The following is a 57,671-nucleotide window of genomic DNA, read 5'->3' on the forward strand; positions in this document are numbered from 1 at the left end:
GACGATATGGAAATTCCTATTGATACCCACAATCGTCTGGTGGTAAAATTCGGCAAGGAATATGCCGAGGAAAGTGATGAGGTTGTCGTGATACCGGAAGAGGAGGGCGCTATTAATTTGGCGTGGTTCCTGTATGAGTTTATCGCTTTGGCGGTTCCCATGAAGCATGTACATGCGCCGGGTAAATGTAATAAGGCAATGTCGTCTAAATTGAAGAAACATACCGCCAGAAGTTCGGATGAGACCGAAGACGATTTTGAGGATGACATGGGAGGTGATGATTTGGCGTTGGAAGATGACGGAAACGCTAGTCCTGCCGATCCTCGTTGGGATGCTCTGAAAGGTTTGCTAGAGAATGATAACAATTAAATAAATAAAACAATGGCACATCCTAAAAGAAGACAAGGTAAGACAAGAACAGCCAAGAGAAGAACTCATGACAAGGCTGTAGCTCCAACAATGGCAATTTGCCCGAACTGTGGCGCATGGCACATCTATCACACAGTATGTGGTGAGTGCGGTTATTACAGAGGTAAATTAGCGATTGAAAAAGAAGCTGCTGTGTAAGTTTGTCAACTTATATGGTTTGATGAACAAAAGAAATAGCCCTAAAAGTTTTTTTAGGGCTTTTTTTTAATTGGGATAAGTAGTCCTTTTATTTTTAAAGTTATGGATAAGATAAATGCGGTTATCACAGGAGTGGGTGGATACGTTCCTGAAGATGTATTGACGAATGAGGATATTTCCAAGATGGTCGATACGACGGATGAGTGGATCATGACTCGTGTGGGTATTAAGGAGCGCAGGATATTGAAAGGGGAGGGCGTAGGACTCTCTTACATGGGTATACGGGCCGTGAAGCAATTGCTCGAGAAAACGAACCTGAATCCGGAAGAAGTAGAGGTTGTCTTGACCGCTACGACTACCCCGGATCATCATTTCCCGACAACTTCTTCTATCATCGCTTATCATACAGGTTGTAAGAATGCGATGACTTTTGATATGCAAGGTGCGTGCGCAGGCTTCTTGTATGCTTTGGAGACGGGCGCTAATTATATTCGCTCGGGGCGTTATAAGAAGGTGGTTGTCGTATCGGGTGATAAGATGACATCTATTACAGATTATCAAGATCGTTCTACTTGTCCTTTGTTCGGGGATGCTTGCGGAGCGGTCTTGCTGGAGCCAACTACCGAGGAGTTCGGTGTCTTGGATACTATTTTACGGACAGACGGCGTAGGCTATCCGCATCTGATCATGAAATCGGGCGGCTCGGCTTATCCTCCTTCTCACGAGACGGTGGATAACCGTGAGCATTTCGTTTATCAAGATGGACGTGTGGTCTTCAAGTACGCGGTTTCTTATATGGCGGACGTGGCCGCTGAGATCGCGGAGAAGAATGGCTTGACGCATGATGATATCGCATGGATCGTTCCTCATCAAGCGAACCTGCGGATTATCGACGCTACGGCGAAACGCTTAGGCGTAGATATGGATAAGGTGATGATCAACATCCAGAAATACGGCAACACAAGCGCCGGTACGATTCCTATTTGTCTATGGGAATGGGAGAATCAATTGAAAAAAGGAGATAACCTGATCCTCGCCGCTTTTGGAGCGGGCTTTACGTGGGGAGCGGTTTATCTGAAATGGGGGTATGATGGAAAAAAAGCATAAATCGGGTTTTGTCAATATCGTTGGAAACCCAAACGTAGGTAAGTCTACGTTGATGAATCGTTTGGTCGGGGAGCGGATCTCTATTATCACCTCGAAGGCGCAAACGACAAGGCATCGTATTATGGGTATCGTGAATACCGACGATATGCAAATCGTGTATTCTGACACGCCGGGAGTCTTGCGGCCGAATTATAAGTTGCAGGAATCCATGCTTAATTTCTCTCAATCCGCCTTAGGCGACGCCGACGTGCTGTTGTACGTGACGGATGTCGTCGAGACGATTGATAAAAATAATGAGTTCCTAGCACGGGTACAGAGTATAGAGTGTCCGGTTCTCTTGTTGATCAATAAAATCGACCAGACCAATCAGCCGGAGCTGGAGAAGCTCGTGGCCCAGTGGAAGGAATTGCTTCCGAAGGCCGAGATCATCCCGATCTCTGCGCTTTCGAATTTCAATATAGATTACGTGAAGCGTCGGGTGGAGGAGTTGATGCCTGATTCCCCGCCTTATTTCGAGAAAGACGCCTTGACCGATAAACCGGCCCGTTTCTTCGTGACAGAGATCATTCGTGAGAAAATCTTGTTATATTATCAGAAGGAAATACCTTACGCGGTAGAAGTGGTCGTCGAGTTGTTCAAGGAAGATGATGAGCTGATCCATATCAAGGCGCTGATCATCGTGGAGCGTGATACCCAGAAAGGGATCATCATCGGGCATCAAGGGCAAGCATTGAAGAAAGTAGGTGCTATGGCCCGGAAGGATATCGAACGTTTCTTCGGGAAGAAGGTGTTTTTGGAAATGTTTGTCAAAGTGGAAAAAGACTGGCGTAACCGTGACAACATATTGAAGAACTTCGGTTATCAGCTGGACTAATAATAGCATACGAAAGGAGAATTTATGGGAAATATAGTAGCGATAGTGGGGAGACCCAATGTAGGTAAGTCCACCCTTTTCAACCGGTTGACGGGTACCCGTCAGGCGATCGTGAACGAGGAGGCTGGTACTACCCGTGACCGTCAGTACGGCAAGGTGGAGTGGACCGGCAAGGAGTTTTCGCTGATTGACACAGGCGGATGGGTGGTTAACTCGGAGGATGTTTTCGAGGAGGAGATCAACAAGCAGGTAAAAGTGGCTATCGAGGAGGCGGACGTGATCTTGTTCGTCGTCGATGTATTGAATGGCATCACGGATCTGGACATGGAGGTGGCGCAGATCTTGCGTCGTTGCAAGCGGCCGGTGATCGTGGTGGCGAACAAGGCGGATAATTATGATCTGCATCCGGCCTCGGCGGAGTTTTACTCGTTTGGCTTGGGAGATCCTTTCTGCATCTCGGCCATCAATGGTTCTTATACCGGGGATTTGCTGGATAAGATCGTGGCGACGTTGCCCGAGGAGAAGGTGGAGATACTGGAGGAGGAGTTGCCCCGTATCGCGATTATAGGACGCCCGAACGCGGGAAAATCTTCTCTTATCAATGCTTTTATTGGCGAGGATCGTCATATCGTTACCGATATCGCAGGCACGACCCGTGATTCCATCTACACGAAATATAATAAATTCGGCTTGAACTTCTATTTGGTGGATACGGCGGGTATCCGTAAGAAGGGGAAGGTGAATGAGGACTTGGAGTATTACTCGGTGATCCGTTCGATCCGCGCCATCGAGAACTCGGATGTCTGCGTGCTGATGTTGGACGCTACGAGGGGTATCGAGAGCCAGGATATGAATATCTTCTCGCTGGTGCAGAAGAATAAGAAGGGATTGGTGGTTTGTGTGAATAAGTGGGACTTGATCGAAGATAAGAGCCAGAAGGTGATCGACTCGTACACGACCGCTATCCGCGAGCGTCTGGCTCCGTTTACCGACTTCCCGATCTTGTTTATCTCCGCTCTGACGAAACAACGTATCCTGAAGGTGCTGGAGACCGCCAAGGAGGTTTACGAGAATCGCTCCAAGCGTGTCCCTACGGCCAAGCTGAACGAGGTGATGCTTCCGATCATCGAGAATTATCCTCCCCCAGCATGGAAGGGTAAGTATATCAAGATCAAATATATCACCCAGCTCCCGGCGGGCAGCGTGCCTTCTTTCGTGTTCTTCTGTAACTTGCCGCAATGGATCAAGGACCCGTACAAACGTTTCCTTGAGAACAAGATACGCGAGAACTGGGATTTTACCGGTACGCCGATTAATATATTTATCCGGGAAAAGTAAATACATAGTTACATATATGAGAGACGCTTGGCCATCCTTCGTGGAGGTCAGGCGTTTTTTATGCTGTGTATTTGGATTAATTGTGTATATTTGGGGCATTATCGAATTAAAAACAAAATAACTATGACGAAAGTGAAAGACATCTTTTCCAAAGCAGGGAGAAACCGTTGTCCCGCACGTTTTTCCGGTTCGGATAAATGGAACCCGAACCGTCCCGCTCAATTTACCCAAGAGGAGTTTTTGGAGCATCTCCATGAGATAGAGAAAGGGCCGTTTACGCCGTTGGATATAGCGAATCGTGAGTTTGAGGAATGGAAGGTGGAGTTCCTGAGAAACCAAAAGCCGGATGTACCGAAACATTATCTTGGATTCTCATTTGATCGTTTATCGGATCACTGATTGCCGGATAGAGGTGCTGGACATTATCCATGCCGCTTCCAGCATGAACCGTATCAAGCGTACGAGAAGGATAAAGATAGAATAAAGCGAATGGCCGTCTTTCCTTATGGGGGAGGCGGCCATTTATCTTAGAATAGGTCGGAATGCGTTCCGGTATCGGTGAAAAGCAAGATTAGCTCCGTGTCGTCTTGGCTCCATATCAGCAGCCAGTCTCCTTGGATATGGCATTCCCACAATCCGGCATATTTGCCGATAAGTCATAGCTCTAGCATTTTTTGCTTGAATGCCTCAAAGTTCTCGTATTTGTGTATCCTTCCTGCCTTCACGTCCTCCAAGGCCTCGTCCAATCCGGATTTCTTCTGTGCCTTCACCTTGCCTTCCAGCGAGGTGATGAATTTCTTCAAGATGTCGGCGTATTTCTCGGGGATGGTTACCTCGAATGTCTTTAATGATGTCGTTGTCTCCATATCGCTCTGTTTTAGGAATTTCCTTCGCAAATATACGGAATAAAAAGAGAAGGGGAATTGTTTTCCTTCTCTTTTTATTTCCCGCTTCCGCGTCGGGGGGGAGGGACGTGACGGTTAGATCTCGTCCGGGCTCTCGGAGTCTCCGCCGGGCGTAGGCTCGGGTGTAGGCTCGGGAGCGGGCGCCGGTTTCTTGGCGGAGGCCATGCGCTGGTTGTAGGCGGCGGTGGTCTCGGCGATCAGTTGGTTGAGGGCGGCGATGAAGGCGGTCGCTTTCTCGGACGGCTTCGCTACGCTATGGGACTGGGCCAGCAGGGTGAGATCGTCATAATACATGTCGATCCGCTTGCGCAGGTTGGCGCCGCTTTCCTTTTTGGAGGTGGTCCGGTTTTGGACGCGTTGCTGCGACAGGCGGTCGTAGGCGTTATTCTCTTTCTCCAGTTCGGCGAGGTAAGCGTCGAGGCCGAGCGTGGTGACGTACGGCTTGTTCTCGTCCTTGCGCAAATCCAGCAAGAGGCCCTTTATCTTGGCGGTCTCCTGCGCCATGGGGAGGCGGGCGATGCCGTTATAGGGTTTGATGATCTTGTATAGATACTTGCCTGCGTCACGCTCGGCCTCCAGCGGGAGGGTACCGGCCCGTGAGATGCGGGTGATGATATAGATGGCGAGATTGTCGCGGTTGGTATCGTGCAAAGCCATTTGCTCGGTCTCCTGCGAGGTACGGCTCTCATCCACCACGTCGGCCATGGCGAGGAGGTCTGCCTCGTAGGTCTCGAGGAATTCTTTGGTGAGGCCCAGCTCGGGGATGCCGTCGCTGCCGGTCAGCAGGGAGATCTCGTCGGGTGACTCGGAATCGCCGCCACCGCTGTTTCCGTTGGCTAGGTCGAGGACGTGGTTCATGAAGGAGAGGTACTCGGCGTTGTTGAAAAGAGAGAGAGGAAGTGTCTTGATTTTTGTGTAAGTACTCATGGTAAATTTGATTTAGAGTTTAAAAACTTCTCTAAGTTAGGGATATTTACTGAATAAGGGCTTCTTAGGTCTAAAAAATGGGAATTGAATGGAGCGAATAATCATTTTAGGCCTAAAAAATGACTTTTCAAGGGTGAAAATAGGCTTTTTAGGCCTAAGAAATGGTTTCGCGGCCTTGAAAGTCCCTTCCTATGCCAAGGAAATCACTTTTCACGGTTGAAAAACTATCTTTTAGCCCTAAGAAGTCATTTTTCACCCTTCGAGGGCATTTCTTAGGGCTAAGAGACATTAAGAATCTGATTGTTTTGCGAATGTTTTAAAAAAACACGATCTTCGCGATGTATTGGAAAAATAACGTAGAAGCGTTTCGATATTATCTTGCATTGAAATCTGGACAATTTCAACCCAACAAGATAATGAGAAAGTAGCTCCTGCGCTTGTGCTTGTTATATACTTATCCTAAAGGTGAATTATATGCAATCATAAAGCGTGGGACTATTGTCTTATTATTGTTGGGTGGGCAGTCCAGAGCCTCAATGCAGTGATAAGCGATGGTTCTCACGCTTCTTTTATTTGTTAACCATCTGACCGGAGGGGACACGGGAGGAAAAAACTGTGAGTATGGAAACATTATTAGGATTATCCGCTAATGTGAATTGGGGGTATAATACGAGAAACACATCTTTATTGCTTGATTCTAGTGCGAAATTGTTCAACTATGTTCTTCCTCAAAATAGAGGAGGACAGATTTTGTTACAATTAGAGGGACAGGGTGATACACAGGTCGTAGGTGCTGCATTTAGTTATGGGGCTATTATGTTTGATAATGGAGATCCTTCTGTTAATTCTGTTATGGCAGAGAATGCATTTTATTGTTTAACTAAATCTATTAAGGCTGGAAATAATTATGCGGCTCCAATATTACTAAATATGTTAGAACATAATCCCGATGCTATTTTCGATAAGTTCTATGAGGTTGAAAAAAGTAAATGTTTCGGGTCTCTTAGAGCTATTTCTCATAGTAATTCAAAAGAGGCTGTATATCGGAATAAGTTTTGTGAAAATATTATGTATATTAAATTCTATATTATATCCATTTTTTATGATATAAGAGAAAAAAGATTATTGATACCCGATGATATGTTAAGATCTCCTATGAGTAAAATTAACTCTGTAATAATAATAGCTATGAGGAAAAAGGAATATGAGGATGCTATAAAGATCGGTTCTGATTATTTTGAGAAAATTTATATTGAGATTAATGACACATTGTTAAACTTTTAGATATATTATGATGAATGAGCAATTTGATACATTTCCTGTAAATATATTTGGAATGTTAGGGAAAATAGAGAAAGAGGATTTCTGTTTTCGCTGTTCATATTATAGAATATGGTATAATGGTCAAGTGATACAACAAGGAAATGGTGGTTTCGATGTGATTGGAATTGTTGCAAATGATATATTGCATGTAGATGTAATGACTGGTGACTTGGCTGAATATACGGTTTCTTCATTTGAGATGGGAAAAATTTCGTTAAATAGGGATCGTGTGCTGTGGAGTGCGTTTACAAATTCTCCTTTACAGAAAATGCCAACAGCATTATCTTTGTTTTTTAAGAAAGGAGTTCTGGCTAGGGTTTCGATCACGATTGATTCTCCGCAAATGCTAATAGAGATGGATGGATATCCATTAGAAACAAATAATGAGAGAATTGATAAGAAAAAATATTTGATTATTAGTATTGAAAGTAATAATACAGTTACAGATGGACAGGCTCTTATCGTGAAAGCAAACCCAGTCAGTAAAATAGATGATTTTGATTTTTTATTGGAAAACTTTGGGTCAAAATATTATTCATATTCAACTCAAGAGATACCTGAAACTGAATATTTCTTTTTACCTTGTTCAGAGAAGTTGTTGAATGAGTTGTTGTATATAACAAGGCAATCAGGTGATGATAGATTCTGGGAGCCAGACATGGATTCATTCTATGATGCTAGACTTCAGATAAAAGAAGGTACGATTGTGAAAATGCATAAATCTTGGGATTTTAGAACTAGGAGGATGAATAACAGATAATTCTATGTTTGTTCCTTGGATAGGTCTAAAAATGTAATCTTTCTAGAATATAAGACGCAGATGGATAAAAAATTCCAGCTGCGTCTTATCTTATTTACAGCATATTCAACAACTGATGAATCTCATTTACCATCTGCATGGCGGATTCTTGTGTCAAAAACAAGCCTTCCGAGTGATTTTGGCAACTGCCTTGTTCTGCTTCCCAAGTTTGCCTTTATCTTCTTCCGCTGCCAGCTCTTTGGCGGAGGATATTTTTCTCGAAATCTTGGTAGATTTTTGGCCTGCCCTCAAAGTAACTCTCAGTCTCTTCAATAGAAAGTAGCACATCATAAAGATGTTTCTCGATATATTCATCCATAGATCAGCAATTTTGTATTATCAATATTCTTTTTTAGGATCGGGTTCCGGATCGCCTTGTCCTCCAGCAAGTCGATCTCCCGGTGGAAGATGGCGGACAAGGCATCCCGTAGGTCGAAGAAATTGTTTACATAATCCACCTGCTCCACCTCCTTGTCGAAATCCACCACAAGATCAATATCGCTCTTCTCCGTGAAGCGGTTCGTGAGGACGAAACCTGAAGCGAACCGCCGGCCTTGTCTTAAGCCTCCACCCCATTCCTATACAAGTAATCCGGAGCGAAGTCGGCCCTGTTGTACCATTCGAGCGCCCAGTGGGTGAGCCCGAACTGGACGAAATTCCGGAGGTCTTTCAATGGCTCGAAAAGTTTCCCTTTCAGTAAAGGGAGGAAGTTCACTAATTTCACCTTACCGTTGCTAAATTCCAATCGCATGGTATAGTCCTTGACATATTCCACGCCAGTGACGCGTATTAAATCTATATCTTCAGTCATAACTTTTTCTCTTTTAAATGGGTCTTAGGGGATTTTCATCACGAATATATGGAATAAAAAAGATAAGGGTACGAGTTCGCCTCTCTTTTTTGTCTTTCTTTCATCCACATTTCCTTGAAACCCTTGGAATCCCCATTTATAATCGTACCTTTATGTCTCTTTACCTTAAAAATTAAAAATAATCATGTTTACGCCATCAATGACAAACGAGGAAATAGAGGCAGTGGCCTATAAGGACTTTCTGGAGATCCGGGGAAGAGTGGAAATCGCGAAGGATAAATTCGTACAAAGGGTGAGATGCACGCCCCCGGGATTTTGGGCCTTGCATTCCTTGCAGGAGACACATACCCTTCAAACCCGCTCCAAGAATACATGGACTGTATATTTCTATTATTTGTACACGACACCGGCCGGTGCCGTGAAAGTCTCATCTATGATCTACACCTCCCTGCCGGGAGATGAAGGCACGGATTACCTGTTTATGAATAATCTCGACCGCTTCCGGCTGGAGAGGGTGAGCTCGCATTTCTCGCGACAATACGAGGAACGCTATATCGACCCGAACCAGATCCAACTGAACGGCCTTCTGCCCGCTATCTATTTCATGAGGACTGCCGGCGACCGGAAGATCGCTCCCTACACTCCCGATACATGGACCGAGGAAGAGAAAAAGGACAAATATCTCTTCGTGTCGGAGCAAGGGACCATGGAGGCGAAGCTGGAGGGGCGTGTGGAGACCTACCTTACTTTCAGGAAGCCGGAACAATCGGGTGATTAAATAAGTAGAGGGCGAGGTTGATACCCCGCCCTCCCGATAACTAGGTAGATACCTCCGGGCTTATCTTTTCAGAAGATCGATCCTCTCGCCGGGCAACAGTACCGCATGAACCTTCTCCGTTACCCGCCCCTTCACGTTGAAGGAATCCCTTAGGCGGATGTCGGCGGCGGAGGAACCGATCTGCGCCTCATATTTACCGGACTCTACGACCCAATGACTGGCGCTCTCGTCGAAGGAGGCCAGATCCGTATCTTTCACCTTGAAGATGATCTCACGGCTCTCGCCCGGCTGGAGGAGTTGGGTCTTGGCGAAACCTCTCAACTCTTTCGCCGGCTTATCCATGCTCTTGCCGGGGGCGGAGATATATAGCTGGACCACTTCCTTCCCGGCTACCGGGCCATTGTTCGTGATCGTGCAACTGATGCTGTAGTCCGTATCGCCCATGAACACTTTCAAGCTCGAATAATTGAAAGTAGTATACGACTGTCCGTAGCCAAACGGATAGGAGACGGGCACGCCGAACGTATCGAAGTAACGGTAGCCCACGTAGATACCCTCCTCGTAGTTGGTATAGTCAATATTCTTACGATCCGTATGCTCTGGGCCTCCTCCCATGAAGCCGGCTAACATTTCTTTCAGGTCGATACCCGAAGCGTCCGGGAAATTCTTCGTGGAGGCTACGTCGGCGATGCTCACGGGGAAAGTCATCGGGAGCTTACCGGAAGGATTCACCTTTCCGGACAGGATATCGGCTACCGTGTTACCCCCTTCCTGCCCGGCTTGCCAAGCCAATAGGATGGCGTCCGGTTCCGATTTCCAGCTGGCGGTCTCGATCACGCCTCCGATATTCAAGATTACGACCACCTTCTTCCCTTCCTTATGGAAAGCGTCGGAAACCGATTGGATCAACGCTCGCTCATTCTCCGTCAGGTTGAAATCTCCCTCGATCTTCCGGTCTTGGAACTCTCCCGAGCTACGGCCTATCGTAACGAAGGCGATATCCGCCTCTTTCGCCTTAGCGGCCAGCCCTGCGGCATCCGGTACGAACTCCGGGATACGAGGGTGGTTGAAGAAAGCGGCGGCGGGGCTCGTGTCTTTCGGCTGTTTCGCCTTTTCCTCGGTACTGTATTTCTCGTATAAGGCTTTCACTTCGGCGTCCATGGTATAACCGGCGTTTTCCAGACCTTCCACGAGGGATACGGTATAAGCCTCGTTCACGTCGCCGCTGCCGGTGCCTCCGGCGATAAAATCGTACGAGGTGGTACCGTAAGCCGCTATCTTCTTGATACCCGGGGCCAGCGGCAAAGCATTATTCGTATTCTTTAATAAAACCATACCTTCGGAAGCGGACGCACGGGTTACCTCGGCGTGAGCTTTTAGGTCCGGTTTGTCGGAATAGGCGTATTGGGCAAAGCGGGGGGCTTGAAGGATCAGTCGTAATACACGGGTTACGTCCGTATCCACGTCGTCGATAGAGAGAGAACCGTCCTCAAGCGCTTTTAGGAGGGCCTCTTTCTGGTCCGGCCGTCCGGGCATCAGCAGATCGTTTCCGGCGTGGATCTGGGCGGGGGCGTTCTTGCCACCAAACCAGTCGGTCATGACAAGGCCGCTAAAACCCCATTCGTCACGGAGGATGGTCGTTAGCAAATCACGGCTTTCGGAGGCATACTCACCATTTATCTTATTGTAGGAAGACATGACCGTCCACGGGCTTGCCTCTTTTACGACCATCTCGAAACCTCTTAGGTAAATCTCCCGCAAGGCACGAGGGGTGAGGCGGGCATCCGTTCCCGTCCGGTTGGTCTCTTGATTATTGACGGCGAAATGCTTGATGGAGGTTCCCACGCCATTGCTTTGGATACCGTTTACCATCGCTGTCGCTATCCGGCCCGTCAAGTAGGGATCTTCGGAATAATACTCGAAGTTACGTCCGCAGAGAGGGCTTCGGTGGATATTCAGCGCAGGGGCCAAGAGTATGTCGCAACCGTATTCTTTCACCTCGTCGCCCATGGCGTTGCCTACGTTTTTGACCAATGCGGTGTTCCATGTGGAGGCTAGCAAGGTAGCGACCGGGAATGCCGTGCAATAATAGGTCGCCTCGTTCCCCTCGCGAGTCGGGGAGATACGTAATCCGGCGGGACCGTCGGCCACTACGATAGCGGGGATTCCCAGACGTTCGATCGGGAAGGTCGTTCCGGCGGCTCCCGGCACTATATTTTGCGTGCTGCCGACTACGGCTGATTGGCCGCCGAACCCGGGCATTCCGGTTCCGACTAACAGGGATACTTTCTCTTCGGCAGTCATGGCGGCTACGATTTTCTCGATAGGATCTTTACCCAATTGCGGCAAGGTTTGGGAGTGCCCTACTTGCATGGCCATCGTAAGGCATGTGCCCATTAATAGTTTGTTCATATAGAATGGTTTTTGTGTTTTTCAGTGCCCCAAAAATAGGCGAAGGAATCGAGGCGGACAAAGAAAAAGAAAGGTATCGGAGGTAAGGAGTTCGTTTTTTGATGAATATCAAACATTGTAGGGGCTTGATGATATATTTAGGGGACGCAGACTGCGTGCTCTGCGTAGTCTGCGTCCTGTACTATTTATAATGTATTCAGAAGTTTATGAATCTCATTAACCATCTGCGTAGCGGATTCTTGTGTCTCGGATAAACCTTCCGGAGTGATCTTGGCAACCGTCTTGTTCAACTTCTCGAGTTTGCCTTTAGCTCCTTTCGTTGTCAGCTCTTCCCGGAGGATGCGGATCTTCTCGCAATCTTGTATACCCTCGACCAAACGCTCGAAGCGAATGCTACTGCGTGGACCGGGATAAATACTGTATGTATCGCCTGCCGCCCAAGTGCGGAAACGCGAATCACGCAGAGGATCGGCGGTCCAGCTATTGACAGCCCAACGTAGATAGCCGTCGTAACCACCGGCTACGGCGTGCAAGACCGTCCATGCCGCTTCCGCCGGATCGGAGAAGGTAAAGGTATTCGGGAACGCTTCCGCGCAACAGGTATAAACGGTACTGATCTGTCCCGCTTTATCACGGGCAGCCTTTACGTCTTCTGGGAATTTATGTCCATAGGGAATACTTAAATAGTATAAGTCCGATTGAATTTCCGGATGATAATTTCCGGCCAGCGTGATCTTGAACTCCGGATCGGCTTGCTTGATAACCTTGATCGCCTCACGCATCGCCTCCATCGGACGCTCGTCCATAGAGATAGCGGTTTTCTCGAACCAACCTTTCTTGCGAAGGTGGCGGGAGAAATCTTTTAGGAAAGTACCCCAATAGTCTGCGTAAGCGGCGTCACCCGGTTTAGTGTTGAGGAATTGTACACGATTTGTCGCCTCGTCGTAATAATCGAAAGATAAAGCCCAAGGGATCATGGTGTAGCAACTGATCATATCATCGATACCGATCTCGTTCATCATGAATTCCACCCATTTGTCGAAGACGGCGTAGTCATATACCCAAGTGCCGTCTATCTTCTTGATCCGGGTGATCATACTATCGAAATGATCCTCCGTCTGTCCGGCCCAAGGTTTGTGCATGATACTAGTGGTGATAGCGCGTTGTCCGGCGTTCGCCAACATCTTCATGATCGGGCGCATAGCGTCGAAATGCTCTTTACTCCAAAGAGGAACTTGGTAGTAACGGGCCACGGAATACGGGTTCTGCCATAAGTCCAGATGGAAAGCCCAGTCCTTCGGGGCGGGAAGTGTGCGGTTCAATACGTCCACTTCTATTTGTAATTCCATGGGGGAGGCATTTTTTCCCGTGACGGTCAATGTCCCTTTATATTTACCGGCTTTCGCGGATTGAGGTACCCCGATATTCATCCAGATCGGCTGGGTGGTGCGTGCCTTGATATCACGGATCTTTACGATATCCAATACATCGGCTACGACGGAGGAATCCCATTCCGCCTTATTCTCTCGGTGGCCGCAACCGCCTTTACGGTCTTTATTCAACTCATCGGTCATGACGTATCGGACAAAGTTCGTCGTGATCGCGGAGGATGGGATGATGGAAGAACCGCTCTTCAAGTCGCTCACGGTGATAGAGGCATCCTCGAGTCCCACCTTGGTCCATAACACGGCTTGTGCGTTTACCCGTTCCCCTTTCCATGCTTTCGTCTGCCAGCGATTGCTTTTCTTGACATCGGGAATACTGAGTTTCGGATATCGTATATCGGTCGTGCCCCAGCTTAATTGGGTTGGGGCCGATAACTTGTCCCAGATCTCGTCGCTGTCATGCGGTTTCGTGTCGGTCAATTCCGTATAGTCGCCTAGCGGGTATTTCTCGGATTGCTGGGCTACGGTAAAAGAACTTAGTGCCAGAAAGGCACAAAGGATGAAAGTGTTTTTCATACGATTGCTTATTTTAGAATATTAACTAGGGCAAAGATAGGAATTAGTTGACAGTTGTCAACTGTTAACTAGCCTTTTATAGTGGCATACGAGCAGATTCCCCTCATCATCGTATAAGTGCATCCCGTTGCCTTCGCAATAACGGAACATCTTACAATCCGCGCATTCCCCTTTTTTAGCCCACTGGCGGTTACGATACGGTTTAAACTCATTATTCCAGATATCAATGAAATCGTCTTTATAGATGTTCCCTTGGTGGAAGTTCGCCCGTATACTGGGACAACCGGAGATAGCGCCATCAGCGAGGACAGAGGCTGTATTGATACCGGCGTTGCATTGGAAAATCGAGTCTCTCACCTCTGCCTCATAATTCCCGAGGAAGCCCTCACAGCCGTAGCTAACGTGTATCTTACCCTCTTTCCGGCTGAAGCGGATGAAGTTCATGACCCATGTGAACTGTTCGTTCGTCAGTTGCAAATCCGTCTCAGTCGCAGCACGTCCAACTGGGAAGATCGTAAAGATACGCCACCGTTTTACGCCCATCTCGATCAAAAAATCCTTGAAGAGCATCAAATCCTTGAAGTTGCGTTGGTTTACGCAAGTCACCACATCCCAGATGATCTCCTTTTCCTCGGCCAACATACAGATGGCATTCAGTGCCTTCTCGAAACTTTTAGGATTACGGCGAAGCCAGTTATGCGCTTCCTCGAAACCATCTAGGCTGATAGTCGCCGAGTGCAATCCGGAAGCCAAGAGCGAGTCGAGCCGTTCCCGGGTCATCAGATAACCATTGGAGACGATCCCCCAAGGATATCCCCTGCGATACAGTTCCAACCCGCATTTCTCGATATCCTTACGAACCAGCGCCTCGCCTCCGGTAAAGATGACGAGCACTTTGTTCGGCTCGACGTAAGGCGTGATATTGTCTATGACTTTCAGGAAGTCTTCGACAGGCATATCCGGGACAGAGGCCGAGACATGGCAATCGCTCCCGCAATGACGGCAGGATACATTACAACGAAGAGGCTGTCTCAAATAGAAGTTTGAGATGGCCTTTTTTGTGTCTGCAAAAAAAATCAGGCAAGCTCTAACTTCGCTCAGCCAGAACTTGCCCGTCTCCCTAATTTTTTGTATCTTAGGGAATCAAATCAAGATATCCCAAAGATAATGTTTAAAAGTTACACATCCAACGATAATCTGCTTTTACCTCCATGTTTAGGCGATTTTATACCCCAGAACGATCCGGTCCGGGTTGTTCACCGTATCATTGAACAGATAAACCTTAAAGAACTTTACCTTAAGTATTCCTCTAAAGGCTGTTCTGCGTACCATCCACGCATGATGCTTCAGATTCTTGTCTATGCTTATTTGCGTAACATCTATTCCAGCCGTCGCATCGAAGAGTTCTGTCGTAACGATATCCGCTTCATGTGGCTTACCGGCAACGTGACTCCTGACCATAATACCATCAACCGTTTCCGCAGCAGCCGTCTGAAGGATGTACTGAAGACAGTTTTCGCTACTATTGTAAAGTTCCTCGTGTCAGAAGGTTTTGTAAGTCTTGATGTGGCATTTACCGACGGAACGAAAATGGAGGCTAACGCCAACCGTTATACATTTGTCTGGGGCAGGTCCATACATACCCGTATATCCGGAATAGCTGAACAGCTTGAGGAGATATGGCAGTATGCCGAATCCGTTACCAAACAGGAACTGCGTGATTCAGCTCCGGTTACATATCAGGATATCACCCCGGAGAAAGTGGAAAAGGCACTGGAGCAGATAGACGATGCCCTGAATGGAGTTGATGCTGACAAGAAAGTGAAAGCGAAGGTAAGGCGTGTAAGGAAGTCATGGCCTGAACAACTCAGGAAATATGAATCACAGGGAAAGATACTTGACGGACGCAACAGTTACTCAAAGACAGACAATGATGCCACTTTCATGCGCATGAAGGAGGACCATATGAAGAACGGACAGCTTAAACCCGGATATAATCCTCAGATAAGTACCAATAAACAGTTCATCCTGAACTATACCATCCATCAGTGTGCAGGCGATACCTCCACCTATCCTCTGCATATGGATGATTTCCATTCCCTTTACGGCAGATACCCTAACGTGTCTGTCTGTGATGCAGGATACGGAAGTGAAGAGAACTATCTGTATGCTTTCGGGCATGACATTGAAACCTTCATAAAGTACAATTATTTTCATAAGGAACAGAAAAGGAATTTCAGAAACGACCCGTTTCTCTCTGCCAACTTTTATTATAATGAGGAAAATGACGGCATGTACTGTCCTATGGGGCAGAGAATGGAAAGACTATCTGATGTAAGGCGGGTAACAGACAACGGTTTTGTGCAGACCATATCAAGATACAGGGCACGCAACTGCAAGGGTTGCCCGTTAAGATGCCGGTGTCATAAAAGCAGTTCGGAAAGGATTGTACAGGTAAATCACCGTCTGAGAAAAATCAAGGAAAAAGAACGTGAAAAGCTGCTTTCTGATGAAGGTCTGAAATATCGCAGTCAGCGACCACAGGATGTGGAAGCAGTATTTGGAAACCTCAAGAACAACAAGCACTTCAAGAGGTTCAATCTTCGTGGACTTAAGAAGGTTGAAATTGAGTTCGGCCTGCTGGCAATAGCACATAATCTTGCAAAAGTAGCCTCTTAGGAAGGTTATGGTAACAAAAAAACAGTGAAATCTTCAAAAGTAAGCTTATAAATTCATCTTTAGAGAAAAATCCAAAAGACTTCAACTTGGAATAAAACAACAGAGGCCATCTCAAGTTTATTTTGAGACAGCCTCAATTCATGTAATTTAGCCCTGTTTTTCTTGATACTTCGAAAAAGCTCTAGGGCGATACGTTTTTTGATGTTTGGGCGTTTGTCCATATGTGTTATTTTTGTGGGCTGGAATGTACAAGCTGAAAGTTAACCTCTTTCGATCCTCTCCCAATCAGCATCCCTTCCCCGTCTATTAATTCAATTTCGCCGAAATTTACAACAATAGAATCAGTTTTCCAAGGATATTGAGGATCAGAAAAGGATGGTGATAGGCGTGCGTAAAGGGTATGTTCAGTTGCCGGAGCTTGATCATAGGTAAACTGATAGCGCCCGGTCTCATCTGTGACGGCAGGAAAACTGGTGATATCTTCATCTATATTAGGCGTATAGGCCGGAGAGGTATAGATTGTTACGCCCGGAACAGGCCAACCATCTTGATCGGTTACTCTCCCGTAGAAGGTATATAAGGTATAAGGTTCCGTGTGTGTATCGATGTATTCTTTTAGTTGGATTTGGATTTCCTTGGAAGCGCTTCCAAGAGACCAGCCTTCTCCTCCGGAAAAATCATTGCTGTCGAAGGTGACCGTTATCGTATCGGAAGCATATATCGCCTTATTCTTATCCCAATCGATATCCTCTATAATTAATCGATATTCCATGAAAGGGAAATCGGTTTTGCTAAAAATGAAATCTCCGTTTGTATCTGTCTGGAGGGTATCGGTATGTAACCATCCCTGCGGATGAGACTCTCCGCTCGGGTTGATGCGGACTTGTAGGTCGGGGATTGGCTCTCCTTTCATGTCTGTTACTTTCCCTTTTATTTGGAAATTGGCATGGGGACTACCATATTCGCAAGGTATCTCTCCATTCTCACCGCAAGAGAATCCTATGATGGCCAATAATCCGGTTAATAGACAGTTGATCTTTCTTAATAGTTGCAAGTTGATGTTTTCCATGATCTGATCGTTTTTATTTGTTTGCACTATATATAGATGCGAATATACGCAAAATAGTTGCTTACCGTCCGGTATTTGTCTTTTCTCTTTATATAATAGGGGTTGATATAGCTGTACTTTTTGTATCTTTGCCACTTCAATGTAACAGATCAATTTATGAGAGATTTCATACGTATTTTAAAGCGTTTCGTTCCCCCTTACAAAAAGTATATGGTTCTGAACATCGTGTTCAATGTACTTTCCGCTATCTTGAACCTGTTTTCTTTCGCCTTGATTATCCCGATCCTTCAGATCTTGTTTAAGATGGATGAGGGGAATTACACCTTTATGGATTGGAATTTTAACGCGGGAAGCTGGGAGTCGTGGAAAGCCTTGCCGGAGTTGATCAAGAATAACTTTTTTTGGTATGTATCCGATCTGATAGAGGTACACGGAGGTTCGTTCGCCTTGATTATGTTGGGAATCTTCCTGATCGTGGCGACTTTCTTGAAAGTGGCGACCATGTATCTGGCTTTTTATACAATGATTCCGATCCGAACCGGAGTCGTTCGTGATATCCGTAATCAGATTAACAAGAAGATTACGCAGTTGCCGTTGAGCTTTTTCTCCGAGGAGCGAAAAGGGGATATTATCGCCCGTGTATCCGGAGACGTGAACGAGATTGAGACATCCATCATGAGTTCATTGGACATGTTATTCAAGAACCCGATCCTGATCGTGATCTATCTGGTGGGTATGATCGCTATCAGTTGGCAACTTACCGTGTTCGTCTTGATCCTGTTGCCGTTGGCGGGTTACGTAATGGGACAAGTCGGTAAGAAGTTGAAACGGAAGTCCTTGGAAGGACAGCAACAATGGGGATTTCTGATGAGCCAGATCGAGGAGACATTAGGCGGACTTCGTATTATCAAGGCTTTTAACGCCGAGAAGAAGATACAAGACCGTTTCGAGCGAAGCAATGATACTTTCCGTCGGTTGACAAACCGTATCTATCGCCGCCAACAAATGGCGCACCCGATGAGCGAGTTTTTGGGAACCGTTACGATCGCTATCGTACTTTGGTATGGAGGTACGCTGATCTTGAGCGCGAATAGCCCGATCGACGCTCCTACGTTTATTTATTATCTGGTTATTTTCTATAGCATTATCAATCCTGCGAAAGATCTAAGTAAGTCGGTTTATGCGATCCAGAAAGGTCTGGCCTCCATGGAACGTGTCGATAAGATCTTGAAGGCGGAGACGGATATCCATGATCCGGAACATCCGAAGAAGATCGCCTTGAAAGAGAAAATCAGTTATAAAGATGTCTGGTTTAAATATCAGGAAGCTTGGGTCTTGAAAGGAATCAATCTGGATATCCGGAAAGGAACAACCGTGGCTTTGGTCGGTCAATCCGGTTCGGGCAAAAGTACCTTGGTGGATCTATTGCCTCGCTTTTATGATGTGAATAAAGGGAATATTCGTATTGATGATACGGATATCCGTGAGGCCACCCTTTTCGATCTTAGGGGATTGATGGGAAATGTCAATCAAGAGGCTATCTTGTTTAACGATACCTTCTTCAACAATATCGCTTTTGGAGTGGAAGGAGCTACGATGGAACAGGTGGAGGAAGCCGCCCGCATCGCTAACGCTCACGATTTTATCATAGCGAGTGAGAAAGGTTACGATACCAATATAGGTGACCGAGGTGGAAAACTGTCTGGTGGACAACGCCAGCGAATCAGTATCGCCCGTGCGATCTTGAAGAATCCCCCGATCTTGATCTTGGATGAGGCCACATCCGCCTTGGATACGGAATCCGAACGTTTGGTACAAGAAGCGTTGGAGAACTTGATGAAGAACCGTACGACCGTAGTGATCGCCCACCGTCTCTCTACGATCCGTAACGCAGATGAGATCTGTGTGATGCATGAGGGTGAGATCGTAGAACGGGGCAAACACGAGGAGTTGTTGGCTTTGGATGGCTATTATAAACGACTATGTGATATGCAAAGCTTTTAGGGTGATACTGTAACCCGGGTTGCAGTGGATCGCCTCTTCGGCTTTTGATGGAAAAACAATAACAAGGAATAATCGTATGAATATGAAAGGACTTTATTTGATTTTGTTATCGTTCCTTTTCGGTTGTAATTTGCCGGATATGCAGACCGGGAAGGAGGTCTCATATTATTTTGATCAACCAGCGCAGATATGGGAAGAAACTTTGCCTTTGGGAAACGGCCGTATCGGTATGATGCCGGATGGTGGTATTGAGCGGGAGAATGTTGTCCTGAATGAGATCTCCCTGTGGTCCGGAAGTAAGCAAGATACGGACAATCCTTATGCGTATTACTCTTTGGCGAATATTCGTCGCCTTTTATTTGAGGGACGGAATGACGAGGCACAGGATTTGATGTATAAAACTTTCGTCTGCAAAGGGACCGGAAGTAATCTGGGTGACGGTGCGAACGCTCCGTATGGGAGTTACCAATTATTCGGAAATCTAGTGCTGAAATATACGTATCCGAATGAATCGGATTCTATCGCTGAGTATCGCAGGCGGTTGAACCTAAGCGAGGCTATCGCTTCCGTCTCTTTTAAAAGGGGGAATGTGAATTATCAACGGGAAATGTTTACCTCTTTTTCCGGTGATCTGGGAGTGATTCATTTGGTAGCGGATACGGATCGGGCTTTGAATTTCTCATTGGGTATGAATCGTCCGGAACATGCGACGATCTCTTTGGACGGAAAGGACTTGCTGATGCGGGGACAACTGCCGGACGGGGTGGATACGTTGGAGATGAAAGGGATGCGTTTCGCCTCTCGTGTCCGTATCGTCTTGCCGAAGGGAGGAGATTTGGCTACGACAGATAGCTGTCTGTCGGTGCGAAGTGCCTCGGAAGCGATTATCTTGGTAAGTTTAGGTACGGATTATTTCGATAAAGACGGCGCCGGACAATCCTTGGAAAAATACTTATCGCAAGCGGAATCTAAGGATTTCTCCACCTTGCGCCGGGAACATACACTTGCTTATCGCTCCCTGTTCGATCGGGTTTCTCTGGATTTGGGAAGAGGCGAAAGGGATCATCTTCCGATCAATGAGCGTTTGGCCGCTTTCGCTCAAGATAAGAACGATCCGGGATTGGCGGCTTTATATTTCCAGTTCGGTCGATATTTATTGATTTCCTCGACCCGGCAGGGATTACTGCCCCCGAATTTGCAAGGCTTGTGGTGTAATACGATTCATACGCCTTGGAACGGGGATTATCACCTAAATATTAATTTACAGATGAATCATTGGCCTGCGGAGGTCACGAACCTCTCCGAGTTGCACCTTCCGCTGATCGAATGGACGAAACTGCAAGTCCCTAGCGGCGAACGCACGGCCAAGGCTTTTTATAACGCACGGGGATGGGTTACCCATATTTTAGGTAATGTTTGGGAGTTTACCGCCCCGGGCGAACATCCATCGTGGGGAGCGACGAATACATCCGCCGCATGGCTATGCGAGCATTTGTATACGCATTATCAGTATACATTAGATAAGGCGTATTTGAGGGATGTTTATCCGACGATGAAAGGGGCTGCCCTATTCTTTGTGGATATGTTGGTGCAAGATCCCCGGACTAAATATCTGGTGACGGCACCTACGACCTCTCCGGAGAACGCTTATAAAATGCCAAACGGAAGTGTCGTGAGTATTTGTGCCGGATCGACAATGGATAATCAGATCGTGCGGGAATTATTTACGAATACCATTGAGGCCGCCGGGATTTTAGGCGTGGATAGCGCGTTCGCTGCTGAGTTGGCGGCGAAACGAGATCGCTTGATGCCAACGACGATCGGTAAAGACGGCCGTATTATGGAATGGCTCGAGCCGTATGAGGAGGTAGAGCCTACCCATCGTCATGTCTCTCATTTATATGGGCTTTATCCCGGGAATGAGATATCGATAGAGCATACGCCAGAGTTGGCTGAGGCGGCTCGTAAATCCTTGGAGGTCCGTGGTGATCAAAGCACGGGCTGGTCGATGGCTTGGAAGATTAATTTCTGGGCTCGTTTACAGGATGGCGATCATGCTTATAAATTGTTGGGTGATTTGTTACGTCCTTGCGTAGATGAGCATACGAAGGAGGTGAAGGGAGGAGGTTCTTATCCTAATTTGTTTTGTGCCCATCCTCCTTTCCAAATCGATGGTAATTTTGGAGGCACGGCGGGTATCGCGGAGATGCTGATACAGAGTCAAACCGGATTGATCGAGTTTTTGCCGGCTTTGCCTTCCGCTTGGAAAAACGGAAGCTTTAGCGGTTTGAAAGTCCGGAATGGCGGAGAGGTGTCGGCTAAATGGACGGAAGGTCTGCTGACGGAAGCTCGATTGAAAGCGATCGTTCCGGGTATTTTCCGGATCAAGCTTCCGGCAAATTCAGCGAACCTAAGTCTCAAGAAAAATCAGAAACCAGTATCTTTACCCGTAATCGATGGAATGCTAACGGTGGATTTGCAACAAGGAGACGAATTGATATTAATAATGTGAATAATATGCCAATATGCCAATGTGCCCTGCGAATATATCCATTTAATTGGCATATTGGCACATTACCCACATTGGCACATTATTCAATATAGTGGTAATCTATAAATGAAACCGATCGAAAGGCGTGCGGTGTCGTCCAGAGAGGCATCGAGCGCCTTCGCTCGTTCGGATAGGTTATATTTTTTACCTATGGCGGTCAAGAAGATATGTAGATTATCATCGGCCATCGGATAGAACTCAAGCCCTCCTTGATACCCCCATGCCGTACGGTATTTACCTTTCTCGTAAGCATCGTAGGCTTTATAGATCGATGCGCTTTCATACATTCCTTTCGCGAATAGTTGCCATTTGGGATGGAAACGATACTGTATTTCCCCCACCAGCGAAAGATAATCGATGTTTTGCATACGAACCGGTGGTTCCGGTTCCTCCTCTCCGGAGACTTCGGGCTGGGTCAATTCGGTCAATAATCCTAATGGGTCTAATTTTCCTCGTGAATACATGACATCGAAATAAGCATAGACCGGTCCGGCCTCTATACTTTGACCGGTAAAGACGCTATACATATATTTCCCTTGGGCTTGTTCCGCAGCGGATACGGAGTACCGTAAATGAATCAACTCATCCAGAAAGTTACCGTTCCAGTTCAATGTGTAAAACAAGGGAACTCTCGGTTTCTTAAATCCTTCCGGCAGATGTCCATACTCATCTTCCATCGATCCCATACGACTGTTCGTCACCTGTAAGCGGATCTCTTGCGACTCATTCGGCTGATACCCCAGCCCGATTCCCGTAAGGTAGCAAAGGGAGTATTCATTCATATCGCTATACTCATAAATAAGCAAAGGATTCTCGTCGTACTCAAAACCACCGTAGAACACATCTTGTTTTCCGGCGGTTAAGGTAAAACGCTCATTCAGTTTATAGCCGATATACGCATATTCGATCGACTCATTCAAATTCTCCAAGGCTTGTCCCTCATAACCGCCATTCAGCGTTTGGCGATACCAATAGAATAACCGATCGTTCACCTCTCCGGTAACATCAATTTTGACATCCCTGAAACGAAAGGCGGCTTCATCCAGCTTCCCCGAGAAAAAGTCTGCGTTGAATCCTGCGTGCATCTCCAAGTCCAGATTGAAAACCTTGTTGCGTTTCGGAATCTTAGTCGCGTATTCAAAAAGAGATACCGAAGAAGAATCCCGCTCCGGGATAGGAGAATTTGTCTGAGCGTAAGACGTTAACGCGGAACCGCTCAATAAGAAGGCCGACAGCCAAGCCACTGTGAGTCGTTTCATTTACTGATGTTGATTGTTAAAGTGGCCGCGAAGATACGAATTATTGCTCGGTTTTGCCCATATGCTTCATGACTTTAGCGTCCAGATAGAAAATGAGCTCTTCCGCTATATTCGTACAATGATCTCCGAAACGTTCCATTTTCCGGATAACACCGGCCATATATAACCCTGCCAACGCACTACCTTTATGCTCCTCTATATATTTGGCGATAATAGCGGTAGAATTATGATTGATCTCATCGATCAAATTATCCTTCAAGAAGATACGGGAAGCGATCTCTGAGCTTTCTTTCTCAAAAGCCTCTTTGGTGAGTGAGATCATGCTTAATAACTCCGACAGCATTTCTTCTACCCGGGTTTCCTTGACCAGTTGCGGGTCAATCGGTTCCCCCTCGGGAAGGTTTCCGGCGAAACGGGCGATGCTTTCGGCGAAATCTCCCAGACGCTCTAGGTTTGTATTAATCTTATACATCGCCAATACGAAACGTAGGTCGATCGCTACCGGCGCATATAAAGCGATGATATCCTCGCAATCACTGTCGATCTTTAGCTCGAAAGCGTTTACCCGGCGTTCCCGGCTGATTACCTTATAAGCGAGTTCCTTATCTCCGGTAAGCATAGCCTCCCCTGCGTTGTATAATTGCTGGTGAACCAATGCCCACATCTCGCTGATACTATTTTTTAAAGAATGAATCTCCTGCTCTATAACCTTCATACTCTTCTAATTTTCAATTTTTAATTTTCAATTACCCAAACCGTCCGGTAATGTAATTCTGTGTAGACTCTTTCTCCGGATTGGTGAAAATCTTCCGGGTATTATCATATTCAATCAATTCCCCTAAATAGAAATATCCGGTCTTGTCGCTAACACGAGCCGCTTGTTGCATATTATGGGTAACGATTACGATCGTATAATCATTTTTCAGCTCATGTATCAAATCCTCGATCTTGCTGGTTGAAATCGGGTCCAATGCGGAAGTCGGCTCATCCATTAATAGGATGGAGGGCGAGATCGCCAAGGCACGGGCGATACATAAACGTTGTTGCTGTCCGCCGGAAAGAGCGAATGCCGATTCTTTCAGTTTATCCTTTACCTCGTCCCAAAGGACGACCTGCTTTAAAGTCTTGACCACCGTCTCCTCAATATAATTCTCATCGTTGACACCGTTTACCCGCAGGCCATAAGCGACATTCTCATAAATCGTCTTAGGAAAAGGATTCGGTTTCTGGAAAACCATCCCCACGTTTTTACGTAAGCGATCCACTCTCTCGCTTTTCGTATAAATATCCCTTCCATCAATCAGGATCTGACCTTCCATGCGAGTGTCCGGAATCAAATCATTCATGCGGTTGAACAGGCGGAGGAAAGTAGACTTTCCGCAACCGGACGGTCCTATGAAAGCGGTGGACGTATTCGGCTCTATCTCCATGGAAATGTTCTTCAATGCATGGAAATCCCCATAATAAAAGTCTACGTTTTTAGCATCAATCTTTATCATAATTGTCTTATTTTTTTAATTCATTTTTACCTTCTTGGCGAAATAACTACGTAAAGCGTTCGCTAAAAGGTTTACTAATAATACGATGACGATCAGCACGAGCGCCGTGCCATAAGCCATCCCCCGGGAAGCCTCGATATCTGTACCGCTTGTAGAGATAACATATAAGTGGTAAGGTAATGCCATACATTGGTCGAAAATACTTTTCGGCAATTGCGGCAAGAAATAAGCGGCCACCGTAAAAAGGATAGGAGCGGTCTCTCCGGACACACGCCCGATCGAAAGAATCAATCCCGTAATAATATTGGGGAACGCCATCGGTAGCACGACCCTGCGGATGGTCTGCAACTTCGTAGCCCCTAACGCTAGGCTACCGTGACGGAAAGAATCATCGATACTTTTCAAAGCCTCTTCCGTCGTGCGGATGATAAGTGGCAAGGACATCAGCGCCAAGGTAAACGAACCCGCTATAATAGAGTCTCCCCATCCCAAGGTACTTACGAATAGAGACATACCAAATAACCCGAAAACAACGGATGGGACACCGCTTAGGTTATTCGTCATGATACGGATGAAACGGATGAGTTTCCCGTTTGTGGCGTACTCGTTCATATAGATACCACTCATGATGCCGATGGGAAAACTAATCAAGCTACTTCCGATCACTAAATAGAGTGTACCTACGATAGCCGGAAAAATCCCCCCGGAGGTCATGCCCTCTTGGGGTGCTTGTGTCAGGAAATCCCAACTGATCACGCTCGCTCCCTTTAAGATAATGAATCCCAGTATTACGAATAAGATCACTACGACCAAATAACTCAGGAAAGAAAAGAAACCGAAAGCAACCTGTTGAGAGGCCCGTTTCCTCTTGTCTATATTCCCTAAATGTTGAATAGGTGCCATATCTTTAATTAAATTTTACGTTTGGATGAAATATATTCTACGGCGATGCTCAACCCCAAGGTGATGAGGAACAACACGGCTCCCAGCATAAACAAGGCTTGGTAATGCGCTCCACCTGCGGGAGCCTCACCTAATTCCGCTGCTATCGTGGCAGGAATTGTCCGTACCGGTTCGAAGAACGAGGTAGGGATAACGGCGGCGTTTCCGGTTACCATCAATACGGCCATCGTCTCACCGATCGCACGTCCTATACCTAATACGACAGCGGACGTGATACCGGATATGGAGTAGGGGATTATTACTTTGTAGATGGTTTGCCATTGCGTGGCTCCCAATGCCAAGCTGGCCTCTTTCATGGCTCGTGGGGTAGTTCGCATGGCATCTTCCGCTACCGTGATGATGGTCGGCAACGCCATGATCGCTAAAACCACGCTTCCGGCGAAAGCGGTCTCGCCTACCGGAAGGTCTAAGGTCTTTTGGATAAGGGGAACGATCACCACCAATCCGAAGAAACCATAAACGACTGAGGGAATACCTGCCAATAACTCGATAATAGGCTTTAGCAAATTACGGGTTTTTGTATTGGCAATCTCTGCCATATAGATCGCTACCGCTACTCCGAAGGGGAGGGATAAGGCGATCGCGCCTATACTTACTAAAAGTGTACCTAGTAATAGAGGGATCAAGCCAAAGATCGGAGCGGGAGCGGAGGTAGGATACCATTTCGTCCCTCCAAAGAACTCCGAAGGTTTGATCGTGGCTCCCGATATGATTTTTCCCGTAAAGTTCTCCGACTTGTATTGTTCCGGAAAGAATGCGATAATCCCCGGCTCTTTATGGATAAGTTCATTGATTTTCTCGGGAACATATTGAAATTCTTCACCTAGCTCTTCTTCCGTATAATAGTTGGTTAGGTCCGAGAAACGGAAGACAAGTATATCTTGATTTTCTCCGTTTAAATCTTCCCAATTGGTGATATTGGCATCGAAGACATCCATGATTTGCTCGGGAGACAAATGTTCGACTGGATTTTCCTGATTCACAGCCAATATATATCCTTCCTCTACCTCCGGGCTGTTAAAAAGACCTGCGGCCTCTTTAAATAAGAAGACAATGATCAACAAGATCGTAAAGCTACTGACGCTTCCACTGATCAAGAATCCTCCTTCCACTAATTTTTCTATAAACTTTCTCACAATCTTTGCCTATTTATTCTGCTGCAAAGAAAGAGCCTCTATATTAAGGAGAGATTAAACCCGCTTGAAAGAATTGTTTCAAAATTATTACAAATGTATTACGCATTGTCTGCTATGAGAATAGGGCATGAGTTCGGTTGAACCCATGCCCTATGAATTATGCCTGTAATATGTTTGTATTACTTATTATACTTGCTCCAATCCACATTGTGCATATCGCCGCTGGCCGCTAGTTCCTCATGGAAAGCGAAACAGCATTTCAGGTTTTGAGGCGTATGTCCCTTGATACCCATAGCGAGGTATTCTTCCAATAACGGTTTGTAATCCGGATGAACACAATTGTCGATGATGCAACGAGCGCGTTGGATCGGAGATTTACCGCGTAAGTCCGCTACACCATATTCCGTGATAATGATCTTCACGGAGTGCTCGCTATGATCCAAGTGAGATACCATCGGTACGAACGCGCTGATCTTACCCTCCTTCGCTGTAGACGGAGTCGTGAAGATCGATAACATAGCCGAACGGGTAAAGTCGCCGGAACCACCGATACCATTCATCATACGAGTACCGGATACGTGCGTAGAGTTAATATTACCGAAGATATCAGCCTCCAAAGCCGTATTGATAGCAATCAAGCCTAAACGGCGGGCAACCTCCGGATTGTTAGAGATCTCTTGCGGACGAAGCAATATCTTATCCTTGAAGAAATCGAGATTTGCGTAGATCTCACGGATTACCTCATTACTTACGGACAAAGAGCAACCGCTGGCGAATTTAACGCGACCTTGTTTCATCAATTCGATAACCGCATCTTGAATAACCTCAGTATATACATTGAATGCGGGGATAGACTCATTAGCTCCCATGCAGCCCAAGACTGCGTTAGCCACGTTACCTACACCACTCTGCAATGGAACGAATTCTTTCGGAAGACGGCCGGCCTTGATCTCGCTAACCAAGAAGTCCGCTACATTTTTACCGATCGCCATCGTGACATCATCCAGCGGAGAGAATTTTCCACCTTCATTCGGCTCATCGGTCTTTACCACACCAACGATCTTAGCCGGGTCTACTTTTACACAATCATTACCGATCCTGTCAGAAGGAGTGTAGATAGGGATCTCACGGCGTAAAGGAGGATCAGCCGGCTCGTAAATATCATGCATACCGCGGATTTCTTTCGGGTGACGGCAGTTCAACTCAACGATGATACGGTCTGCCATACGACAGATAGTAGGTAAGATACCAACACCTGAAGTCGGAACGATCTCACCATCCTCAGTAACATCGGCAGCCTCTACGATTGCGACATCAATCTTACCCAAGAATCCGTAACGCAAGCTTTGTGCCAATTCAGACAAGTGCAAATCGAAATATTGTGCCTGATGAGCGTTTAATGCGGCACGTAAGTCTCTGTTAGATTGGTACGGTGTACGGAATTTGATGGCGTTAGCGCGAGCCAACTCTCCGTCTAGCTTATCACCAGTAGAAGCGCCGGTAAACATACCGATTTGAAAAGGGTTACCTTTAGCGTGTTCTTCCGCTGCCTTCCGGGCGATAGCTCCGGGAACGACTTTCGGGCATCCTGCGGGTGTAAAACCACTGAAACCTACATTGTCATTATGATGCACATAAGATGCGGCTTCTTCAGCTGTAATAAATTTTAATGCCATGATAATTAGTTTTTATGTTTTTAGGTAAATACTTACTGTTCAATATTTCGGGCGCAAACTTACATAAAATTACGCTGAATCGAATATAAGTGTGGCGTAAATTAATACTTCCGGTTTAGAATCTCCGCACAAATGATCGCTTTCTTCAATTCCTCGATGTCTCTGAAGGTATCTTCTGGCATAAGCCCCGGTTCTTCCTCGATAGCACTCATCCTTACGGATGGCTGGGTCGCGATATGATTCGGGATATTCTTCTCGGCGGAAAGGAATGGAGATGAGGCAGGCGATGAGGTTACGACTTGCGGTTTCTCAACCTTTGACTTTACCTGCTTTTGTCGGGGAGCGGGCTTAGGTTTTTGCGTTTCCTTTTGCATATCCTCCAATATCTCCCAGAAGCCTTTTCCTTCTGTAGGCTGGTCATTAGGCACAATTTCCCTGTCGGGTTGCCCCAATATATCGGGGCGACTCTTCTTCTTTTTGTCTTTCGAACTGAATAAGCCACTGACGGCGGCGATAATCAGGAAAACAATATATAACCAATCTCCTACGTTATCCATAAACTTTGATTATTTTTGCACCTCCAAATGTAAGAAGAATAATTGAGAAGTGAAAAGATGGGAGTATATAAAACATCAGATAGGTATAAAAGTAAATAAGGGTAACTTCACAGCCACCCTTATTCGATTTAACCAAAACCTTAACTATGAAAAAAATTACGTTTTTCGAATGCAAATATAACGGTGGGATTCGAACTATGCAAGCGTTTGCGTAATTATTTTTAAGAATCTTGCTTATTTAAATTATATTAACATATAGTATGGTAAATCAAGAAAACGGTGTGGACTTAAAATCCGCTACCCAAAGCGATGAACGAAAGTTGTTTATCGAGACCTACGGCTGTCAGATGAATGTGGCGGACAGCGAAGTTGTAGCTTCTATCATGAAGATGGATGGCTATAGTATGACGGAGAATATCGAGGAGGCGGATGCCATCTTCGTGAATACTTGCTCCGTACGCGACAACGCCGAACAGAAAATCTATGGGCGGCTACAGTATTTCCAGTCTTTAAAACGGAAAAAGAAGTCCTTAATTGTCGGTGTATTGGGATGTATGGCCGAACGAGTGAAGGAAGATCTGATCCATGTGCATCATGCCGACTTGGTGGTAGGACCGGATTCTTATCTGGACTTGCCGAACTTGGTGGGAGCGGTAGAGCACGGAGAGAAAGCGATCAACGTGGAGCTTTCTACCCAAGAGACCTATAAGGATGTTATTCCTTTGAAGTTACCGGGCGTACATATCTCCGGTTTCGTGTCTATTATGCGCGGTTGTAATAATTTTTGTACGTATTGCATCGTACCTTATACAAGAGGACGCGAGCGTAGCCGGGATATCGAGAGTATCTTGAATGAGATACGGGATATGCACGAGAAAGGCTTTAAGGAAGTTACGTTGTTGGGACAAAATGTAAACTCCTATTCTTTCGAGAAAGAAGGTGAGACCATAACCTTCCCGATCTTGTTGGATCGTGTGGCGAAAGAGGTTCCCGATATGCGAATTCGTTTTACGACCTCCCATCCGAAGGACATGAGCGATGATACCTTGCGTGTGATTGCCGCGAACGACAATATCTGTAAGTTTATCCATCTACCTGCCCAATCCGGCAGCAGTCGCATCTTGAAGGTCATGAATCGTAAATATACCCGTGAATGGTATCTGGACCGTATAGCGGCGATCCGTCGTATCGTACCGGATTGCGCTATCTCGACTGATTTATTCTGCGGTTTCCATTCCGAGACCGAGGAGGATTATCAAGAGACTTTATCCTTGATGCGTGAAGTGGGATATGATAGTGCTTTCTTATTTAAATATTCCGAACGTCCGGGTACATATGCCGCTAGCCATTTGGAGGATAATGTACCGGAAGAAGAGAAGGTACGTCGTTTGCAAGGTATGATCGATTTGCAAAATAAGTTGTCCGAGGAAAGTAACTTGCGGGATATAGGCAAGACTTTCGAGGTTCTGATAGAAGGATTCTCGAAACGTTCCCGTGAGCAATTGTTCGGACGAACCAGCCAAAACAAGGTGGTTATCTTTGACAAGAAGAACTATCATGTAGGTCAATTCATAAAAGTCAAGATCCATAAGGCTTCCTCGGCAACCCTGTTCGGGGAACCTGTGGAGGAATAAGAAAAAGAAAACGCCAATACGTTCCATTTCGAGCGATATTGGCGTTTCTCTTATTATCTTCTATCTTTGGAATATCTCCGGGTATTTGTTGATGAAATAAACCGGCGTGCAACTCCATGCGTGGCAATAACTATTGATCGGGAAAAATCCGTAAGGTGATAATTCGTCATTGTTCGGATCATATACCTCCCAGAATGTATCGGCTCCTTTATTCACCATGCCGCCCCAATAACTGGTTAAGAGCGAACGGGCCTCTTGCCGCATTCCACATTTCAACAAGGCTTCCATTACATAATGATAAGCGTACGGACATCCCGGATAGCATGCGTCGGGCATCGATAGGACGGTGGCCATCGCTTTTGCTCCTTCCTTGGCGGTAAGCGTCTCCGATAGGATCATCCACACTTGTGATAGGTAAGACACCTGACGGTTAGGGCCGCTTACGATCACCCCGTTCTTTTGGTCATAGAATGTTTTCCGGGCGGCTTTCTTTATCTGGCCGGCGATACGAGGCCAGTCTCCAGCCTCCTTCTCTTTTCCCAGCATTTTAGCCAGCTCATAGCTTTTCTCTAATGAGAATGCCGTAAGTCCCTGCATGGATGCTTGGCGATCATAATTATCTTTCCAGTCGAATACCAACCAATAAATCGGCTTCTTTTGCATATCGTAGATCCAATCGTCCGAGTATTGACGCAAGGCCATCTCTATTTGGCGGACCACTACCGGCCATAAGTCCAAGGCGACCTCCTTGTCTCCGGTCTCTTTCAGGTATTCCAGCAACGCTACGTTATACAGCAGGGAATAGTCCAAGCAATGCGTACCGTTTTGCGGATGAGGGGTCGGTGTCTCCAATACGGTGGCGTGCAGCAGTCCTTCATCATTGGCTAGAGCCGCTAATAAATAGAGGCAACGTTTCGTCAAGTCGTGGTTTTTATACGACCATGCGTTCGCTAGCGCCTCCAGATACAAGTCTCCGATCCATAACCGGCGATCCCGTTTCGGGCCATCCTCATAGACGGTCTGCATACATTCTTTTAATGTAAGCAATCCTACCTCATTGATTTTACGGATCAAGGGATCGGTCGTGGAAGCCAGTGGCAATGGAGCCGTCTTAGCCGATGTCTGCGCACGGAACGTTAGCTTGTCGAAGGCGAAATCGAAACTGGAAGCGCCTAGCAACTCTATCTTGAGATACCGAAAAGACACCCTTCTGGGGATGGAGGCCTCGATGGGTACGGTCATTAACGTCATCACCTCATCTTGTAGCCAAGCCCTTGACAGACCGCCCGGATAAGGGTCGAAAGGCGTGTTCAATTCCGAGGGAACTTCGGCGAACGTGAATTTGATACGTACCGGAGCGTCCGAAACCTGTTGGCTAAGGAGCTTGAGCGAGAAATCCAAATACCCCGTCAGATGCTCACCGAAGTCAACTATAACCGATGGATGTTTCTTCAGGGACTCATTGAATAACAGATCCGTGCTTCCTTCGTCCCGCATGCGCCAACCTTGGTAGGCTGACGCATCTTTGATGGAAGTGACCCGTTTGACCGGCTTATGTTCCGTATAGGTTAACACTGGCTTGCAGGCCTCACTCTTTTGAAGCCATGAAGCGCTTTCTTTGAAATAACGACTTTGTGCTGATAGGGTGAATACACCGACACAGCATAGTAAACTTAGCAGGATTTTCATATGTGCTCTTTTCATGATGCGAATATAAGAATAACTTCGTTAATATCCGGGATTTTGTTTAAGCTCGCTGTTCAAGTCGATTTCTCGCAGAGGTATGGGCAACAAGCATTTATCTGGGTTGAACAGATAAGCGTTCGCCACGGGTTGAACACCGTCGGGCCAATAATAAGATTCGGGATTTGCCTTTATCTTTTGTCCATGTCGTGTCATGACTTCCACGGCTCGTCCCGTTCTCAGAAGGTCTGTCCAGCGTTTGTTCTCGAATGCCAGCTCGATCCGTCTCTCTTGGTAGATAGCCTCTCTCAACGCATCTACATTCTGGGATTTGACAGGAGCTAATCCCGCCCTTCCCCGGATACTTGCTTGCCCGAAGGTGTCATTCAGATAATGGATAGCCTCGTCCGGCCTATTCTGCTCGTTGATAGCTTCCGCCAGAAAGAGCAATACCTCCGCGTACCTGTAGACCGGCCAGTTGTCATCCGTGTAATAGGGCTTTATATGCTCATGAAAATATTTTTTGATAAAAGGATAAGCGGTTATTCCCGGAGCTGGCTCATAGTCAACTATACTTTTCACGCCGGTAGCGTCGAGGGCGTAGCTATCGGTGAGCTTACCTTCCACCATACCGATGGATGCGTCCAACCGTTTGTCTCCCTTTTCGTATGCGTTGATTAGATCGATCGTAGGGGTGTTAAACCCACCATGGTCTACGTTGGAAGGACAAGGATTAGGGGTTGTTCCCGTGATGGCAGACGGATTCGTCATATAGGGCAAGAATCTGTATATGAAATCACTTTGTTGTCCTAATGAGGCGTCTTGCATGTATTGGATCTCGAAGATAGATTCCTTATGGTTCTTGTTCGAGATGGAATAGATGGAGCCGTAATCCGCTAATAACTCATACTCGCCTGAGGATACCACCTCTTTCAGCGTTTGTTCTGCTTCCGCCCATCGTTTTAGTACCATGTATACGTTTCCCAATAAGGTCTGTGCGGAGCCTTTGGAAACTCTTCCTACCTCTTGCCTTGATTTTACAGGTAGGAGATCACTGGCTTCTTGTGCGTCTTTCATGATTTGCTCATATACTTCGTCTACGCTCGCACGGGGTTTAAATGCCTCCTCATACACGGTAGAGGGTGTCGTATGCAGAGGTACGCCGCCAAAGTATTGTACTAGGTTGAAATAGCAGAATGCCCGAAGGAACAAAGCTTGTCCTTTGAGGTTGCTTTTTGCTTCTGCGTCAAAATCCGCTTGGTCTATTTCTGAGATAATCCGGTTACATCGTCCGATGATTACGTAGCAGTTATTATACTTCGTACCGACATTACCATTAGTGGATGTCTCAAGGAACTGATCCGGATCTTCTCCGTCTAAGGATGATTTGGCGATATGGATGATATACGTCGTATTATCCGATTTGGCCTCTCCCAGATTCCACTCTTCCGTGTTGTACATGTTCCGTAAAGGTTCGTAAGCTCCATTTACGGCTTGCCTGAAATCCTCCTCGTTCTGGTAGAAGTTCTCGGCGGTGATCTCGCTATACGGCGTAAGATTCAAGAAATCACTACAGGAGGCACAACTACATCCTAAAGCGATGCTTATGGCTATATTGAATATCGTTTTCATATATTTCGTATAATTAGATAGTTAGAAGTTAACATTTAAACCCAGCGTAATGGTCCGTGGAACGGGATAGGTGGTATAATCGAATCCTTGTTGCAAGCTATTCGCCGTTGTTCCCGTATTGCTGATATTCACCTCGGGATTAGCGCCGATGTAGCTAGTGAACGTATATACGTTCTGGAAACTGACGTAAGCTCGTAATCCTTTAATGATATCCCGGTTTCTTAACGGAACTTGGTAGCCTAAGGTGATATTCTTGATTGTCAAGTAGTTTCCGTTATAAAGGAAACGGGAACTGAACCAGTCACGTTCTGGTGCCGTGGTACCCATCTTGGTCGTTCCATAACGGCCGTTACCCGGATTCTCCGGTGATTTCCAGCGATTGTCTACCGCTTTATACACGTTGAACACACCATCCAGATTTCCAGCGAACTGATCTACCATATTGGCTAACTCAAAACCAAAACCGCCGGATACGACAATTGACAAATCGAAATTCTTGTAGGTGAACGAGTTTGTCATGCCTACTATCCATAAAGGGACTGGATTGCCGATGATATCGCGGTCATCCCCTTGGGTAACTTTGCCATCCCCGTTCACATCCTTGAAGCGAATGGTTCCGACATCGGCTTGTGCGTGCTTCGGGTATTTGTCGAATTCTTCCTTGTTCTTGTAGACCCCTTCCCATACTAAGCCGTAAAACTGTCCGATCCGTTCCCCGACTTGCGTGATGTTGTTACCGATGATCGGGGCGTCATCTACACCCAGTTGCAAGCATTTATTGTCATTGTAAGATATGTTCAGGTCGGTAGTCCATTGTAATTTGCCTGTCAGGTTCTTGGAGGATACGCTTAATTCATGTCCCCAGAACTTCAGTTTGCCTGCGTTCGACTGGATGTTGTAGAAGCCGGAAGAGATCGGTACCTCTAGCGAGAACAGCAGGGCGTCCGTTCGCTTGCTATAGTAATCGTACATGATGGATAAGCGATTATTGAAGAAACCGACATCCAGACCGACATCGACTTGCTTATTCCTTTCCCAGCCCAGATTCGGGTTTCCCATTCCCGAGATGCTTCTGCCGCTGGCCAAGGCGTTATTGAAGTTGCTGTTCGTGGTGGTGATCGTCGCCAAATGCGTATAGTTACCGATCTGGTCGTTTCCCACGATACCGTAACTGATACGGGCCTTGAGGAAAGAGATCGTTTTCTCCAATGGTTTCATGAACTCCTCGTCCGAGAGTATCCAGCCCGCCGATACGGATGGAAAATTACCCCAACGATTGTTCTTACCGAAACGGGAGGAACCATCCCTACGCATCGCTGCGCTTAAAAGGTACTTTCCTTTGTAATTATAGTTTATACGGCCGATATAGGATAAAAGGGACCATTCGTTTATGTTTCCATCCGCCGTGATGGTAGGGGCGGCATTGAATGTCGATATTTTATCGTCGGGAAAGTTCGTTCCGGTCACCATCGTATATTCGCTATGGTATTTTTGTGCGGATATGCCGAACAGGAGATCAAAGGAATGATCTTTTATCTGCTTGCTGTAGGTGGCGGTATTCTCCCACAGCCAAGTGTAGAATAGATTATTGGATTCCTTCGCCTCGGGGATCTGATAGGGAGCCTTATAGATCTCTCCGGAGGTGGAGGGCTTGAACGAGTTCCATTTATTCTGTGTCAAGTCCGCGTTGATGCTGGTCTTTACTTTTAAATCTTTGACCGGCTCTACCTCCAAGAAGGCGTTTGCGATCAGATGGGTGTTCTGGGTCTTGTTCTTGTTGAGGCGAACCACATTATACCAGTTCGGGTTATCGAACAATCCCGGCCCACTGGCCACAAGCGGAATACTGCCATCCTCATTCTTATAGGGTGCGAGAGGTGTTGTCAACATAGCTCCTTGCAGGATGGAACCTTTATCTTCCGTCCAGTTACCGTCCGATTGCGGGCTATTATTGATGGAGAAGCTAGGCGCTAGGTTCACGCCTACCTTGACGATCTTCGAGAATACGTATTCCGTATTGGCTCGTGCGGAGAACCGTTGGTAATTAGAGTTTGTCAACACTCCGTCTTGGTTGAAATAGCTGGCTACGGTGGATGATTTAAACTTCCCGTCTCCGTTGCTGTACGACAAACTGTAATTCTGGATAGCGGCGGGACGGAATAATACGTCATACCAATCCGTGCCTTTACCCAGCGCTTCGGGATGCTGGTAAGCGGGATCGACCGCCAATCCGTTCTCTTCAGCGATCTCTTTCCTGAACCGTGCGTATTCGGAGGCATCCATCATATCCGGCCTCCCTTTCTCGGGTACGTATTGTATGCCTCCATATACGTCGACGCTTAGTTTTTTCCCTGATTGGGCAGTCTTTGTCTGTATCAATACGACTCCATTGGCAGCCCGGGAACCGTAAAGTGATGTGGCAGAAGCGTCTTTTAGCACACTGATACTTTCTATCTCGTCTGGATTGATCGTGCTGATATCGCCCACGATAGGCATTCCATCCACTACATAAAGGGGCGTGGTTCCTCCGGACAGTGACGCTTGTCCCCTGATTCGCATGGTCATTCCTTGTCCGGGTTTACCGGATACTTGATTGATTTGGACACCGGCGAACTTGCCTTGCATCTTTTGCGAGATCTGTGCTACGGGCATATCCGCCATCTCTTCCGACTTGATGGATTGCACGGAGCCGGTTACCGCCCTCTTGATCTGTGTTCCGTACCCGACTACTACCACTTCATCGAGCTTCTGCGTGTCTTCCCGTAGCTGTACCTTGATATGATTCTCTCCTGCGCCAACCATAACGTCCTTGCTGTTATAGCCGATAAAAGATACTTGCAGGGTTTCACCATCCGATAATTCGATCGAGAATTTACCATCTAGATCCGTGATTGTCCCATTATTGGTACCTTTCACCACTACGTTCGCCCCGATGATAGACTCTCCGTTGGCGTCAAGCACGACACCTGTCACTTTTCTTGTTCTCTGTTGAGTTACGGAATCATCGTTCCGCTCCGTATACGGGTTCTCTTGTGATGGATTTGTAGCGATAGCCAATGCCGGCGATACGCAGAGGAAGAGCAAAGACAATGATCCCATCGCCACATTCCAAGTTCTCATTTTACTTTTCATACTTTTCATTTGTTCATAATTGAATAGATAATGTTAACTACATACGATAAGTCTGATAGATTCAGATTAACTAATACATTATTAGATATACTCCATAGGCTATATGTTATAAAGTTATTAAGTACCGTAGGAACTCAATGGGTAATTTATGTATAGGATATTAGAGGAGAGTGGTTTAGGATTGATTGCGGATCTGTTATGTCATTTATCTAACAAGAAATGTCATTTTTGTAACCATTTGATTCTTATTACTTCCCATCTTTGCCATATCGAAAGAGAGAGATAGTAAGGATTTAGTTCCTACGGAACTGTGGTTTTTTCTTGCGTATTATTTTATAGTACACGTACGTAAATTATGTTTATAGCTTCCCTTTTCATAATAGCGACAGCTTACCTTGATTTTTATTAGCCGTTCTTTTGGGTTCTTAATGCATTGTACTGATATTTTTCTGGAGTGGTACCTTGAGTATGAAATGAAAAAACTAAATCATCTACCATATCTGCCATTATCTATATAAGTATCTAATTATAAGAAATTTGTTGAATGGTGGTAGATAATAAACATCTACCACTATCAGCTTGCATCTACCACTATTTACTGCTTTTCAACCACTAAATGCAGCCGTTCACTATTCGCTAACCACATTACTCGTTCTGCGAGGGTATGCCAACAGGTTGCCTGCTTGGTTATTTGTATACCTTGTGTACTGATTTAATGTATTGAATAATAGGTATTTATAGTTTTTTAGGCATAAAACAAAAGTTTTCATAGCGGAAAACTTTTGTTTTGTGCTTACGAAACTTTAGTTTTCCCTAGAAGAAACTTTAGTTTTCTCTAGGAGAAACTCTTTGTTCCCCTAAGGGAAATGTCTTTCAAAAATAACACGTTTTCTTATCCAATGCAAAGAAAAAGTATCAATGTCAAGTATAAGTGGTAGATGTTGAATGATAATTGTAGATGTCAGGCTATCTACAACCTATATGTAATGCTTTGATTTATAAAGCATACATGGCGTAGTGGTAGATATTGTAGATGTTTTCATAAAATCAATATTGTAGAATTCCTTTTATCTCAATTATGTATAGTTGCAGTCTGATATTTGGTTAGTTATGCTATTCCACATGCTTTAAGAAGAGAATCTTATAGCTTGTGATGATATAAAGTTTTTATGGTAGAAAATTTTGTTTACGTAAAAATATTTGATCTATAAGTATTCTGTAATAGATAAAAACGCCTAGTCTAAACGATCGTTTATTCTAGGCGTTAAAGATAGGCTATATTTTTGAATAAAACAAAATCCAGAGAAACTTTTAAAAATTGATTATCAACGCATAAACGTAAATATGGACGCTTATGCGTTGAATTCAATAAAACGCCAGAATAAAATGATCGTTTAGACTAGTCGTTTTATAACCGATGATTTCGCATAACTGCTTGTAAATGATGATTATGAGAAGACTGATGTGCTGGAAGCTACAGAGTTTATGAATATAGGGTAAATGTTTTAAATAATTGAATATTACTAACTTATAAAAATTAATCGTATGAAAAGAAGACTACTTTTCTTGTTCGCCGTGTTTATGGTGGCAACGAGTGTGGGGTGGGGACAGACGGATTTGTATGTCAGCACTTCGGGTTCTGATGGTAACGGAGGTGGTGTGGAAGCTCCTTTGGCTACAATTGCGAAAGCGATTGAAAAAGCCGCAGATGGGGCTACCATTCGTGTGGCAAAGGGAATTTATCCCCAAGTTTCACCTATTGTTATTCCAAAGTCTATTACAATTATTGGCAGTGATTCGACAAATTGTATTATAGAAGGGCAGCTAGATATTCAACGGGATGAGGAAGAGAGCGTAATCAATGTCAATTTGCGGAATTTACAGATTACAAAAGCTACAACATTAAGCCAAGGCCTTATTAATGTGATGTCTAAGAATGTGAATTTGAATTTGTCTGGGGTCCATCTTCATCAACTAACAGCAGGTAGTGGTGATGGTTGGGGTAAAAGTTCTATGGGCATTGTTAATCTGGGAAAAAGCTATGATTCTAATAGTATTTGTGATAATGTGAATGTATCTCTTACGAATTCTTGTATTTATTTAGAAGGGTCTTACAATCGAGGGTTCTCTTCGTTTGGAAATACGACTAAGGTGAAAAATACTATTGTATTGGATAATTCTCATATTCTTTCTGCGGTATATCCGAAGAATGGTACTTATAGTAGAGGAATAAGTTTCTCAAATATGAATGGATCGTCCATAGAAATGAAAAATAATAGTACTATCAAAGGATTTTATTATGCAATAAATGTAACAGCGCTAAATGATAATCTTTCGATTTCAATTGTAGATTCAAAAATAGATTCATGGGCGGCACTCAATATTTGGTCATCTAATAATAAGTTTAAGATAGCTAATTCAACATTGGAGTCTCATAACTATCAACTTAAAGGATCAAATGATTTTGCTACGATTGTATTAAATAAAGATGAAGAAGACAATGCGATTAACAATTCCTTTGATATAAAAAATGCTAATTTGTTTGCTTTTATGGAAAGTACAGCTCTGCAATATCCTATTTCTGTTCGTAGTACGGGTAATACATTTAATATTGGTGAGGGCTCTGTACTGAAAGTGAATAAAAATAATGTAGGGGTTTTGATACAGGACTATAAAACGAATACTTTTAATTGCGACAATACGGTTAAGTACCAGATCGCGGATGAGAAATCAGCGATTACTGTATTCAACCAAGATGGTTCATTACGTAATGCGGCTTGCGATATGTCTGGTCTACTTTCTGAGGTAGATTTGACAGATCAAAATCGTATCGTTTTCCCGGAAGGAGAATATACTTTACCAATGACTCTACCATTAGATAAATCTATCACAATTCAAGGAGCTGGGCAGGACAAGACTATTATAAAAGGTGCGATCTTGGTTAATGGCTCTGCCAATAATACTGCTACCGATGTTAAAATAAAAGGATTGAGTATCGATTATACGCCAACGAAAGTTACCTCTGGAAAATGTACTCCAATTATAGAGGTAACCGGTAATGCGGATTTGTTGATAGATAATTGTATTATGAATAATAATACACAAGGCTATGGTGATCGTAAGAACCCAAATCCTGCGGAAGCATTACAAAATGCGATTCTTCTGGGAGCAACGGCAAAGGGGACTGTACGTGTTGAAAATACTACAATAAATTTGGCGGCTAACGCACAATCTGGAGTTCTTATTGATGGAGAACTGACGGATGTCTCTCTTGTTAATACAAAGATTGAGGGACAGGTGAACGGTTCGAATCAATTTGGTGTATATATTCACCATAAAAAAACGCCAGTGACGGTAGATAGTACGACAATCTTGCTAAATAACCATTATTGTATTTATGCTAATAACGCCGGCGATCAAAAATTGACAATAAAGAATAAATCGAACATCGTAGGATATGGTGCTCTCTATTTGTATGAGACCTCAGATATGAACGTCCATGTTTCGGGAGGGAGTATCTTAACAGGTAAGACAAAAAATAAGGGTGTTTCCGATAGCTTTGCGGCTATAGCGATATCAACAAATAATTCTACAGTGGGAGCTTCCAATAACGAGATTGTGATTGAGGATTCTTATATCGGGAATAAGTTTGCTGAACAAGAGACAATGGCAATGACTCCGATTAAAATAAATGGTAGTTTTACTCCTATTCCTTGTGATAATAAGATTATACTGAAAGGAAAAACAATTGTCTCAACTACTGATAACATAAAGAATCCAACTATAGTGGGTTATGGTATGAATCCTGATAAATATAATAATGTAATCATGCTGGAAGATACTGATGTGCAATTGCAAGACCAGAACGGGAAACCTTGTGTAATCATTAATAAACCGGATGGTTCATTTAGGAATGCAGCGGTCTCTATAGTAACAGCAATCGATTTTGGAGAATTGTATGGGAGTACATATTACCATGAAGGCATTGCCTATGCGGGAGATATAATACTGATTCCTGACACGACTATGGCAGAAACGCTTAATTCTTTAAATGCGGCAAAGCCTAATTTCTTTCCGGATGTGAATACATGGGAGCCTTATACGATCCCGGATGGTGTTATTTTTAATTGCAAGGATGGTCGTTTAGTGATAGAGGAAAATACAGCTAAAGCATATGCTATTGCTAACCCATTTAAAAGGGTTTATTGGTTGAATCAAGGTGCGCAGTCATTTTCTATAAAAGAATGTGTAGTAGCCATTGACATAAAAAGTGATACTACGTGGGCCACATCTTTTCAAGATCGACAGGTGAATATTCTAAATGGAGCGACACTGACTGTCTCAGTGCCTATGGCTTTAGATACAGTGATGATGGAAGAGGATGCACAAGTGGTATTTACCGCTACGGAAGGGAAGTTTACGGCTCGGTCTCTTCGTTTCGCTCCACTTTTGTCTGCTACGGGATGGAAGGCGTTTGGAATGCCATTTACCTCTGCCGTGATCAAGAACTCTACGGAGGAGGAGATCTTGGCTCCAAGTGTTCAAAATGTTGATAATGGTATCTGGTTCGCTAGGCTGAAGGATAACAAGACTCCGGAGTTCGTGGTGGATGAGAGTGCTTTTGGCATGGCTGGTCTTTGGGCGGCTAATGGCGATACCTATACGATCTCTTCTGAAGGAGCTTTTGAATTCAAGACTTTGGAAGAACCTGCCGCTCCAACTGAAACAGGTACTTTCTTGATGTGCTCGAATCCGAATACATTTACGATTACCTTGAAACAATCTGCTTATATATTGACAACGGATGGAACCTCTTTCGAGCAAGAGGCAAATCCGGAGATCAAGCCTTTCCAAAGCTTTGTCTTGACAGACGCCAAGACATTGAGTACGCTTCGCTCTTTACGTATCGGCGATGGCGTGGTTACGGGTAACCAGACGATCGAGCCGGTAGATGGTTATTACGTGACTACTGATCGTGGCGCTATCGTGATCCACACGCCGGAGCCTATGGACGTGGTAATCATCGGAATGAATGGCAAGGTCGCTTATCGTGGCGAGGTTACGGACGGACAGCGGATCATGGTTTCTTCGGGCATCTATGCCGTGAACGGTCAATTAGTAAGGGTTAAATAACGATTAAAACAAAGATAAACATGAAAAAGAGTATATTAGCGATATTCCTTGCTGTCATTGCGATGGCACAGGTACATGCGCAAGATTCAGATTTACGTTCCGCCCCGGATCTTCCGACGTTCAAGGTGACATTGAATTATAGCTCGGCGAATACGGATCAAGGAACCATAACCAGTACGGTAGCCACAGGTTCCAAGGTGGCATATAATAGTAAACCCGTTTTCACGATCACGGCGAAGCCCGGATATGTCCTGTCGGATATAACGATGAATACGGCTACTATTGGCACGTTGCCGAGCGGTACTTTTCAAAATGATAATACGACCACTTATTCCTATACTTCCACCGCTTTAACCGGTAGTACGGAAATCAAGGCGGTGTTCAAGGCGAAAGAGCAGGTGACGGTCACGATCTCTCCTGAGTATGCCACCTTGGATGAGATAAGGGCGAAGGTGAATTTGCCCAAGGTTACTTTTGACCCGGTTATTACGGGGTATAAAGTACAATACAGGGAGGATGGCTCTGCTGCTTTGACGGATGAGCTACCCGAAAAGGCTGGACTTTATTATGTTGTCGTAACCAAGTCGGAGACTGATACGCAAGTCGCCATAAACAAGGAGATTCTATTCAAGGTACAACCGTCCCATACGCTTTCCTACTCGTTTGAGGAGGCGCAAGGATCTGTAACCGCTTCTATGGATGGCTCCATTATCGCCAGTGGTGATGAGATCGTTTATAATAAGCCAGCCGTATTGAAGATTACCTCCAAGCCCGGTTATGTGTTGAGCAGACTTACCGTAGATAATAATGAGGTGACTTTGCCGAAAGGAACTTTTAATTCTTCTACGAATGAGACTTCCTATGTGGATTATACGACATCGGCGTTGACCGCTTCTACGGTTATTGACGTGCGATTTGCCGCGAAGAAAACCGTATCTGTAACAGCCAATCCATTATCTGCCACGAAGGATGAGGTTTTGGCTGGTAAGAATCTTCCGGTTATCACATTTACCCCCAATACGATAGCGGGGCAGAAGGTTCAATATAAGAACGCTTCCGGAGCTTTATCCGATAAACTTCCTGCGGCGGATGGTGTTTACACGATCGTCGCGACCAGTCCCGAGACTGCGGAATATGCCGCCTTGAAGGATGAGAACATGAAGTTCACGGTATCTAAAGCGAATGTATTAAATTATAACGTGGAAACGGCCGGACAAGGTACGGTTACCGCCAAGATGGGCTCTACGGACATGGCAAGCGGTAGCGAGATCATTAACGGCCAACCTGCCGTATTTACAATTATCGCTAACCCCGGATTTCTATTGAATAAGATTGTTGTGAATGGAACTGCGGTATCAGCCTTGCCAAAAGGCGCGCTTAATAAGGATAACACCATCTCTTATACCTATACGACCGCCTCGTTAACCGCCTCTACGACCTTATCGGTAGGTTTCGCCGCGAAGAAAACGATTTCCGTGAGTGTAACAGGTTCTTCGGCGACAAAAGACGAGATCGTGGCCGGGAAGAATTTGCCGGTTATTAAGTTTACGCCGGAAATAGCGGGACAAGCGGTTCGATATCGTGCGGCCGATGGTTCGGAGACTTCCACATTACCGCAGATAGTCGGAGCTTATAAGATCGTCTTATTTAGTCCGGAGACCATGGAGTATGCCGCGTTAGAGGATTCCTCTAAAACGTTTACGATCCGTAATGCCAATACCTTGGCTTACGCTGTCGATGGTGGACAGGGTACGGTTACCGCCAAGATGAACAACAAGGACATCATGAGCGGTGGTGAGATCGCTTACGGTAAGTCCGTCATTTTCTCGATCGTATCGAATGCCAACTATAGGCTAGGGGCTATTAAGCAAGCCTCTTCGGACGTGGATATCTCGAAGATCAAGGGAACGTATGCTAATGGAAATACCTCTTACACGTACACGACTCCTAATCTGATGAGTGGCGATAGCTATACCTTTGCGTTCGTCTCCAAGGATACGGTGAGGTTCGTGGCTAACAACCTTGTCCAGACGGTCGGCTCCATCAAGCCGGTCACGGTAACAAGCGCTGTCGGGGACATCAAGATCGAATATCAATTGAGCGGTACGGCTTGGGTTACGACATTGCCTTCCACGCTGGCCGTGGGTTCTTATAAGGCCCGTTTGAGCCGTGCGGAGGACTTGACATACCGTAGCCTCTCTGATACGGTTACGTTAGTGGTGGAGAGCAAGAAAGAGGTGGAGAGTTTGGTGTTACCTACTCCGGGTCGTATTGAGGAAGGACAGGCTTTATCGGCGTGTACCTTGATCGATGGAACTTCTTCCGGATCATTTATCTGGAAAACTCCGAACGAGATCGCTTCTCCGGATAAGAAAAAGTACGACTTGATATTCGAACCGAATGATCCTGTTCTCTATGCGGCTAAAGATACGTTTATAACCTTGAACGTAATTCCTGTTTATTCTATGAATGTTACCGCCGGTAATTTCGGTACTGTCATCTTGGAGGGGCGTACCGCAAATGATAAATACGCGAGAGGCTCGGTTTTGAAAGCGACAGCCGTCGCGGATAAGAATTACCGGTTTGCCGGTTGGAGTGATGGGAATACATCGGCTACACGGGAGTTGCAAGCGAATACGAACTTGGATATCGTAGCCCGTTTCGATTCGATCGTTTATGGCGTGACGTTTACGAATCCGATGAATGGTTCCTTGAAGGTCTTCGCGAATGGCGTGGAGGTAAAGAATGGTGCTGAGTTTTTGCAGGGAACCTTATTGACTATCACGGCGACTCCGGATCCGGGCTATATGGTTCAGTCCGTGAAGGTGAACGGGGCTTTGGTGAATAACGGTTCTTATACTTTGATACAAGCCGCTGATATATCGGCCGATTTCCTTCAAAAAGAACCGGATAAACATTTGGTAAAGGTTGGGGAGTTGAAGAATGGTAGCGTGAATCTGATCGAGGTGGATACGAAGGCACCCGTTACTCCCGGTGAGGCTATCTCTGAAGGTGTGAAAGTGAAGGTGATAGGAAATGCGGATTATGGCTATGAGCTGGCATCCGTGAGAGTGGTAGGTGCGAATTATAATGAGACTGATGACTCATTTACGGTTGGAACCGGAGATGTTACGGTGAACGCAAGTTTCCAGTTGATGGAATATCAAATAACCTCGGCGTTGAGTATTCCTAATGCGGGTAAGATCGTGTTGAAAGACAAGGCAGGCAAAGAGGTGGCTTCCGGTTCAAAGGTACCTTATATGACTCAACTGACCGCTTCTGTTGAGACGGAAACGGGATATCGTTTTATGAATATGATGGTGAACTCTTCCGAGATCAAGGATGGAGACGTATTCACCGTTTCTGGCCCTATGGTTGTTACCGCTAATTATGTGGAGAAGAAAGATTTGGCTTCGCTGATTGATAAGACGACGCAAACGGTAGTCTATAATAAGCAATACCGGAATTTCGAGGTTAAGATTACGGGCTATTCCGGTTTGGACTTTAAGGTCGCATATTCCCGGAGTGGGGTAGAAATGACAGAGAATCCTAAATCGGCCGGAACTTATAAAGTTCGGATTACCCGTGGCGAGGATGATTTATTTAAAGCCGTGGATGTAACTGCCGAGCTGATTATCAAGAAGGCTGGTATGGCATTGCTGAAAGAACCGACTATAGAAGGGGAGGATTATTCAAAGATTGACGCTAAACTTACTCAAGACTTCGAGGATGTGGAATGGAATCCTTCTACACAAAAATCGGCGCTTCGTGCGAACGTGACTGGAAGCCCGACAAAGGATCAGGTAAATATTCTGCGCTTTACCCCACTTGACAAGAGTAATTATGAATCGGTAGATTATTCAATGCCGGTTGGTGAAGTAAAAACGTTTTCTTTAAGTGCCTCAAATACGGAGGTTACGAATGGAGGCTTGGTTATTAGCGATTATTCTAAAATTCCGGAGAATACGGTTATAAAGTTACGGGCGGTAGCTCCTAGCGAGAATCAGCGTTTTGATTCTTGGGGTGAAAATGTCTCAAGCACCGATAGAAAGAACCCAGAGATAACGGTTACTTTGGCGGCTGATGCGACATACACCCCGAATTTTGTGGATAAACCTAAAATAACGGCGAATCCTTCAGATTTGGAGTTTGTTTATAATGGTTCCGTAAGGCTTGTGGAATTGAAAGACATTTTGAGCGGTAGTTATCCGACAGATGTAAATATTAAATATTCAAATACGGATGGGTCGGTTGCTACCCCATTGAACGCAGGTACTTATCTTGTGACTGTAACACGTACCGGGGACGAGAACTGGCGATCTTTCGAGGCAACCAAGAAATTAGTGATAAAGAAAGCGAAGGTCGTAGAGGTAGTAGCTCCTACCGCATCTACGATCACGGAAGGTCAGTCCTTGTCGGAATTCCTATTATCCGGTGGTGTTGCGAAAGGTGCCGATGGAACTACCATATCCGGTAAATTTGAATGGGCTGATGCGTCAGCTATATTGAAACCCGGCGATAGCCAGAAAAAGGAAGTGATCTTCACGTCGTATGATCCGAATTATGAGGATGCGACTACGAATGCGGAGGTTACGGTGAAAAGTTCGGATGCGTTAGTTGTCACGTTCGCTCAACCGGAAAATGGTTCTTTGAAAGTCTATATGTTGAAAGGTGAGGGCGAGAAGACCGAGATAACGAGTGGAACCGCTGTGGCGAAAGCGACTAAGCTAACCATTGAGACAGAAGCCAATCCGGATTATGAATTGGCCGTTATTCAAATAGGCGAAGAGAAGTATACGACTTCGCCTGTAGAGATTGAAGTCGATAAGTCCTTGGCTATTATAGCAGAGTTCAAGCCGGTTTCTACACCTCCGGGAACAGATGTGGCTGTTACGGGAGTTTCTTTGAATATCACGTCCAAGGCATTGGCCGTAGGTGAATCTTTTGCCTTGCAAGCGAAAGTTACCCCTAATAACGCCACTATGAAAACCGTCTCTTGGAGTAGCAGCGACGAGACGGTGGCTACTGTTGACGCGGATGGTGTCGTTACCGCATTGAAGATCGGTACTTGCAAGATTACCGTGGCTACCGATGATGGAAACAAGACGGCGTCTTGTGTGGTAACTGTCTCCGGTACGGTAGGTATCGAGCAAATCATCGACGATCATCAAATCTATTGCGAGCGAGGTGCGATAACCGTTCATCCGGCCCGTCCAATCTCGATCCGTATCATAGCGGTGACTGGAGTTAGCCTGTATGGCGACTCAATTATCGGACCTACCCGCATCCCGGTATCGACAGGAATCTATCTGATAGAGATCAACGAGAATGGCAAGCATATAACAGTGAAAGTAAACGTTCGCTAACAACCTTATTTTAAGAAACTAACCCTTGAGTCTTTAATGTTGGGGAAGGCCGCTAGGAATACTCAGTTCCGGCGGTCTTCTTTTTTATCATTGTATATGTACGAATAGCCTTTGTTAGAGTTGTAGAGGTTAAATATTCTAAAACCCTTTCGGCTTACTTATTTTATTCGTTCTTTTGCAAGAAAATTGGGAGGTGTGTTCTCTGTACGCATCTCCTTAATTTATTTAACGTTAATAAGTGAGAGTCTGATGGCTGAAAATAAAAAAGTTAGTTCTGTTTCTTTCTTTAACTCCCGGCTTACGTCTGTTATTAGTATCTCCTTGGTACTATTCTTGCTAGGACTCATTCTATTGATAGGGATGTTGGGTAATAGACTCTCCGTTTATGTGAAAGAGAACTTATCTTTCTCCATCGTATTGAAAGATAACCAAAAAGAAACTGAGATAAAGAAAATGCAGAAGAGCTTGGACGCTCTTCCTTTTATAAAATCTACCGAGTATATATCGAAAGAACAAGCTGCGAAAGAGTTGGAAGAAGAATTGGGCGAGAATCCGGAAACCTTCTTAGGCTTTAACCCTTTACAGGCCTCGATTGAGGTGAAACTGCATTCGGAGTACGCCAACCCCGATAGCCTTCAAGTGATAGAGAAGAAGATTAGAAACTATACGTCGGTCTCGGAGCTGCTTTACCGAAAGGATATGATGGAGATGGTCCATAATAATATGAAGCGGTTGGGCTTGATCCTGCTAACCTTGGCTGCGGTACTGATGATTATCTCGTTCGTGTTGATCAGTAATACGATCCGCCTGTTGATTTATTCCAAACGATTCTTAATTCATACGATGAAGCTAGTGGGGGCTACTTCCGGCTTTATACGTAGGCCTTTTGTGAAATATAACATAGTAAGTGGCATTTTCGCCTCTATCTTGGCAATATTGATGCTAACCGGAGCGTTATATTATTTGCAAAATGAATTGAAAGGTTTTATCCAGATATTGGATATGCAAACATTATTATTGGTTTATGTGGCAGTGTTTGCTTTAGGTATTGTCTTGTCCGTGATCGCGACCATTTTTGCCGTGAATAAATATTTGCGGATGGGGGGCGATAAGTTGTATTATATTTAATGTACGAATAATAAAGAGTTGAGAAAGATGGCTAAAAGAGATTTTGCTTTCGGAAAAGAGAATTTTATACTGATTGCGGTAGCGGTTGCCTGCATCGTGCTTGGTTTCATATTGATGAGTGGTGGAGGTTCCGGGGATAATACGTTCAATCCCGATATATTCAGCGCCCGCCGTATCGTGGTAGCTCCGGTGGTTACGGTTATCGGTTTCGTGATGATGATTTTTGGAATCTTGAAGAATAGCAAAGATAAAGAAGTAACAGAATGAGTTGGTTTGAGGCCTTGATACTGGGTATCGTACAGGGATTGACCGAATATCTGCCGGTGAGCAGTAGCGGTCATTTAGCGATTGGCTCAGCTTTGTTTGGTATAGAGGGAGAGGAGAATCTTGCGTTTACGATCGTCGTGCATGTGGCGACCGTATTCAGTACGTTAGTGGTTTTATGGAAGGAAATCGATTGGATATTCCGTGGTTTGTTTAAATTTCAGATGAACGCGGAGACGAAGTATGTGATTAATATCTTGATTTCCATGATTCCGATCGGGATCGTTGGGGTATTCTTTAAAGATACGGTAGAACAAATCTTTGGATCAGGTTTATTGGTCGTTGGTTGTATGCTGCTATTGACGGCGGCTTTGCTGGCATTTTCGTATTATGCCAAACCACGCCAGAAAGAGTCGATCTCGATGAAAGACGCTTTTATTATCGGTCTGGCTCAGGCTTGCGCCGTGATGCCGGGTTTGTCACGTTCCGGATCAACGATCGCTACCGGTTTGTTATTGGGAAATAATAAGGCGAAACTAGCCCAGTTCTCTTTCTTGATGGTAATACCTCCGATCTTGGGAGAGGCGTTGTTGGATGTGATGAAGATGGTGAAAGGTGAAGATGTGGCCGGGAGCATTCCCGCATTATCATTAGCGGTAGGTTTCGTGGCCGCTTTTGTTTCCGGTTGCGTGGCCTGTAAATGGATGATCAACATCGTGAAAAAGGGGAAACTGATTTATTTCGCTATCTATTGCGCGATTGCGGGATTGGTGACAATTGCTTGTACATTACTGAAATAAAGAATGGATTTTATAGCTGGAGAGATTTTATATTTTAATAAACCGCTAACGTGGACTTCTTTTGACCTAGTTAATAAATTTCGCTATAAGCTAAGTCGGAAACTGAAGGTAAAGAAGATTAAAGTTGGACATGCGGGGACACTGGATCCCTTGGCTACAGGTGTGATGATCGTTTGTACCGGAAGGGCTACGAAGCGGATCGATGAGTTTCAATATCAGACGAAGGAATATATCGCTACGTTGAAGTTGGGAGAGACTACCCCGTCTTTCGATTTGGAGAAAGAGATAGACGCCGTGTATCCCACGGAACATATAACCCGTGAGCTCGTGGAGGAGGTTTTAAAGACATTCGTGGGTACGATCCAACAGATTCCCCCGGTGTTCTCCGCTTGCAAAATCGAAGGTAAACGTGCTTATGAGCTAGCCCGGAAAGGAGAGGAGGTTGAACTAAAATCCAAGACATTGGTTATAGACGAACTGGAGTTGCTGGAGTGTGATTTGCCTGTTATAAAGATACGGGTGGTATGTAGCAAAGGTACCTATATTCGTGCGTTGGCTCGTGATATCGGGAAGGCCTTGGATTCTGGCGCTCATTTGATTGGATTGGAACGGACTCGCATCGGAGAGGTAACTTTGGATATGTGTATGTCTCCGGAGGAGATCGATGATTTCTTAGAGAAGAATGTGGTAAAAATAGAAGAAGAAAAATAAATAGAGTGCATTATGAAGCTTTCGAAATTCAAATTTAACTTACCGTCGGAATTAATCGCTTTACATCCGGCGAAGAACAGAGATGAGTCGAGGTTGATGGTCGTTCATCGTGATACGGGTGAGATCGAGCATCGCGAATTCAAGGATATTCTAGACTATTATGGAAAAGGTGACGTGTTTATCTTTAATAACACGAAAGTGTTCCCCGCTCGCTTGTACGGTAACAAGGAGAAAACAGGGGCGCGTATCGAGGTGTTCTTGTTGCGCGAGCTGAACGAGGACTTACGTTTGTGGGACGTATTGGTGGATCCGGCTCGTAAGATCCGTATCGGTAATAAGTTATACTTTGGCGAGGATGATTCCATGGTCGCGGAGGTAATTGATAATACGACTTCGCGTGGTCGTACGCTCCGTTTCTTATATGACGGGAACCACGACGAGTTTAAGAAGGCTTTGTATGCCTTGGGCGAGACTCCGCTGCCTAAGTATATCGAACGTGAGGTGGAACCGGAAGACGAGGATCGTTATCAGAATATTTTCGCTGCGGAAGAAGGTGCGGTTGTGGCTCCTGCCGCGGGATTGCATTTTAGCCGTGAGTTGATGAAACGTTTGGAGATCAAGGATTGCCAGTTCGCTTTCTTGACATTGCATTCGGGCTTGGGTAATTTCCGTGAGATCGACGTGGAAGATTTGACAAAGCATAAGATGGATTCTGAGCAAATGGTCGTAAATGCCGATGTAGTGGATATCGTGAACAAGGGAAAGGATGAGGGGCACAAGGTTTGTGCGGTTGGAACTTCCGTGATGCGTGCGATCGAGACGGCCGTAAGTACGGATGGTCATCTGAAAGAGTTCGAGGGCTGGACGAATAAGTTTATCTTCCCTCCGTATGATTTCAGCGTGGCTACCAGCATGGTGACAAATTTCCACATGCCGTTGTCTACATTATTGATGATGACAGCTTCTTTCGGTGGTTATGAGTTGATCATGGACGCTTACGATATCGCTTTGAAAGAGAAATATCGTTTCGGTGCTTACGGCGACGCTATGCTAATCCTTTAATCCGGTTTCTATGGCGACAGCTTACCTTGGATTAGGTACGAACGTAGGTAATAAACGAGGAAATTTGGTGACAGCGGCGGCGCTGTTGGCTGAAAGGGTGGGAGATGTTCTTGCCCTTTCTGATATGTATGAGACGGAGCCTTGGGGATTTGAATCGGACAACACTTTCTTGAACGCCGTGATCGTTATGACGACGGAACTTTCCCCTATGGAATTATTAGACGCTACCCGTTTGATCGAGATCGAGATGGGACGTATCGAAAAAAGTGACGGTGCGTATCATGACCGTATCATCGATATCGATCTGTTAATGGTGGATGAGCAAATCCTGCATACGGAGCGGCTGACGCTACCGCACCCTCTGATGCACAAACGGTCGTTTGTAATGGAACCGTTGGCAGAAGTAGCTCCGTCGGTGAAACATCCTGTGTTTGGCAAGACGATGCGTGAACTTTTATCCGAATTATAAGTTTTAATTATGAACTACGAGATTTGAGTTATGAATAAAGAAATTAATAAAGCGATGACGCAAGGGATCGTCTTCAAGAAAGCGAAAGGCGAAGCGGAAGATTCGAATGGTAAGAAAATCAAGTTCTCTGATTTCTTGAAAGGGACACATGGCTCTGATTCAGCGAAATGGAAGGCCGGTTTTAAATATAAAAAAGCCTTACGTAATTCCAAAAAGAAGAAATAATTTTCAATTTTCAACTTTCAATTCTCAATTATTGCGTATCTTTGCGAATGAATTGACGTGGATAGATTTGTATTGCTTGCAACCACGGGAAAAAATGCTAAAAACATATCCTTTTCGTTGCCGTCCGGCAGAAAAATCCTTCCAAGTTCAATTCAGTCATAGATTAATAACTAACGAGCATTGTCAATTGCGACCTGTGGTTTATCCCCTAATTCTCAATTTTCAATTCTCAATTTTCAATTTAAAACGATGAGTTATTTATTCACCTCCGAATCGGTGTCTGAAGGGCACCCCGATAAAGTAGCCGATCAAATATCGGATGCTTTGCTGGATGAGTTCTTGGCGTATGACAAGAATTCGAAAGTTGCTTGCGAAACCCTTGTTACAACCGGACAGGTTGTCTTGGCTGGAGAAGTTAAATCAAGTGCGTATGTGGATGTGCAGGAAGTGGCACGTGGCGTGATCGAGAAGATTGGTTACACGAAAAGCGAGTACCAGTTTGAAGCGAAGTCATGTGGTGTGTTCTCTTCTATCCATGAGCAGAGTGGCGACATCAACCGTGGCGTAGAGCGTGCGGATCCCTATGAGCAGGGTGCCGGCGACCAAGGTATGATGTTCGGTTATGCTACTAATGAGACTGAGAATTATATGCCTTTGGCGTTGGACTTATCTCATAGTTTATTATGGGAATTGGCGAAGATCCGTAAGGAAGAACCGGATTTGATGCCTTATTTGCGTCCGGACGCTAAGAGTCAGGTTACGATTGAATACGATGATAACGGTAAGCCGTTGCGTATCGATACGATTGTGGTATCCACGCAGCATGATGAGTTTATCGGTCCGAAAGGTATTTCACAGAAGGAAGCGGATGAGGCTATGCAAAAGAGGATCGCCTTAGACGTGAAGAAGATATTGATACCTCGTGTGAAGGCTCAATATCCGGCTCATGTACAGGCTTTGTTTAATGATAATATCATTTATCACGTGAACCCGACCGGTAAGTTCGTGATCGGTGGTCCTCACGGTGATACCGGTTTGACCGGCCGTAAGATCATCGTGGATACATACGGTGGCAAAGGTGCTCATGGCGGTGGTGCTTTCTCTGGAAAGGACCCTTCTAAGGTAGACCGTTCGGCTGCTTATGCCGCTCGTCATATCGCTAAGAATATGGTTGCCGCCGGTGTGGCGGATGAGATGCTGGTACAGGTGTCTTATGCGATCGGTGTGGCTAAACCGATGAATATTTTCGTGAATACTTTTGGCCGTGCGAAGGTGAATATGACGGACGGAGAGATCGCCGCTAAGATCTGGGATATCTTCGATATGCGTCCGAAAGCGATCGAGGAGCGTTTGAAATTGCGTAACCCGATTTATTTCGAGACCGCTTCTTATGGTCATATGGGACGCAAACCCCAGACGGTGACGAAGACATTCTCTTCCCGTTATTTGCAGAAGCCGGTTACTTGTGATGTGGAGTTATTCACATGGGAGAAATTGGATTATGCAGATAAGATCAAGGACGTGTTTGGTCTATAAAAAATAAGTGGAAAAAGTAAGCTGGCTTAAATGGCGAAGTATGTTAAGATACTTTGCCATTTAAGTTAAGATACTTAGCCGATGAAGTTAAGATACTTTGCCAAGTATGTTAACTTACCCTTCCTCTTGGAGCATTTCTACTTCTTTTACTTTCCTGAACAGGTCGGACGCAAAGATGAAATCGTTCAACGCTTGGTTATTAGAGGTGATTACCTGCTCTTTTGTTCCTTGCCATTCCTTCACGCCTTCCTTAATAAAGATGATATTATCACCAATATTCATCACGGAGTTCATGTCGTGGGTATTGATAACGGTCGTCATATTGTACTCCACCGTAATGTCGTGAATCAAATCATCAATCAATAGAGAAGTCTTGGGGTCTAGTCCGGAGTTCGGCTCATCGCAGAACAGGTATTTAGGATTTAGGGAGATCGCTCTTGCGATGGCGGCACGTTTCATCATACCTCCACTGATCTCGGAAGGATATAGATGTCCAGCCTCGGACAGGTTTACACGTTCCAAACAGAATTCCGCACGTTTCCTGCGCTCTTTTGTTGAGTCTTTAGAGAACATATCTAAAGGAAACATTACGTTTTCCATTACCGTCATGCTGTCGAATAAAGCGGAACCTTGGAACAACATACCCATTTCCCGACGCAGCATATTTAACTCATGCTTGTTCATCGTGATCAAGTCTCTGCCGTCGTATAATATCTGTCCGGTATCAGGTTTCATTAACCCGATGATATTCTTGATCATTACCGTTTTACCCGAACCGCTTCGTCCGATGATCAGATTCGTCTTACCATCCTCGAACGTCGTACTTATATCTTTCAAGACGACACGTCCATCGAAAGACTTCGTTATATTCTTAACTTCGATCATTTTTAAGTAAGCATTAAATGGGTTAATATTACGTCGGCAAGTAAAATCATGATACTGCTCATGACCACGGCATTCGTACTTGCCTTACCTACCTCTAGGGCGCCTCCCTTTACGTTATAGCCAAAATAGGCAGCGATGGATGAGATGATGAACGCATATACTACGGATTTGATAATAGAATACCAAATGTAAAACTCGTTGAAGTAGAATTGCAAACCGTACTCGAACGAGGAAGGAGTCATTCCCGTACTCGTTGAGTAACTGGCGAATATGCCGCCCATGATACCGGTGAACATACTGAAGATAACCAATACCGGAATAAAGATCATCAAACCGAGCATTTTCGGAAGGATCAGGAAGTTGGCTGAATTAACACCCATGATTTCCATGGCGTCTATCTGCTCGGTGACTCGCATGGTTCCGATCTCGGAGGCGATATTACTGCCTACTTTACCCGCTAGGATTAGTGCCATGATAGAGGAAGAGAATTCCAGCAAGATAATCTCACGGGTGGTATAGCCGATCGTAAACTTAGGAATCAAGGGGGAACTGATATTCAAGGAGATCTGGATGGCGATAACCGTACCGATAAAGACCGAGATGATTATGACAATCCAAAGAGAATCCACGCCTAGCTTGTATATCTCTTTGATCAATTGCTTAAAGAACATACTCCACCGGTCTGGAAGTGTTATACTCTTCATCATCAGTAGGGTATACTCACCCATTCTGTGTAATGCTTTATTCATTTTTATCTTGATAAATTTCTGATTTCAATTTGCAAAGATAGCGTAAAATCCACTAATAACCATATAACATCTTAGAAACAAGATTGGTTTTATTTGTAAATCCTATGGTATTAAAGTTTGCCACATCCCTCTTTTTTAACTATGTTTGTTTTCTTAAATACTAAAAAATACTTTTATGAAGCGAATTCTTTTAGGAGTGATCGGCTTGCTGTGTTTATGTGTGGCTTGCCTGCGGAAGGATCTTTCTTTTAAGCCGGGGGAAGTTTGGCCGGATGATAAAGGGGTACATATAAACGCTCATGGTGGCGGTATTCTACGGGTTGGGGATACTTATTATTGGTTTGGTGAACATAAAACGGAGGGCTCGGCTGGAAATCTGGCTCAAGTAGGCGTTCATTGCTATTCGTCGAAAGATTTATATAATTGGAAAGACGAGGGAATCGCCTTATCGGTCGTGCCGGATGATACGACGAGCCATATTGTTAAGGGATGCGTGTTGGAGCGTCCGAAAGTGATTTATAATAAAAAGAATGATCAATATGTAATGTGGTTTCATTTAGAGCCGAGAGGTGCTGGCTATTCGGGAGCATTGAGTGGAGTGGCTGTCAGTAAAAACGTGGCGGGGCCTTACTCGTTCGTAAACGCTTTCCGTCCGAATGCCGGTTTTTGGCCGGTTAATGTACAGGAACTACATAAGCAACCTTGTACGCTTTCCGCAGATCTACGTTTTAGCGGTGGAGAGTTACCTGCCCATCCGGATAGCTTGAATTTATTGGGGCGTGACCAAATCTCCGGACAAATGGCTAGGGATATGAACCTTTTCGTGGATGACGATGGCATCGCTTATCATATTTATTCCTCGGAAGAGAATAGTACCTTGCATATATCGCAGCTGACCGATGATTATACGAGTTATTCCGGTAAGTACGCCCGTTTCTTCCCGGGGCGTTTCATGGAAGCTCCAGCCTTGTTCAAACAGAAGGGGAAATATTATTTGATTATGTCCGGCTGTACGGGCTGGGCTCCGAATGCGGGACGATCGGCGGTCGCTTCCTCGATTTGGGGACCTTGGAAGGAATTGGAAAATCCGTTTAGGGGAGAGAACTCGGAGGTGTCGTTTTATTCTCAGAGCACGTACGTATTGCCTGTACCCGGCCATGCGGATCGCTTTATTTATATGGGAGATCGTTGGACTCCGGAGAACGCTATAGACGGACGTTATATCTGGCTTCCTATCCGATTCGAGGGGGAGCAACCCGTGATCGAGTGGCGATCTGAGTGGAATTATTAAATTCTCTTATCGCTTTTTTGCGAATGTATGTGATGTAGATCTGCGGATTATCACGTACATTCGCGTTAAATTTTTAAGTAGCTTATGTCAGACGAACAACGAATGGTGCTCCGTACGGAGGACTTGGTAAAGAAATATAGGACTCGTACGGTCGTGAATCATGTATCGATTAACGTGAAACAGGGGGAGATCGTTGGTTTGCTTGGTCCGAACGGAGCGGGAAAGACGACCACCTTTTATATGACAGTAGGTTTGGTCACTCCTAACGAGGGTAAGATCTTCTTGAATGACATGGAGATTACGAAATTCCCGGTCTATAAGCGGGCTCGCAACGGCATTGGCTATCTGGCGCAAGAGGCTTCGATTTTCCGAAAAATGACGGTGGAAGATAATATCCGCTCGGTCTTGGAGATGACGGGACGTAGCATTGAGTACCAAAAAGAGAAACTGGAAAGCTTGATTTCAGAGTTCGGTTTGAATAAGGTTCGTAAAAACTTGGGAGACCAGCTTTCGGGTGGAGAGCGGCGTCGTGCGGAGATTGCCCGCTGTCTGGCGATCGATCCGAAGTTCATTATGTTGGATGAGCCTTTCGCCGGTGTAGACCCGATCGCCGTACAAGATATCCAGACAATCGTGGCTCGCTTGAAACATAAGAATATCGGAATCTTGATTACCGACCACAATGTGTACGAGACATTGAGTATTTGTGACCGGGCCTATCTCCTGTTCGAGGGAAAAGTCCTTTTCCAAGGAACCGCCGAACAACTAGCCGAGAA

At 45.2% G+C, this 57,671-nt stretch carries 45 protein-coding genes and 2 pseudogenes (2 of these 47 cut by a window edge); 26 read left to right on the forward strand and 21 right to left on the reverse strand.

What is annotated here, in order from left to right; all coding sequences use genetic code 11:
- The 6 genes from CI959_RS10675 to CI959_RS10700 form a co-directional block, all read left to right on the forward strand.
- Positions 1–369: the 3' portion of a DUF177 domain-containing protein gene (locus CI959_RS10675; RefSeq protein ID WP_005867041.1), read on the forward strand. It extends 222 nt beyond the left edge of the window; the window shows 369 of its 591 coding nt (coding positions 223–591); the start codon falls outside the window, past its left edge; it ends in the stop codon at positions 367–369.
- A gap of 12 nt (positions 370–381) precedes the next feature.
- A complete protein-coding gene (gene rpmF, locus CI959_RS10680; RefSeq protein ID WP_005634607.1) occupies positions 382–567 on the forward strand; it encodes a 50S ribosomal protein L32 in 186 nt (61 codons plus the stop codon).
- Between the two features lie 102 nt (positions 568–669).
- Entirely contained in the window at positions 670–1,674 is a 1,005-nt protein-coding gene (locus tag CI959_RS10685; RefSeq protein ID WP_008779906.1) for a beta-ketoacyl-ACP synthase III, read from the forward strand.
- On the forward strand, positions 1,658–2,548 hold the full coding sequence (era, locus tag CI959_RS10690; RefSeq protein WP_008773803.1) for a GTPase Era: 891 nt from the start codon (positions 1,658–1,660) through the stop codon (positions 2,546–2,548). Before CI959_RS10685 ends, era begins: the two co-directional genes overlap by 17 nt.
- 24 nt (positions 2,549–2,572) lie before the next feature.
- Positions 2,573–3,886 (forward strand): ribosome biogenesis GTPase Der, encoded by a 1,314-nt coding sequence (der, locus tag CI959_RS10695; RefSeq protein WP_005853839.1) that lies wholly within the window; start codon positions 2,573–2,575, stop codon positions 3,884–3,886.
- 123 nt (positions 3,887–4,009) lie between these two features.
- The gene (locus tag CI959_RS10700; RefSeq protein WP_070104089.1) at positions 4,010–4,285 is read left to right on the forward strand and encodes a hypothetical protein; all 276 of its coding nucleotides are present in this window, start codon (positions 4,010–4,012) and stop codon (positions 4,283–4,285) included.
- Positions 4,286–4,413: 128 nt separating this feature from the next.
- Here the strand turns inward: CI959_RS10700 and CI959_RS21800 are convergent.
- The 3 genes and pseudogenes from CI959_RS21800 to CI959_RS10720 all read right to left on the reverse strand — a co-directional run.
- Positions 4,414–4,542 (reverse strand): annotated as a pseudogene (locus CI959_RS21800) (type II toxin-antitoxin system YafQ family toxin); the annotation flags it as partial.
- Entirely contained in the window at positions 4,543–4,752 is a 210-nt protein-coding gene (locus CI959_RS21805; protein WP_008773800.1) for a hypothetical protein, read from the reverse strand.
- Positions 4,753–4,866: 114 nt separating this feature from the next.
- A complete protein-coding gene (locus CI959_RS10720) occupies positions 4,867–5,718 on the reverse strand; it encodes a DUF6261 family protein (protein WP_057317360.1) in 852 nt (283 codons plus the stop codon).
- 621 nt (positions 5,719–6,339) lie between these two features.
- Here CI959_RS10720 and CI959_RS10725 point away from each other — a divergent pair.
- The 3 genes from CI959_RS10725 to CI959_RS21515 are packed head-to-tail and all read left to right on the forward strand — an operon-like array spanning position 6,340 to position 8,116.
- The gene (locus CI959_RS10725; RefSeq protein WP_057317361.1) at positions 6,340–7,002 is read left to right on the forward strand and encodes a hypothetical protein; all 663 of its coding nucleotides are present in this window, start codon (positions 6,340–6,342) and stop codon (positions 7,000–7,002) included.
- A 7-nt stretch (positions 7,003–7,009) separates the two neighbouring features.
- Positions 7,010–7,801, forward strand: a complete 792-nt coding sequence (locus CI959_RS10730; RefSeq protein ID WP_057317362.1) for a hypothetical protein — start codon at positions 7,010–7,012, stop codon at positions 7,799–7,801.
- A 60-nt stretch (positions 7,802–7,861) separates the two neighbouring features.
- On the forward strand, positions 7,862–8,116 hold the full coding sequence (locus CI959_RS21515) for a hypothetical protein (RefSeq protein WP_157395957.1): 255 nt from the start codon (positions 7,862–7,864) through the stop codon (positions 8,114–8,116).
- 35 nt (positions 8,117–8,151) lie between these two features.
- Here CI959_RS21515 and CI959_RS10740 read toward each other — a convergent pair.
- Both CI959_RS10740 and CI959_RS10745 read right to left on the reverse strand, forming a co-directional pair.
- Positions 8,152–8,355, reverse strand: a pseudogene (locus CI959_RS10740) (nucleotidyltransferase domain-containing protein); the annotation flags it as partial.
- 44 nt (positions 8,356–8,399) lie between these two features.
- A complete protein-coding gene (locus CI959_RS10745; protein WP_057317364.1) occupies positions 8,400–8,651 on the reverse strand; it encodes a DUF2442 domain-containing protein in 252 nt (83 codons plus the stop codon).
- Positions 8,652–8,835: 184 nt separating this feature from the next.
- Here CI959_RS10745 and CI959_RS10750 point away from each other — a divergent pair, with 184 nt between their 5' ends.
- Complete coding sequence (locus tag CI959_RS10750) at positions 8,836–9,429, forward strand: hypothetical protein (protein WP_057317365.1); 594 nt, start codon at positions 8,836–8,838, stop codon at positions 9,427–9,429.
- 60 nt (positions 9,430–9,489) lie between these two features.
- On the opposite strand, the gene CI959_RS10755 is transcribed toward CI959_RS10750, so the two are convergent.
- From CI959_RS10755 to CI959_RS10765, 3 genes are all read right to left on the reverse strand, one after another.
- A complete protein-coding gene (locus CI959_RS10755) occupies positions 9,490–11,841 on the reverse strand; it encodes a glycoside hydrolase family 3 N-terminal domain-containing protein (protein ID WP_057317366.1) in 2,352 nt (783 codons plus the stop codon).
- A gap of 185 nt (positions 11,842–12,026) precedes the next feature.
- Positions 12,027–13,802, reverse strand: a complete 1,776-nt coding sequence (locus CI959_RS10760; RefSeq protein WP_057317367.1) for a glycoside hydrolase domain-containing protein — start codon at positions 13,800–13,802, stop codon at positions 12,027–12,029.
- Positions 13,803–13,859: 57 nt separating this feature from the next.
- Positions 13,860–14,882, reverse strand: a complete 1,023-nt coding sequence (locus CI959_RS10765; protein ID WP_255223118.1) for a TIGR04133 family radical SAM/SPASM protein — start codon at positions 14,880–14,882, stop codon at positions 13,860–13,862.
- Positions 14,883–14,969: 87 nt separating this feature from the next.
- Between CI959_RS10765 and CI959_RS10770 the strand changes: the two genes are divergently transcribed.
- The gene (locus CI959_RS10770) at positions 14,970–16,481 is read left to right on the forward strand and encodes an IS1182 family transposase (RefSeq protein WP_057317674.1); all 1,512 of its coding nucleotides are present in this window, start codon (positions 14,970–14,972) and stop codon (positions 16,479–16,481) included.
- 226 nt (positions 16,482–16,707) lie between these two features.
- Here CI959_RS10770 and CI959_RS10775 read toward each other — a convergent pair whose 3' ends face one another.
- Positions 16,708–17,550 (reverse strand): radical SAM-associated putative lipoprotein, encoded by an 843-nt coding sequence (locus tag CI959_RS10775; RefSeq protein WP_005853865.1) that lies wholly within the window; start codon positions 17,548–17,550, stop codon positions 16,708–16,710.
- A 156-nt stretch (positions 17,551–17,706) separates the two neighbouring features.
- On the opposite strand from CI959_RS10775, the gene CI959_RS10780 reads away from it, so the two are divergent.
- On the forward strand, positions 17,707–19,554 hold the full coding sequence (locus CI959_RS10780) for an ABC transporter ATP-binding protein (RefSeq protein ID WP_005853867.1): 1,848 nt from the start codon (positions 17,707–17,709) through the stop codon (positions 19,552–19,554).
- Between the two features lie 82 nt (positions 19,555–19,636).
- Positions 19,637–22,066, forward strand: a complete 2,430-nt coding sequence (locus CI959_RS10785) for a glycoside hydrolase N-terminal domain-containing protein (RefSeq protein WP_005853869.1) — start codon at positions 19,637–19,639, stop codon at positions 22,064–22,066.
- An 83-nt stretch (positions 22,067–22,149) separates the two neighbouring features.
- Here the strand turns inward: CI959_RS10785 and CI959_RS10790 are convergent, their stop codons facing one another.
- The 7 genes from CI959_RS10790 to CI959_RS10820 form a co-directional block, all read right to left on the reverse strand.
- Positions 22,150–23,364, reverse strand: a complete 1,215-nt coding sequence (locus CI959_RS10790; protein ID WP_057317369.1) for an OprO/OprP family phosphate-selective porin — start codon at positions 23,362–23,364, stop codon at positions 22,150–22,152.
- Between the two features lie 40 nt (positions 23,365–23,404).
- Positions 23,405–24,079 carry a phosphate signaling complex protein PhoU gene (gene phoU, locus CI959_RS10795; RefSeq protein ID WP_005853873.1) on the reverse strand — a complete coding sequence of 225 codons (675 nt, stop codon included), beginning with the start codon at positions 24,077–24,079 and terminating at the stop codon, positions 23,405–23,407.
- Between the two features lie 31 nt (positions 24,080–24,110).
- Complete coding sequence (pstB, locus tag CI959_RS10800) at positions 24,111–24,863, reverse strand: phosphate ABC transporter ATP-binding protein PstB (RefSeq protein ID WP_005853875.1); 753 nt, start codon at positions 24,861–24,863, stop codon at positions 24,111–24,113.
- A 15-nt stretch (positions 24,864–24,878) separates the two neighbouring features.
- Positions 24,879–25,766 (reverse strand): phosphate ABC transporter permease PstA, encoded by an 888-nt coding sequence (gene pstA / locus CI959_RS10805; RefSeq protein ID WP_005867077.1) that lies wholly within the window; start codon positions 25,764–25,766, stop codon positions 24,879–24,881.
- Positions 25,767–25,774: 8 nt separating this feature from the next.
- Positions 25,775–26,962: a phosphate ABC transporter permease subunit PstC gene (gene pstC / locus CI959_RS10810; protein WP_005853879.1), complete on the reverse strand. Its 1,188-nt coding sequence runs from the start codon at positions 26,960–26,962 to the stop codon at positions 25,775–25,777.
- A 179-nt stretch (positions 26,963–27,141) separates the two neighbouring features.
- Entirely contained in the window at positions 27,142–28,638 is a 1,497-nt protein-coding gene (locus CI959_RS10815; protein WP_057317370.1) for an acetyl-CoA hydrolase/transferase family protein, read from the reverse strand.
- A gap of 101 nt (positions 28,639–28,739) precedes the next feature.
- Positions 28,740–29,195, reverse strand: a complete 456-nt coding sequence (locus tag CI959_RS10820) for a hypothetical protein (protein ID WP_005853883.1) — start codon at positions 29,193–29,195, stop codon at positions 28,740–28,742.
- A gap of 260 nt (positions 29,196–29,455) precedes the next feature.
- Here CI959_RS10820 and miaB point away from each other — a divergent pair, with 260 nt between their 5' ends.
- The gene (miaB, locus tag CI959_RS10825; RefSeq protein ID WP_005853885.1) at positions 29,456–30,829 is read left to right on the forward strand and encodes a tRNA (N6-isopentenyl adenosine(37)-C2)-methylthiotransferase MiaB; all 1,374 of its coding nucleotides are present in this window, start codon (positions 29,456–29,458) and stop codon (positions 30,827–30,829) included.
- A gap of 60 nt (positions 30,830–30,889) precedes the next feature.
- Here the strand turns inward: miaB and CI959_RS10830 are convergent, their stop codons facing one another.
- From CI959_RS10830 to CI959_RS10840, 3 genes are read right to left on the reverse strand one after another with little or no spacing between them, the layout of a single operon-like run.
- A complete protein-coding gene (locus CI959_RS10830) occupies positions 30,890–32,518 on the reverse strand; it encodes a family 78 glycoside hydrolase catalytic domain (RefSeq protein WP_009275553.1) in 1,629 nt (542 codons plus the stop codon).
- A 39-nt stretch (positions 32,519–32,557) separates the two neighbouring features.
- Positions 32,558–34,144: a RagB/SusD family nutrient uptake outer membrane protein gene (locus tag CI959_RS10835; RefSeq protein WP_008779922.1), complete on the reverse strand. Its 1,587-nt coding sequence runs from the start codon at positions 34,142–34,144 to the stop codon at positions 32,558–32,560.
- A gap of 21 nt (positions 34,145–34,165) precedes the next feature.
- Entirely contained in the window at positions 34,166–37,276 is a 3,111-nt protein-coding gene (locus CI959_RS10840; protein WP_011966841.1) for a TonB-dependent receptor, read from the reverse strand.
- 1,545 nt (positions 37,277–38,821) lie between these two features.
- Here CI959_RS10840 and CI959_RS10845 point away from each other — a divergent pair.
- From CI959_RS10845 to metK, 10 genes are all read left to right on the forward strand, one after another.
- Positions 38,822–42,409, forward strand: coding sequence for a DUF1565 domain-containing protein (locus CI959_RS10845; protein WP_226766830.1), 3,588 nt, complete (start codon positions 38,822–38,824; stop codon positions 42,407–42,409).
- Positions 42,410–42,429: 20 nt separating this feature from the next.
- A complete protein-coding gene (locus CI959_RS10850; RefSeq protein ID WP_057317371.1) occupies positions 42,430–47,775 on the forward strand; it encodes an Ig-like domain-containing protein in 5,346 nt (1,781 codons plus the stop codon).
- Positions 47,776–48,024: 249 nt separating this feature from the next.
- Complete coding sequence (locus CI959_RS10855; RefSeq protein WP_057317372.1) at positions 48,025–48,903, forward strand: ABC transporter permease; 879 nt, start codon at positions 48,025–48,027, stop codon at positions 48,901–48,903.
- Positions 48,904–48,930: 27 nt separating this feature from the next.
- Positions 48,931–49,170: a DUF3098 domain-containing protein gene (locus tag CI959_RS10860; protein WP_005853907.1), complete on the forward strand. Its 240-nt coding sequence runs from the start codon at positions 48,931–48,933 to the stop codon at positions 49,168–49,170.
- Positions 49,167–49,967, forward strand: coding sequence for an undecaprenyl-diphosphate phosphatase (locus tag CI959_RS10865; RefSeq protein WP_005867094.1), 801 nt, complete (start codon positions 49,167–49,169; stop codon positions 49,965–49,967). Before CI959_RS10860 ends, CI959_RS10865 begins: the two co-directional genes overlap by 4 nt.
- A gap of 3 nt (positions 49,968–49,970) precedes the next feature.
- Positions 49,971–50,678 carry a tRNA pseudouridine(55) synthase TruB gene (gene truB / locus CI959_RS10870; protein WP_005867095.1) on the forward strand — a complete coding sequence of 236 codons (708 nt, stop codon included), beginning with the start codon at positions 49,971–49,973 and terminating at the stop codon, positions 50,676–50,678.
- A 12-nt stretch (positions 50,679–50,690) separates the two neighbouring features.
- Complete coding sequence (gene queA / locus CI959_RS10875; protein ID WP_005853911.1) at positions 50,691–51,740, forward strand: tRNA preQ1(34) S-adenosylmethionine ribosyltransferase-isomerase QueA; 1,050 nt, start codon at positions 50,691–50,693, stop codon at positions 51,738–51,740.
- Between the two features lie 10 nt (positions 51,741–51,750).
- Positions 51,751–52,209, forward strand: coding sequence for a 2-amino-4-hydroxy-6-hydroxymethyldihydropteridine diphosphokinase (gene folK, locus CI959_RS10880; RefSeq protein WP_005867096.1), 459 nt, complete (start codon positions 51,751–51,753; stop codon positions 52,207–52,209).
- Between the two features lie 30 nt (positions 52,210–52,239).
- Positions 52,240–52,434, forward strand: coding sequence for a hypothetical protein (locus tag CI959_RS10885; RefSeq protein ID WP_008778718.1), 195 nt, complete (start codon positions 52,240–52,242; stop codon positions 52,432–52,434).
- 249 nt (positions 52,435–52,683) lie between these two features.
- Positions 52,684–53,970, forward strand: a complete 1,287-nt coding sequence (metK, locus tag CI959_RS10890) for a methionine adenosyltransferase (protein ID WP_005867099.1) — start codon at positions 52,684–52,686, stop codon at positions 53,968–53,970.
- Between the two features lie 114 nt (positions 53,971–54,084).
- Here the strand turns inward: metK and CI959_RS10895 are convergent, their stop codons facing one another.
- Positions 54,085–54,855, reverse strand: coding sequence for an ABC transporter ATP-binding protein (locus tag CI959_RS10895; protein WP_005853918.1), 771 nt, complete (start codon positions 54,853–54,855; stop codon positions 54,085–54,087).
- A 2-nt stretch (positions 54,856–54,857) separates the two neighbouring features.
- Positions 54,858–55,604, reverse strand: coding sequence for an ABC transporter permease (locus CI959_RS10900; RefSeq protein WP_008773770.1), 747 nt, complete (start codon positions 55,602–55,604; stop codon positions 54,858–54,860).
- 175 nt (positions 55,605–55,779) lie between these two features.
- On the opposite strand from CI959_RS10900, the gene CI959_RS10905 reads away from it, so the two are divergent.
- Complete coding sequence (locus CI959_RS10905) at positions 55,780–56,895, forward strand: glycoside hydrolase family 43 protein (protein WP_057317373.1); 1,116 nt, start codon at positions 55,780–55,782, stop codon at positions 56,893–56,895.
- Positions 56,896–56,979: 84 nt separating this feature from the next.
- On the forward strand, positions 56,980–57,671 hold the 5' portion of the coding sequence (gene lptB / locus CI959_RS10910) for an LPS export ABC transporter ATP-binding protein (protein WP_008779931.1). Its footprint extends 61 nt past the window's final position; only the first 692 of its 753 coding nucleotides appear in the window; its start codon is at positions 56,980–56,982; the stop codon falls past the right edge of the window.

Origin of the sequence: Parabacteroides sp. AT13, from assembly GCF_002272965.1 — a bacterium.
Classification (GTDB): domain Bacteria; phylum Bacteroidota; class Bacteroidia; order Bacteroidales; family Tannerellaceae; genus Parabacteroides; species Parabacteroides distasonis.

Coding starts and splice junctions, on each gene's coding strand:
- miaB (WP_005853885.1), top strand. CDS start 29,456: ATGGTAAATCAAGAAAACGGTGTGGACTTAAAATCCGCTACCCAAAGC.
- CI959_RS10895 (WP_005853918.1), bottom strand. CDS start 54,855: ATGATCGAAGTTAAGAATATAACGAAGTCTTTCGATGGACGTGTCGTC.
- CI959_RS10745 (WP_057317364.1), bottom strand. CDS start 8,651: ATGACTGAAGATATAGATTTAATACGCGTCACTGGCGTGGAATATGTC.
- truB (WP_005867095.1), top strand. CDS start 49,971: ATGGATTTTATAGCTGGAGAGATTTTATATTTTAATAAACCGCTAACG.
- CI959_RS10775 (WP_005853865.1), bottom strand. CDS start 17,550: ATGGAAAACATCAACTTGCAACTATTAAGAAAGATCAACTGTCTATTA.
- CI959_RS10885 (WP_008778718.1), top strand. CDS start 52,240: ATGAATAAAGAAATTAATAAAGCGATGACGCAAGGGATCGTCTTCAAG.
- CI959_RS10780 (WP_005853867.1), top strand. CDS start 17,707: ATGAGAGATTTCATACGTATTTTAAAGCGTTTCGTTCCCCCTTACAAA.
- CI959_RS10755 (WP_057317366.1), bottom strand. CDS start 11,841: ATGAACAAACTATTAATGGGCACATGCCTTACGATGGCCATGCAAGTA.
- rpmF (WP_005634607.1), top strand. CDS start 382: ATGGCACATCCTAAAAGAAGACAAGGTAAGACAAGAACAGCCAAGAGA.
- CI959_RS10725 (WP_057317361.1), top strand. CDS start 6,340: ATGGAAACATTATTAGGATTATCCGCTAATGTGAATTGGGGGTATAAT.
- CI959_RS10855 (WP_057317372.1), top strand. CDS start 48,025: ATGGCTGAAAATAAAAAAGTTAGTTCTGTTTCTTTCTTTAACTCCCGG.
- CI959_RS21515 (WP_157395957.1), top strand. CDS start 7,862: ATGGATAAAAAATTCCAGCTGCGTCTTATCTTATTTACAGCATATTCA.
- phoU (WP_005853873.1), bottom strand. CDS start 24,079: ATGAAGGTTATAGAGCAGGAGATTCATTCTTTAAAAAATAGTATCAGC.
- CI959_RS10830 (WP_009275553.1), bottom strand. CDS start 32,518: ATGAAAATCCTGCTAAGTTTACTATGCTGTGTCGGTGTATTCACCCTA.
- CI959_RS10845 (WP_226766830.1), top strand. CDS start 38,822: ATGAAAAGAAGACTACTTTTCTTGTTCGCCGTGTTTATGGTGGCAACG.
- CI959_RS10860 (WP_005853907.1), top strand. CDS start 48,931: ATGGCTAAAAGAGATTTTGCTTTCGGAAAAGAGAATTTTATACTGATT.
- folK (WP_005867096.1), top strand. CDS start 51,751: ATGGCGACAGCTTACCTTGGATTAGGTACGAACGTAGGTAATAAACGA.
- CI959_RS10700 (WP_070104089.1), top strand. CDS start 4,010: ATGACGAAAGTGAAAGACATCTTTTCCAAAGCAGGGAGAAACCGTTGT.
- queA (WP_005853911.1), top strand. CDS start 50,691: ATGAAGCTTTCGAAATTCAAATTTAACTTACCGTCGGAATTAATCGCT.
- pstA (WP_005867077.1), bottom strand. CDS start 25,766: ATGGCACCTATTCAACATTTAGGGAATATAGACAAGAGGAAACGGGCC.
- metK (WP_005867099.1), top strand. CDS start 52,684: ATGAGTTATTTATTCACCTCCGAATCGGTGTCTGAAGGGCACCCCGAT.
- CI959_RS10730 (WP_057317362.1), top strand. CDS start 7,010: ATGATGAATGAGCAATTTGATACATTTCCTGTAAATATATTTGGAATG.
- CI959_RS10900 (WP_008773770.1), bottom strand. CDS start 55,604: ATGAATAAAGCATTACACAGAATGGGTGAGTATACCCTACTGATGATG.
- CI959_RS10840 (WP_011966841.1), bottom strand. CDS start 37,276: ATGAAAAGTAAAATGAGAACTTGGAATGTGGCGATGGGATCATTGTCT.
- era (WP_008773803.1), top strand. CDS start 1,658: ATGGAAAAAAAGCATAAATCGGGTTTTGTCAATATCGTTGGAAACCCA.
- CI959_RS10835 (WP_008779922.1), bottom strand. CDS start 34,144: ATGAAAACGATATTCAATATAGCCATAAGCATCGCTTTAGGATGTAGT.
- pstB (WP_005853875.1), bottom strand. CDS start 24,863: ATGATAAAGATTGATGCTAAAAACGTAGACTTTTATTATGGGGATTTC.
- CI959_RS10815 (WP_057317370.1), bottom strand. CDS start 28,638: ATGGCATTAAAATTTATTACAGCTGAAGAAGCCGCATCTTATGTGCAT.
- CI959_RS10790 (WP_057317369.1), bottom strand. CDS start 23,364: ATGAAACGACTCACAGTGGCTTGGCTGTCGGCCTTCTTATTGAGCGGT.
- CI959_RS10770 (WP_057317674.1), top strand. CDS start 14,970: ATGTTTAAAAGTTACACATCCAACGATAATCTGCTTTTACCTCCATGT.
- CI959_RS10785 (WP_005853869.1), top strand. CDS start 19,637: ATGAAAGGACTTTATTTGATTTTGTTATCGTTCCTTTTCGGTTGTAAT.
- CI959_RS10760 (WP_057317367.1), bottom strand. CDS start 13,802: ATGAAAAACACTTTCATCCTTTGTGCCTTTCTGGCACTAAGTTCTTTT.
- CI959_RS21805 (WP_008773800.1), bottom strand. CDS start 4,752: ATGGAGACAACGACATCATTAAAGACATTCGAGGTAACCATCCCCGAG.
- CI959_RS10905 (WP_057317373.1), top strand. CDS start 55,780: ATGAAGCGAATTCTTTTAGGAGTGATCGGCTTGCTGTGTTTATGTGTG.
- CI959_RS10865 (WP_005867094.1), top strand. CDS start 49,167: ATGAGTTGGTTTGAGGCCTTGATACTGGGTATCGTACAGGGATTGACC.
- CI959_RS10820 (WP_005853883.1), bottom strand. CDS start 29,195: ATGGATAACGTAGGAGATTGGTTATATATTGTTTTCCTGATTATCGCC.
- CI959_RS10720 (WP_057317360.1), bottom strand. CDS start 5,718: ATGAGTACTTACACAAAAATCAAGACACTTCCTCTCTCTCTTTTCAAC.
- CI959_RS10850 (WP_057317371.1), top strand. CDS start 42,430: ATGAAAAAGAGTATATTAGCGATATTCCTTGCTGTCATTGCGATGGCA.
- der (WP_005853839.1), top strand. CDS start 2,573: ATGGGAAATATAGTAGCGATAGTGGGGAGACCCAATGTAGGTAAGTCC.
- CI959_RS10750 (WP_057317365.1), top strand. CDS start 8,836: ATGTTTACGCCATCAATGACAAACGAGGAAATAGAGGCAGTGGCCTAT.
- CI959_RS10685 (WP_008779906.1), top strand. CDS start 670: ATGGATAAGATAAATGCGGTTATCACAGGAGTGGGTGGATACGTTCCT.